Genomic DNA, 56,139 nt, shown 5'->3' on the forward strand with positions numbered 1-56,139 from the left:
AGGGTAGGGTTTTACGTGGGTCAGTCTTAGACGGAAATTACTGCGTTAGCTGGGTCAATTTTCGGCGGCAATCAACATGAAGCAATACCGCCGGTCTCTACAGAGGAGAAATGGCTGCTCTCGGTTCTTTGTGGGGGAACGTGGAGCCAAGAAATGGCCTGCCCGGAGGGGATCGAACCCCCGACAACCTGCTTAGAAGGCAGGTGCTCTATCCAACTGAGCTACGGGCAGATTCCGGTTGAGAAACGAGGGCCGCAGCCTTCAGTCCTCGGGCCGCACGCAGTGCGGCAGCAGACCGAAAAATCAACGGTCTGGACGCTTCTGCCTCTGACCGGGGAAGCGCGGATTCTACCTACAACCCTCCAGGCACGACGCCTTCGTGGGTGGTCGCTGCTGAGGGGGCGAATGCGCGGGGATGGCGCGGGACGAGACCCTGGCGGCCTCGGCCGCCTGCTTGGACACGAGCTGCTTCTTGCCGCAGGCGCTGCATCGGTAGAGCCTGAGGGCGGGGAACACCCTCATCCACGCCCGCCGCTCGACGCGACGAAGACCGGCCAACCCGCAGGAACATCGGAAAAACAGATTCACCAGCATCACAGAAGAGTTCAAACCGGGAAGGTGTGGACACTCTTTCCCCGATGCTGCTTCGCGGTTTGCGTAACCGTGAAGCACCCGCGTTCGATTCTGTGGGGGCGCAAGGCATGCAGCGAAAGGGCTGCATGCGCAACAGATTGCTAAGGACGGCGTTTCGACCGTCCGATGCCTCTGAGGATCGCTGGGGCCGAGGGGGCGTCAGACGTTTTCCGAGCGGTACTTCCAGACCGCGTCGTTCACCGCGCGTTCGGACGCCAGTTGCTTCTTTCCGCAGGCGCTGCATTGGTAGAAGCGCTGGCTCGAGAAGAGTCGCATCCATGGCCGGCGCTCGATGCGTGCGAGATGCCTGAGGCCGCAAGAACAGCGGGAAAAGTAATTCAGCATCGGAAAAGGGTCCAGGGGTGAGGGTTCTGTTGCGACGTCCATCCCTGACTCAGCTCTTCGGCTTTGTAAACGCGATTCCGCTTACTTTGTAAACACGATCACGATTGGCTCGATTCTGCGTGAGCGCCGAGGGCCTCGCGGGTAGTTCCTTAAGAAAAAGGTTGTCTTGACGGTGTAACAACAAGGCAGCGGCGTTGCCCGATGTACGGAAAGCCGTGGGTCGTGCTACGAAACGTCTAAAGGGCGGTGAGATTCGCGGTGATCGCGAGCGGCCCGGAAAAGAAAAAAGCCTGCAACGACTTCATCGTTGCAGGCTTTCACTTTTCTTTTGGTCGGGGCGAAAGGATTCGAACCTTCGACCCTCTGGTCCCAAACCAGATGCGCTACCAGGCTGCGCTACACCCCGCCAAGCCTTCCATTCTAGCCCGAATAAAGGCCCGCTCAGCGCTTCTCGTACTGCGTCTTGCCAAAAAGGATCTCGCGCGCCTTGTCATCGGTGATCGGGCGGCGCAGATCGGCCAGCACTTTCACGCCGCGTTGCACGGCGGGGCGCGCGGCGATGCCGTCGAACCAGGCCTTCAGGTGCGGGTAGTCGGTGAGGGTGATGCCCTGGTTCTCCCAGCTGCGCAGCCACGGGAAGATGGCGATGTCGGCAATCGAATAGCTCTTGCCGGCGATGAACTTGTGCTTCGACAGCTGCCGGTCGATCACGCCGTACAGGCGCCTGGCCTCGTTGGTGTAGCGATCGACGGCATAGGCGATCTTCTCGGGGGCATAGATGCGGAAGTGGTGCGCCTGGCCGAGCATCGGGCCGACGCCGCCCATCTGGAACATGAGCCACTGCAGCACGTCGTAGCGTTCGCGGTCGCCCGTGGGCAGGAACTTGCCGGTCTTGCCCGCGAGGTACACGAGGATGGCGCCCGATTCGAACAGCGAGATCGGCTGGCCGTCCGGTCCGTCGGGGTCGGTGATGGCGGGGATCTTGTTGTTCGGGCTGATCTTCAGGAACTCGGGCGCGAACTGGTCGCCGGTGCCGATGTTCACCGGGTGCGCGTGGTACGGCAGGCCGCACTCCTCGAGCATGATGTGAATCTTGTGGCCGTTCGGCGTGGGCCAGGAATAGACCTCGATGGGCGATGCGGGCATGTCGCGGGCTCCAGAGTGAGAGGGTTGTGACGGGAGAACGGCAGCATATACACGCGCTTCCAGACGCGTGCGGGTGCGGGCATTGGCCGTTCAGTCGCTGGTCATCCCACCTGTCGTTCGTGCGCGTTGCACCACATCCAGTGCTCGCCGGGCTCGATCGACTGGATCACCGGATGCCCTTCGGCCCGCGCATGCTTCGTGGCGTGGCGGTTCTTCGACGAGTCGCAGCAGCCCACATGGCCGCAATGCACGCACAGGCGCAGGTGCACCCAGGTGTCGCCGGTCTTCAGGCAGTCTTCGCATCCGTGGGGCGCATGCGGTTGCGCAATGTCGGCGGGAACGTGTTCGCAGGCTTGGATGGGCATGGGTGTCTCAGGGCAAAAAGAAAGATTCAGGCCACGGCCGAGGCCGACGACAAATGCTGGTGAATGAGCGCCACCACCGCGGCGCCTTCGCCGATCGCACCGCCCACGCGCTTGACCGAGCCCGATCGCACGTCGCCCACGGCGAACACGCCCGGCACGCTGGACTCGAGCGCCGTGGCCGGGCGCGCGGGAAAGCCGCTGCTCGCCGCCGCACCGGTCAGCACGAAGCCGTGCTTGTCGACCGACACGCCGCAGCCTTCGAGCCACGACGTCTCGGGTTCCGCGCCGACGAACAGGAAGATGTTGCGCGCCGGGCAGTCGTGCTCCTGGCCCGAGGTGTGGCAGCGCCACGTGGCGCCGGTGAGGCCTTCTTCGGGCGCGCCGTGCAGCCGCACGAGCTCGGTGTGCGGCTGCAGCGAGATGTTGGGCGTGGCCTCGATGCGGTCGATGAGGTAGCGCGACATGCTGGCCGCCAGCGACGGCCCGCGCACCAGCACGTTGACCTTGGCGGCGTGGCGCGACAGGAACACCGCCGCCTGGCCGGCCGAGTTGCCGCCGCCCACCAGCGCCACTTCCTGCTGCGCGCAGATCTTCGCTTCGATGGCCGAGGCCCAGTACCAGATGCCGCGGCCTTCGAATTCGGCCAGGCGCGGCACGCCGGGGCGGCGGTAGTGCGCGCCGCTCGCGATGACGACTGTGCGCGCGCTGATCGTGCGGCCGTCGGTGAGTTTGAGCGCGAGGCTGCCCAGCGCGTTCTCGCGCGAGCAGTCGAGCGCCGCCACCTGCGCCGGAATCAGCATCTCGACGCCGAACTTCTGTGCCTGCACGAACGCGCGACCCGCCAGCGCCTGCCCCGAGATGCCGGTCGGAAAGCCCAGGTAGTTCTCGATGCGCGCGCTGGCGCCGGCCTGTCCGCCGAAGGCGCGGCAGTCGAGCACGATCACGCGCAGCCCTTCGGAGGCGGCATACACCGCGGTCGCAAGGCCCGCCGGCCCGGCGCCGACCACGGCCACGTCGTACAGCTCGTCGCGCGCCGCGGTGTCGACCATGCCGAGGCAGCGCGCCAGGCCCTCGTCGCTCGGGTTGACCAGCACCGAGCCGTCGGGGCACACGGCCAGCAACTGGTCGGAGCCATATTGGGCGAGCAGGGCGGCGGCATCGGGGTCGGCGGCGGCATCGACCAGGTGATAGGGATGGCCGTTGCGGCGCAGAAAGTTCTCCAGCCGCGCCATCTCGGGCACATCGGGCCGACCGATCAGCACCGGCCCGGCCGCGCCCGATTCGATGAGCGCCACGCGCCGCAGGATCAGCGCGCGGGTGATGCGCTCGCCCAGGTCGGCCTCGGCCACCAGCAGCGCGCGCAGGCGGTCCGGCGGCACGACCAGCGCCTCGACCTCTTCGTCGGCATGCCCGTCGACCAGGGCAGGGCGCCCGCTCAGCTGACCGACCTCGGCGAGGAATTCGCCCGCCCCCTGGCGTGCGATCGGCACCACATGGCCCAGGCCGTCGCGTTGCGTGACGGCGACCACGCCCTTGAGCAGCACGAACATGCCGGCGCCGGTCTCGCCGGCGGTGAACAGTCTCTCGCCACGCGCAAAGCGCTGCACGCTGCCGAAGCTGGCGATGCGTGCCATCTCGGCGTCACTGAGGACGGGGAAAGTCTGGTGCAGGCGGCTGTTGGGGGCGCCTGGTGCGTCGGTGGCCATGGGGTCGAACTCCGTGTCGCGAATGCCCCGCATTAGACGCCGAAGCGGCGCCAAAGCGACGTTGACGCGCGATGTAACAACGTCATGTGTCTGCCACGCCGCTGACATGCCGGTTTCATTGCGCGTGTCCAGACTCGGTCAGCAGAAAGGGATTTCCCATGAAAGAACTGCCGAACCCGACGTTTCCGCTCTCGCAGCTCGGACTGCGCGCAGCCTTGTGGCCCGCACCCGCTGCCGGAACCCCCGCCGTTGTTGCTGCCGCCGCCACCGTCGCCGCACTGGCCACCCGCACGTCGGTCCCCGAGGCGCCCCTGGCCGTCATCGTGCCGCCGGCCGCCGAAGCCAAGCCGGGCATCACGGTGAGCTGGGCGCGTCATCTGGATGACGTGCGCGCTGCGCAACGCCTGCGTCACGATGTGTTCGTCGGCGAGATGGGCGCGCGCCTGAGCACGCCGCTGGCCGGCCACGACATCGATCTGTTCGACGACTTCTGCGAACACCTGCTGGTGCGCGACGAGCTCACCGGCCAGGTCATCGGTACCTACCGCGTGCTGACCCCCGCGCAGGCCCGCCGCGTCGGCAGCACCTACAGCGACACCGAATTCGACCTGACCCGCCTGCGCGACCTGCGCGAGCGCATGGTCGAGCTGGGCCGCAGCTGCGTGCACGCCGAGCACCGCCAGGGCGGTGTGATTCTCGCGCTGTGGGGCGCGCTGGCCGGCTTCATGCACCGCAACAAGCTCGACACCATGATCGGCTGCGCGAGCATCCCGATGTCGCACAACGGCGTGACCAGCGGCGACGCGGCGGCCAGCATCTGGCGCCAGCTCTCGGCCAGCCACCTCGCGCCGATCCAGTACCAGGTGCAGCCGCGCCTGCCGCTGCCGGTCGAACGGCTCGACAGCGCGCTCGACGTGGAGCCGCCTGCGCTCATCAAGGGTTACCTGCGCCTGGGCGCCAAGGTGCTCGGCGCGCCGGCCTGGGACCCGGACTTCAACACTGCCGACCTGCCGATGCTGATGCGCATCGACGACCTGCCGGCGCGCTACCGCAAGCACTTTCTCGGCGCATGAAGCCGGCGGCCATCCGGCCCGACGCCGGGCCGCACGCTGCTTCGCTGTCGCCGAATGTGTCAGGTTCGCTCTCTGCGGGGGAGGGTGCGTCACGCGAATGTCATGGAACTGTCACGGACGACGTTGACACTGTCATATTTCAGCCGACGTGTTCTCCCGTGCCGCTTGCTCCAGAATCAGTGCCCATGCCTTCCCTCTCCGCTGACCCGTCGCGCGCTGGTGAGGCGCCTCCGTTCGCGTTGCTGGACCGCGACCACAGCATCCTCTCGTTCAACGAACGCGTGCTCGACTGGGCGCGCCGCCCCGAGGTGCCGCTGATCGAGCGGCTGCGTTATCTGTGCATCGTGTCGTCGAACCTCGACGAGTTCTTCGAAGTCCGCGCCGCGCCGCACCTGATCGCCGGCAGCGCCGGTGACAACAAGGGCACCTACACCGTCGAATCCTTCGAGCGGCTGGCCGAGGCCGCCCATGCGCTGGTGGCGCGCCAGTACGCGCTGTACAACGACGAGCTGATGCCGGCGTTTGCCACGCACGGCATCCACATCGTGTCGCACGGCGAACGCAACCCGGCCCAGCGCAAGTGGGTCAGCGAGTATTTCGAGCGCGAAGTGCGCCCGCTGCTGATCCCCGTGGGGCTCGACCCGGCGCACCCGTTCCCGCAGGTGGCGAACAAGTCGCTGAACTTCATCGTGCGCCTGGGCGGCAAGGACGCCTTCGGCCGCGAGAACCCGATCCAGATCGTCAAGCTGCCGCGCGTGCTGCCGCGCCTCATCAAGATGCCGGCCAAGGTGTCGGACGGCAAGACGCTGTTCGTGGCGCTGTCGAGCGTGGTGCGCGCGCACCTGTCGAGCATGTTCCCGGGCCGCGAGGTGGGCGACTTCTCGCAGTTCCGCGTGACGCGCCATTCCGACCTCGCGGTCGACGAGGAAGATGTCAAGAACCTGCGCACCGCGCTGCGCCAGGGCCTGCAGCACCGCCACTACGGCCAGGCCGTGCGGCTCGAGGTGTCGGCCAGCTGCGCTGAATCGCTCGCGAGCTTCCTGCTGGCGCAGTTCAACCTGCCGCCGCAGGCGCTGTACCGCGTGCACGGCCCGGTGAACCTGGCCCGGCTCACGCAGTTCATCGACCTGATCGGCGAGCCGCAGCTGCGCTTCCCACCGTACGCGGCGTCGTTCCCCGTCACGCTGTCGCCCGCGCAGTCGTTCTTCGACCGGTTGCAGCGCGGCGACGTGCTGATCCACCAGCCCTTCGAGAGCTTCGACGGCGTGTTGGCCTTCTTGCGCGACGCCGTGCTCGACCCGCAGGTGCTTGCCATCAAGCAGACCATCTACCGCACCGGCGCCGACTCGGAGCTGATGGACCTGCTGCGCGAAGCCGTGCGCCGCGGCAAAGAGGTCACGGTGGTGGTCGAACTGAAGGCGCGTTTCGACGAAGAAGCGAACATCAACTGGGCCGAGATGCTCGAGTCGATCGGCGCGCAGGTGGTGTACGGCGTGGTGGGCCTGAAGACCCACGCCAAGATGCTGCTGGTCACGCGCCGCGAGGGCAAGCAGCTGCGCCGCTACGGCCATCTGTCCACGGGCAACTACAACCCGCGCACGGCGCGGCTGTACACCGACATCAGCCACCTCACGGCCGACCCGGCGCTCACGGCCGACATGGAAGCCGTGTTCGTCCACCTGGCCAGCCAGAGCCGCCTGCCCAAGCTCAACCGCATGTGGCTCGCACCCTTCGATCTGCACAAGAACCTGGTCGCGCGCATCGATGCGCTGGGGCAGGCTGCTGCCAGCGGCGAGCCGACGCGCATCGTTGCCAAGATGAATGCGCTGACCGACGAAGCCATCATCGGCGCGCTCATTCGCGCGGGGCAGAAGGGCGTGAAGATCGACCTGATCGTGCGCGGCGCCTGCACGCTGCCGGCGCAGGTGCCGGGGCTCACCGACAACGTGCGCGTGCGCTCGGTGATCGGGCGTTTCCTCGAGCATTCGCGGGTGTTCTATTTCCGCCATGGCGAGGACGAGTCGCTGTACCTGTCGAGCGCCGACTGGATGAACCGCAACATGATGCGGCGCATCGAGCTGGCCTGGCCCGTGACCGATCCCACCCTGCGCCAGCGCCTCATCGACGAGTGTCTGGTGGCTTACCTGCACGATGGGCGCGACGCCTGGGACCTGGGCGGCGACGGTGTCTACCGACGTGTCGACCACGACACGCACTCCGGCGAGGCGGGTGCGTCCCCCGCGATCGAAGCGCATGGCGCCCAGGCCGCCTTGATGGGCCGCTATGCATCACGAGGAAACCACCGTGATGCGTCCTCCAATTGAATTTGAAGAAGAAGTTCGAAAGACGATGAGCATGGACTTGATCTTCTGGCGTCACGCCGAAGCCGAGGACTGGACCGAAGGATGTGACGACATGCAGCGCTCGCTCACGCCGCGCGGCGAAAAACAGGCCAAGCGCATGGCCTCCTGGCTCGACCGGCAACTGCCCGACGGCACACGCATCGTGTGCAGCCCGGCGCGCCGCTGCGAGCAGACCGCCCTGGCGCTGGGCCGCAAGTACAAGGTGCGTTCCGAGCTGTCGCCCGACACCACCCCCGACGCACTGCTGGCCGCCACGGGCTGGCCCAACGGCAAGTCGGTGGTGCTGGTGATCGGCCACCAGCCTTCGCTGGGGCAGGCGATCTCGCTGCTGCTCGGCCTGAAGCAGGACAGCTGCCCGGTGCGCAAGGGCTCGCTGTGGTGGATCCGCACCCGCGAGCGCGACGGCGATGTGCAGACCGTCGTGGTGACGGTGCAGGCGCCCGAGCTTCTCTAGCTGCCGTCCTTCGCCGCGGACATCCCTGCCCGGCGCTTGCGGACAGGCGCTTTGTCACGGTCGCGGGCAGAGGCGGCAGGGCGCTTGTCTCCCGGAAAAAGGGGCGAAGCACTCATGCGCGCGTGCGGCGCAATTTCTACAGTGTGATTCCACGGCAGCGTGTTTTTGACGCCGATGCGGGAAAGAAGCGGTGCCGGTCGACCACATCACTGGGGAAGACGCATGAAACCGCTCAACACACTGCCAGGAAGCTTCGTGAACATGCTGCGTGCAGACGCGGACGTGCGGTTGAAGGCGCTGATTTTTCTGCTTGTTGCCGCAGCCCTGCTGTCGGGGTGCGCGACGAACACCGCCGCGCCTGTGCCGCCGACCCGCCACGATGTCGCCCGTTCGATCGAGAAGATCGAGCTCATCTACAACCAGGAAGACCAACTGATCGTCACGGATGGCGGCGGGTCGGGGCTGACGGGCTTCGCAGGGTTTCTGGGGCCCGTCGCTGCGCTGGTGGCCATCTCCGTCGATACCAACAGCCGGCTGACGATGGCCGCCCGGACCGACCAGCGCAGCAAGGAGTTCACGGCCGCAGTGAAGAACAGCGGAGTGACCATGGGGCTGAACAGGCAGTTCGCAGAGCGACTGGCGGCGCGCCTGCGGGACAGTGGCCGCGAGGTGAAGCTGACGCCTTTCTTCCGCGCGACCGGAGAGCACGCGCAGATGCAGGTGCAGGAACTCCAGCCGACGCCCGGCTACAGCACATTGATCTTGCGGATCACGACGTCCTATGGCGCGGCCGATGCGACATCGAGCTTCAAGCCGTACGTCTGGGTGGAGCAGTTGCTGAGGGACGAGAAGCAGTCCGTCGTGGGCCAGACCTTGCAGGTCGCCGACCTGAGCGAGCCGACCTATCTCCTGTACGACGGCCTGCTCAAGGACACCGCAGGCGCTCGCGAAGGGTTGAAGCGCGGGCTTGACCAGATCGTGCAGCCGGCCTATGTCAGCCTGTTCGGGGAAGACGAGCCGCGCAAGGCCAGCGCTGCGGCAGTCACGCAGACGGCCGGCATCGACACGAAGTGAAACGGCTCAGGCGCCGCTGAGTTCCACGCGCCAGTTTCCGGTCTTTTGCCAGGCCAGCACTTCCTCGCGCAGGAGGTGTGCCGACTGCGGGTACATCTCGGCCCAGTCGGGTGCGCAGGCGATCGTGAAGGCCCTGGCACCGAGTGCCGCGAGGTTCAGCGCCTGCGGCTCGGGGTCGCGGCGCGCGTGGCACAGGATCACCGCCAGGCGCAGCGCCAGCAGCTGCATCACGAAGGTCTCGTCGTCCAGCGAGGCCTCGAGCTTGCGCAGCTTGCCGCGCTGGCCCAGCACCAACTGGCCGAGGGCGTGCAGTTCGTTCACTGCAAAGCCCGGGGCGTCGGTGTTGTCGAGGATGTAGGCGCCGTGCTTGTGGTAGTCGCTGTGCGAGACCAGCGCGCCGATCTCGTGCAGCTGCGCGGCCCAGCCGAGCTTGCGCAGCGCGCGCCCGGCGCGGCTCGAGGTGCTGCCGCCGCGGGCGGCGGGGGCGAGCTGCACAAACAGCGCGGCTGCCGTGTCGCTCACGCGCTTGGCCTGGGCCGGGTCGACCGCGAAGCGGGTGGCGAGCCGCGCCACCGTGGCGCTGCGCATGTCGGCCACGCTCTCGTCGCGTTCGAGCAATTCGTACAGCACGCCGTGGCGCAGGGCGCCCTGGGCGACCTTCATTTCCTGGATGTCGAGCAGGTCGAACACCGCGCGCAGCACGCTCAGGCCGCCGCCGATCACGGCCTTGCGGTCTTCGCGCATGCCGTCGATGCGCAGCTTGTCGATGCTGCCGGCCTTGAGCAGGCGGTCGAGCAGCCAGTCGAGGCCCTCGCGCGTGACAAGGCCGGCTTCGCCGCCGGCCGCCGCGAGCACGTCGCCCACCGCGCCGATGGTGCCGGAGGCGCCATAGGCCACGTCCCATTGGTCGCGGGTGTAGCTGGAGAGCGCGTCGTCCAGCACGGCCTTGGCCGCCACTTCGGCGGCGCGGAAGGCGGGGGCGGTGAACTGGCCCTCGCCGAAATGCTTCATCGACCAGGCGACGCTGCCCACGCGGTACGACTCCATGCGCTCGGCCTCGAGGGCGTGGCCGATGATCATTTCAGTGGAGCGCCCGCCGATGTCGATGACGAGCCGGCGTTCCTGGTCGGACGCGTCGGTGTGCGGCAGGTGGTGTGCCACGCCCTGGTAGATCAGGCGGGCTTCTTCCCGGCCAGGGATCACGTCGATGCCGAAGCCCAGGATGGTGCGCGCGCGCAACAGGAACTCTTCGCGGTTGCGCGCTTCGCGCAAGGTCTGGGTGGCCACGGCGCGCACCTGCGAGCGCTTGAAGCCGGCCAGCCGTTCGCCGAAGCGGGCGAGGGCGTCCCAGCCGCGCTGCATGGCTTCGGTCGTGAGGTTGCGTGCGCTGTCCAGGCCGTTGCCCTGGCGCACGGTTTCCTTGAGGTACTCGGTGCGGTGGATCTGTCCGTGGTCGACCTGGCCGATTTCCAGCCTGAAGCTGTTCGAGCCGAGATCGACCGCTGCGAGGCGGGTGCCGTTTTGCATGTTGTAGTGAAGAGGGCGGTTCTCTGATCGTAGCGCCGTGACAGCAGGCGCCGCCTCCCTGGATCGCGTCACGGCGAGGGCTGGAGGTTAGGCGGGACGAATGACGGTTGTGTGACAGCGTCACACACAGCATGGGTGGCGCAGCGGCATTTTCCCTCGACAGAAGGGGTGTCACATCGATGTCACAAAAGCTTTTTAGAGTCCGTTCGAGCCCCAAAAGGGACTACTTCTTACTTCTCAAGGAAGCTTTATGAAAACGACGTTCAAATTTGCAACCGCCGGCCTTGTGACCGCGCTGTTCTCCATTTCCGCCTTCGCCCAAGACGTGACCGGCGCCGGCGCCAGCTTCCCCGCACCGCTGTACGCCAAGTGGGCCTCCGATTTCAACAAGGCCACCGGCGTCAAGATCAACTACCAGTCGGTCGGTTCGGGTGCCGGCCTCAAGCAGATCGAAGCCAAGACGGTCGATTTCGGCGCTTCGGACGCTCCCCTGAAGGACGACGAACTGCAAGCCAAGGGCCTGATGCAGTTCCCCACCGTCATCGGCGGCGTGATCCCCGTGGTCAACATCCCTGGCATCAAGCCGGGCGAACTGAAGCTCAACGGCCAGGTGTTGGGCGACATCTACCTGGGCAAGATCACCAAGTGGAACGACCCCGCCATCAAGGCGCTGAACGCTTCGCTGGCCCTGCCTGACGCCGCCATCGCCCCGGTTCGCCGCGCCGACGGTTCGGGCACCAGTTTCCTGTTCACCAACTACCTGAGCAAGGTCAACGCCGAGTGGAAGAGCAAGGTCGGCGAAGGCACGGCCGTGAACTGGCCCACCGGCGCGGGCGGCAAGGGCAATGAAGGCGTCGCCGCTTTCGTGAACCGCCTGCCCAACTCGATCGGCTACGTCGAGTACGCCTACGTCAAGCAGAACAAGATGACCTACGCCCAACTGCAGAACGCAGCGGGCACGTTCGTGTCGCCTGACGACAGCGCCTTCAAGGCCGCCGCCGCCGGTGCCGACTGGAACAAGAGCTTCTACCAGGTGCTGACCAACCAGGCCGGCAAGGATTCGTGGCCCATCACCGGCGCCACCTTCATCCTGATGCACAAGGTGCAGGACAAGCCCGCCAGCGCCACCACCGTGCTGAAGTTCTTCGACTGGGCCTACAAGGGCGGCGACAAGACGGCCGACGAGCTGGACTACGTGCCGATGCCCGACGCCGTGAAGGCCACCATCGCCAAGGCATGGGGTGAAGTGAAGGACGCATCGGGCAAGCCGGTCGCGTTCAAGTAAGCGAAGAAGTAACCCTTCATCCACCCTCCAGGACGGCGCGCCCATGAGCAACTCTTCGCTCCAGGACGCGCCGCTTTCGTCTTTGCCGGAGCGACCCGTGTCATCCACCCTCCCTGCTGCCGCCTCCCTCGACCTCGCGGCCGAGCGCGCGCGCACCTCTGCCGCTCCTCCGCCGCCCGTGAAGGCGCCCCGTTCCGGCCCCATGGCCGACCGCATCTTCGGCTGGGCCGCCAAGGGCGCCGCGCTGCTGACGCTCGCGATGCTGATCGGCATCCTGCTGTCGCTGATCGTCGGCGCCTGGCCCGCCATTTCGAAGTACGGCCTCGGCTTCCTCACGAGCAGCGTGTGGGACCCGGTGAAGGACGAGTACGGCGGCCTCGTGATGATCTACGGCACGCTGGCCACCTCGTTCATCGCACTGCTGATCGCCGTGCCGGTGAGCTTCGGCATCGCGCTGTTCCTGACCGAACTTTCGCCCAACTGGCTCAAGCGCCCGTTGGGCACCGCCATTGAACTGCTGGCTGCCGTGCCGTCCATCGTGTACGGCATGTGGGGCCTGCTGGTCTTCGGCCCCATTCTTTCCACCTGGGTGCAGCAGCCGCTGCAGAAGCTGCTGGCCGGCGTGCCGTACCTCGGCGCTCTGGTGTCCGGCCCGCCCGTGGGCATCGGCATTTTGTCGGCTGGCATCATCCTGGCGATCATGATCATTCCGTTCATCGCCTCGGTGATGCGCGACGTGTTCGAAGTGACGCCCGCGCTGCTCAAGGAGTCGGCCTACGGCCTGGGCTCCACCACCTGGGAAGTCGTCTCCAAGGTCGTGCTGCCCTACACCAAGGCCGGCGTGATCGGCGGCATCATGCTCGGCCTGGGCCGTGCACTGGGCGAGACCATGGCCGTCACCTTCGTGATCGGCAACATGAACCAGCTCAACTCCCTGTCGGTGTTCGAGGCTGCCAACAGCATCACCTCGGCACTGGCCAATGAATTCGCCGAAGCCGGCGCGGGCCTGCACCAGGCCGCGCTGATGTACCTCGGCCTCGTGCTGTTCTTCATCACCTTCGTCGTGCTGTCGCTCTCGAAGATGCTGCTGGCCCAGATGAAGAAGAGCGAAGGAACCAAGTCGTGAGTACTGCGCAAGACCTGATCAACGCCAAGACTTTGGCCGAAACGCGCCAGGCGAGGTTCGCCGCGCGCAACCGCGTCAACAAGATCGCGCTCACGCTGTCGCTCGCCGCGATGGCGTTCGGCGTGTTCTGGCTCGTGTGGATCCTGTGGGAAACGCTGCGCCAGGGCATCGGCGGCCTGGCGGTCGCCACCTTCACCGAGATGACGCCGCCGCCGAACGAGGCGGGCGGCATCGCCAACGCCATCTTCGGCTCGTTCGTGATGGTGATGCTGGCGACCTTCGTGGGCACGCCCATCGGCATCATGGCCGGCATCTACCTGGCCGAGTACAACCCCAAGGGCCTGCTGGCCTCGATCACGCGCTTCGTCAACGACATCCTGCTGTCGGCGCCCTCGATCGTGATCGGCCTGTTCGTCTATGCCGTGGTGGTGGCCTACTTCAAGACCTTCTCGGGCCTGGCCGGCGCACTGTCGCTGGCGCTCATCGTGATTCCGGTGGTGATCCGCACCACCGAGAACATGCTGCAGCTGGTGCCGCCGGGCCTGCGTGAAGCGGCCTATGCCCTGGGCACGCCGAAGTGGAAGGTCATTCTGAGCATCACGCTGCGCGCTGCGCGCGCCGGTGTGGTCACGGGCGTGCTGTTGGCCGTGGCCCGCATCGCCGGCGAAACCGCGCCGCTGCTCTTCACCGCGCTGAACAACCAGTTCTGGACCGCCGACGTGAGCCAACCCATGGCCAGCCTGCCGGTCACGATCTTCAAGTTCGCCATGAGCCCGTACGAGAACTGGCAACAACTGGCCTGGGCCGGCGTGTTCCTGATCACTGTCGCCGTGCTTGCCCTCAACATCCTGGCGCGCGTGCTGACGCGCAACAAACACTAAATCAAGAAGGCGCCAACATGCCAAACACCGTCGCACAACAACAACCGTCGCGCTCGAAGATTTCGGTCAAGGACCTGAACTTCTACTACGGCAAGTTCCACGCGCTCAAGGGCATCAACCTCGAGATCCCCGAGAACAAGGTCACGGCCTTCATCGGCCCGTCGGGCTGCGGCAAGTCGACCCTGCTGCGCACCTTCAACCGCATGTTCGAGCTGTACCCCGAGCAGCGCGCCGAAGGCACCATTGCCCTGGACGGCGAGAACCTGCTCACGTCCAAGCAGGACGTGGCGCTGATCCGCGCCAAGGTCGGCATGGTGTTCCAGAAGCCCACGCCGTTCCCGATGTCGATCTACGACAACATCGCCTTCGGCGTGAAGCTGTTCGAAAATCTGTCGGCCAGCGAAATGGACGACCGCGTCGAGTGGGCCCTGAAGAAGGCCGCGCTGTGGACCGAAGTGCGCGACAAGCTGCAGCAAAGCGGCTCGGGCCTCTCCGGCGGCCAGCAGCAGCGCCTGTGCATTGCGCGCGGCATCGCGATCAAGCCTGAAGTGCTGCTGCTCGACGAACCCTGCTCCGCACTCGACCCGATCTCGACCGCGAAGATCGAAGAGTTGATCGCCGAGCTGAAAAACGAGTACACCGTGGTCATCGTGACCCACAACATGCAGCAAGCTGCCCGCTGCAGCGACTACACCGCCTACATGTACCTCGGCGACCTGATCGAGTTCGGTGCCACCGAACAGATGTTCTTCAAGCCGCAGCGCAAGGAGACCGAGGACTACATCACCGGCCGCTTCGGTTGAGTTGAAGTCAAAGGAAAACACCATGACCGAGAAACACCTTTCCAGCCAGTTCGACAGCGAACTCAATGGCGTCTCGTCGCGCGTGATGGAGCTCGGCGGCATGGTCGAGTCGCAGATCCACCAGGCCGTGTACGCCCTGCTGCAGTTCGACTCCGAAGCCGCCGACCGCGTGATGGAAACCGAGAACCGCGTCAACGCGATGGAGATCGAGATCGACCGCGAGCTGTCGTCGATCATCGCCCGTCGCCAGCCGACGGCGCGCGACCTGCGCCTGCTGATCGCCATCAGCAAGACCACCGCCAACCTGGAGCGCGTGGGCGACGAGGCCAACAAGATCGCACGCATGGTCAAGTCGATCATCGAAAGCGGATCGGCCCGCCAGCTGCCCACCACCGAGCTGCGCATTGCCGCCGACCTGGCCTCGAACCTGCTGCGCACCGCCCTGGACGCCTTCGCGCGCCTCGATACGGCCGCCGCGCTGTCGATCCTGAAAGACGACGACCTCATCGACAAGGAGTTCGACGGCTTCGTGCGCAAGCTGGTCACCTACATGATGGAAGACCCGCGCACCATCTCCGCCAGCCTGGACCTGCTGTTCCTGGCCAAGGCCATCGAACGCATCGGCGACCACGCCAAGAACATCGCCGAGTTCATCATCTACATCGTCAAGGGCGCCGATGTGCGGCACACTTCGATGGAGGAAATCGAGTCGGCATTGCAGTGACGACCGTCGCCGCACAGACTCCCCATAACGCATGAAGAAACCAAGAGTCCTGATCGTCGAAGACGAATCCTCGATCGCCGAGCTGATCGCCGTCAACCTGCGCCACAACGGCTTCGAGCCGATCTGGTCCGAAGACGGCGCCGCTGCCCAGCGTGAAATCGACGCCTTCCTGCCGGACCTGATCCTGCTCGACTGGATGCTGCCGGGCCAAAGCGGCCTGCAGCTCGCGCGCCAATGGCGCAAAGACCCGCGCACCAAGGCCATCCCGATCCTGATGCTCACGGCGCGCGGCGACGAGCCCGACAAGGTCGCCGGCCTCGATGCCGGTGCCGACGACTACATCACCAAGCCGTTTTCCACCCAGGAAATGCTGGCGCGCATCCGCGCCGTGCTGCGCCGCCGTGCGCCCGAGGTGGTGACCGAGCGCGTCGAGATCGGCGAACTCGCCCTCGACACCTCCACCCACCGCGTCACGTGGCAGGGTGGGGCGCTGAAGGTCGGCCCGACCGAGTTCAAGCTGCTGGCCTACCTGATGCAGCACGCCGAGCGCGTGCACAGCCGCGCACAGCTGCTCGACAAGGTGTGGGGCGATCACGTCTACATCGAGGAACGCACGGTCGACGTGCACGTCAAGCGCCTGCGCGAGTCGCTGGGTGCGGCTGCGCCGATGGTGGAAACCGTTCGCGGAGCAGGTTACCGGCTGACGGCCCAAGTCACGGTGTGAGCACCGCCGTGAGCCTCGGCGGCGGGCGCGGATAATCGCCCGCCATGCCTTTTCGTATTGCTACGTTTTTAATAGCGTCCCTCGTAATTGCGGCGGGCGCTGTCGGCCTTTTCGGCTGGAAGTACGGCTGGCTGGGTGCCTGGCTGGGCGCGGTGCTCTGGCTGGGCTTCGATGCCTGGCGCGCCGAGCGCCTGCTGCGCGTGCTGCGCAACGACGCGGCCGGGCTGCCGTCGCGTGGGCCGGGCGTGTGGGGCGAACTCTCGGAGCGCATCCGCAAGCTGCTGCGCGAGCGTGAACAACAGACTCGGCAGGCCGAAGACCGGCTGCAGGAGTTCCTGGCTGCGATCCAGGCCTCGCCCAACGGCGTGGTGCTGCTCGACGAGCAGGGCCGCATCGAGTGGTGCAACCAGACCGCGGCGGGGCAGTTCGGCATCGATGCCGAGCGCGACCTGCTGCAGCACCTGGCGAACCTCGTGCGCGATCCGGCGTTCGTGGCCTACCTCGCGTCGTGGAACTACAGCCGCGATGTCGTCATCGACGCGCCCGGCCTCGTGCATGCACAACATCGCGGCCACCCGGTGCGGCTGTCGGTGCAGGTGCATCCCTACGCCGGCAACCGGCGCATGCTGCTCACGCGCGACATCACGGCGCTGGAGCAGGCCGAGGCGATGCGGCGCGACTTCGTGGCCAACGTGTCGCACGAGATCCGCACGCCGCTCACGGTGCTGGCGGGTTTCGTCGAGACGCTGCAGAACCTGCCGCTGGATGCCGACGAGCGCACGCGCTATCTGTCGCTGATGGGGCAGCAGTCGCACCGCATGGAAACGCTGGTGAACGACCTGCTGACGCTGTCGCGGCTGGAGGGCAGCGCGGCACCGTCGGGCAACCAGTGGGTGCGCATGCGCGCGCTGCTGGCGCAGTGCGAAGACGAGGGGCGCGGCCTGTCGGGCCGGCTCACGCCGCAGGGGCACCGTCTCACGTTCACGTCGGAAGCCGAGTCCGAGCTGTCGGGCGCGCCGACCGAGCTGCAGAGTGCGATGTCGAACCTCGTGAGCAATGCCATCCGCTACACGCCGGGCGGCGGCGAGGTGGTCGTGACCTGGCGGGTGCTGCCCGACGGGCGCGGCGAATACGCCGTGCGCGACACGGGCCCGGGCATTGCCGCCGAGCACATTCCGCGGCTCACCGAGCGCTTCTATCGCATCGACCGCAGCCGCTCGCGCGAGACCGGCGGCACCGGGCTCGGGCTGGCGATCGTGAAGCACATTGCGCAGCGGCACGGCACCGAGTTGCGCATCGAGAGCACGGTGGGCAAGGGCAGCCGTTTTGCGCTGCTGTTTCCGGCAACGCGCGTGCGCGAAGCGCGCGTGATGGTCAAGTAAGTGAGTCGCGCGGCCTTCAGCGGGCCCGCGCTTTCATCGTCCAGCGCAGCAGCGCCACGAACAACAGCGCGGTGAGCGCCAGCGCCGCGGCGCTCATGAGCCAGAAAGCCAGCGGCGACTGCATGGCAGGCCACGGCCCCAGGCCGCGGTAGGCCAGCAGGTAGCTGCCGCCCAAGCCCATGCCCCAGAGCATCGCGCAGTAGATGACCAGCGGCGCCAGCGTCACGCGGTAGCAGCGCAGCACGAAGACGCACAGCGTCTGGAAGGCATCGGCGATGTGATACAGCGCCACCGTGACCAGCAGCGCCGAGGCCATCGCGATCACGGCGGGGTTGTCGGAATACACGTTGGCGAGCTGCGTGCGAAACGCGGCCATGGCGCCGGCATAGAGCAGGGCGAACAGGGCCGTGAGTTCAAAGCCCAGCCGGCACGCATGGCGCGCCCGTGCGGTGTCGCCGGCGCCGAGCCAGAAGCTCACGCGCGCACTGGTTGCGATGCCGAGCGACAGCGGCGTCATGTAGGCCACGGCCAGCAGGTTCGACGCGATCTGGTGCGCGGCCGCCGCGGCGGTGCCCAGGCGCGCGATGAAGAGGGCCATCAGCGTGAACGACGTCACTTCCACCAGCACCGCGAGGCCCCCGGGCACGCCCAGCCGTGCGAAGAGACGGATCTGGCGCCAGTCGGGCGCCTCGATGCGCTCCCACAGCTGGTAGCCGCGGTAGAACGCGCCGTGGCGCAGCAGCCAGACCGCGCAGCCGAGCATGGCCCAGTTCACGCACAGCGTGGCCCAGGCGCAACCCACCAGCCCCATCGCCGGCAGGCCGGCACCGCCGAAAGTGAACCAGACCGACAGCGGCAGTTTCACGAGCAGCGAGGCCAGCTGCAGCCAGGTCACGAGCTTGGGCTTGCCCAGGCTCTGGTTCAGCGTGCTGAAGAGGCGAAAGAGCAGGGCGGGCGCCAGCGCAAAGGCCAGCACCGCGAGGTAGGCCTCGACCTCGCCGCGCATGTCGGCGGGCACCTGGGTCCAGCGCAGCGCCGCGCCGGGCAGCAGCAGCACGGTCATGCCGACCACGACGGCGATGGCCGCGAGGTAGAGCGACTGGCGCACCGAGCGGCCGATTTCGCTGCCCCGGTTGGCGCCGTGCAGTTCGGCCCACACCGGCAGCAGCGCCTGCAGCACGCCCATCAGCGAGACATACACGCTGACGAAGATCGCGGCGCCCACCGAGAGCGCGGCCAGCGCGCCTTCGGAGTAGCGGCCCGCGATGATGGTGTCGGCCACGCCGAAGGCCATCACGGCCAGCTGGCCGATCAGCACCGTGCCGGCGTGCCGCGCGATGAGTCCCCGTTCGCTGGTGGTGTTCTTCTGTGTGCGGTCGGTGCTGCTGCTCACGGGTCAGCGCACGATCTTTTCGTAGAGCAGCAGGTCGTCCGCGGGGCTGCTGGGGCGGCGCAGGGTGCCGCTGAAGCGCCATTGGTCCATCGGGATGATGGTGTGCAGGCGCTCGATGGTGTCGGGGCTCACGAGCAGCCAGGGGCAATCGTTGCCCAGCAGCAGCGGCTGCAGGTTGAGATTGCCGTGGTGGCGCAGCGCCGCGATGTGCGGGCGGCTCAGCGCCAGCTCGGCGATGCAACGCGGATGGCCGATGCGCTCCGTCACGGCGCGCACCTGCGGGACGTAGCTGCGCGCGTAGTCGATGGGCGGCAGCCAGAGCGTCATCAGCAGCATCCAGCACAGGGCGGTGCCGCCGGCCGGCAGCACCAGCGTCTTCCAGAGCGCGGCGCGATGGCGCCCGGTGCGCCAGCGCACCAGCCAGCACCAGGCCAACGTGGCGGCCAGTGCGAGCACGAAGGCGACCGGCGAGAACGCGGCCTCGAAGCCCGGCACCAGCCGTGCGACGCTGGCGGCCGGCTTGCGCGGCGCGCCGGTCAGCATGGCGATCCAGTACATCCAGCCGAGCACGGCCAGGCCGCTGAAGAACAGCACGTTGAACCAGTCGATCAGCGCCGCTGCGCTGCGACGGAAGGTCGGCAGCGCGAAGGCCGCCAGCGTGGCGAAGGCGGGCAGGGCCAGCAGCAGGGAGCGGTCGGAGAAGTCGGTGGTCCAGGTGGCAGCCAGCGGCACCAGCGCGAACCACAGCGGCAGCGCGACGTGGCGCTCGAGCCACTGGCGGCGCCAGCGCCAGAGCGTCCAGAGCGCGAGCGGCCAGACCGGCCAGGTGAACCACAGCAGCAGCTTGGCCTGGCTGCGCACGTCGGACAGCAGCGAATGGCCCAGCGTGATCTTCCATTGCGCCAGGCCCAGGCCGAAGACCAGCGCGGCGGCCAGCACGGTGATGCCGATCATCGTCAGCAGGGCGGGCCGAGTGAAGCCGGGGCTCTCGTCGTCGCTGCGACCTTCTGCTTGTCGGGCGGCGCGCTGGCGGCGTTCGTAGACCATGTACACCGCGCTGCCGATCGCCAGTGCGAGGCCGACCGTCGGGCCGCCGCTCAGCGTCACGCCAAGGGTACCGACCACGAGCGCGATCACCGGGCCGACGCGGCGGTAGGGCAGTGCGGCCACGCCGTAGAACAGGTGCGAGGCGAAGTACAGCTGGGCCAGCGCGGGCGTGGTTTCATGCCCCAGCTGCGCCAGGCCCAGCGAGGCGATCAGCGCCAGCAGGCCGCCGTCGGCGATGGCGCGGGCGTAGTCGGTGGGACGCGCCTCGCCGCCGAAGGCAAAGGCCACGGGCTGGGCGCGCGGCGTGCGGGCCAGGTAGTAGACGGCGTACCAGGTCGCGGTGAAGGTGCCCCACAGCATCAGCGCGAACACGAAGCGCACGGCCAGGTCGGGATTGACCCACGACGGGGCGAGCTGGATTGCCCAGGCGCCGATCCAGTACGGAATCAGCGCGGGGGTCTCGGGGCGCATGCCCAGCAGCAGCGGGTCGAACCAGCGGGCGATGCCCTCGGTGCTGCGGGCCAGCTCGGCCATGTAGCCGAAGGCCGTGATGTCGGCGCTCTTCCAGGGGCCCCGGCCGAGCAGGCCCGGCAGCAGGTAGGCCGCGCACAACAGCAGCAACGCGACGCGCGGCAGCCGGCGTACGGCATTCTGGGCAACGATCGCGGGGGTCGGCTGGTTCAAGGGCGAGGCGGAAGAGGCGAAGGGGTGATTGGAAAGAAAAAGGGCAGCGCGGTAAACCGGGCTGCCCTCGACGCCAGAGCGCGTGCCTGATTACTTGGCAGCGGTCTTGCCGAAGCGGTTGCGGAACTTCTCGACGCGACCGCCCATGTTGTCCACCGACTTTTGCGTGCCGGTGTAGAAGGGGTGCGATTCGCTGGTGGTGTCGAGCTTGAACAGGGGCAGCTCGCGGCCGTCGTCGGTCTTGCCCATTTCCTTGGTGTTCGCGCACGAACGGGTCACGAACTTGAAGCCGTTCGACATGTCGACGAACAGAACTTCGCGGTAATTCGGGTGGATGCCTTCTTTTGCCATGGTGTTTCCTTTTGCGCTGTTGGAATCAATGCGCGGTCGATGCGAGAGCCACCAGCGTGCCAGCAATCTGGCGCGCCGCCCTGAGGCCTTTGACGTGAAGTGTGAGGGCCAAGGAAGCCGGGCGACGTGCCCAGCCGCACTTTTCGCGGAGCCCATGATTATCGCATACTGCCCCCATCGCGAGCAAACCGGGCCCTCCCATGACTTCTACACCCCTTCGCGCCGGCCTCGTCGGCTACGGTTTTGCCGGCCAGACCTTCCATGCCCCAGTGCTTTCGGCCGTTCCGGGGCTCGAACTGGCGGCCGTGGCGAGCTCGCAGCCGCACAAGGTGCATGCCGACTGGCCGGGCGTGGCCGTGGTGCCCGACGTGGCGGCGCTGGTCGCCCGGGCGGACATCGACCTCGTGGTGGTGGCGACGCCCAATGCCCAGCACCATCCGGTCGCCAAAGCGGCGCTCGAGGCCGGCAAGCACGTGGTCGTCGACAAGCCTTTCACGCTCGACGTGGCCGAAGCGCGGGAGCTCGAATTGTTGTCAAAGCGCAACAATCGCGTGCTCTCGGTCTACCAGAACCGGCGTTTCGACGCCGACTTCCTGACGCTCCAGCAGGTCCTGGCGTCTGGCGACTTGGGGCGCCCGGTGTACCTGGAATCGCATTTCGACCGCTTCAGGCCCCAGGTTCGCGAGCGCTGGCGAGAGCAGCCGGTGCCGGGTTCGGGCCTGTGGGTGGATCTGGGCGCGCATCTGGTCGATCAGGCCGTGCAGCTCTTCGGCCGGCCCGACACGTTGCAGCTCGACACGGCCGTTTTGCGCGATGGAGCGCTGGTCGAAGACTATTTCCATGCCGTGCTGCGCTACGAAGGCGGCCCCCATGCGCCCCTGCGCGTGGTGCTGCACGCCACGACGCTCGCGGCCCATGCGGCGCCGCGCTACATCGTGCACGGCACGCGCGGCAGCTACGTCAAGCACGGCGTCGACCCGCAGGAAGACGCGCTGCGCGCTGGCCAGCGACCGCCGGCCGAAGGGTGGGGCGCCGATCCGATCGATGGTGAGCTCACATTGATTGGCAGTGACGGCGCGCCGCATTTTCACGCGGTGCCGACGCAGGCCGGTAACTATGCCGACTACTACGCGGCGGTTCGCGACGCGATCCTCGGAAAGGGGCCCAATCCCGTGCCGCCCGAGCAGGCCGTCGCGCTGATGGCACTGCTCGACATCGGCCGTCAGAGCGCCGTCGAAGGCCGAGCCATCCGCATCGAGCACCCATGAAAAAAGCGCGTTGACCCGTGAGGGCCAACGCGCTTTTGCGGGAGAGCCTGAAGCTCAGCCGCCGCGACGCATCATGTCGAAGAACTCGACATTGGTCTTGGTCGCCTTCATGTTCTTGAGCATCAGCTCCATCGACTCGATCTCGTCCATGTTGTACATGAGCTGACGCAGGATGCGGGTCTTCTGCAGGATCTCGGGGGCCAGCAGCAGTTCTTCGCGGCGCGTGCCGCTGCGGTTGAGCTGGATCGACGGGAACACGCGCTTTTCGTACAGGCGGCGGTCCAGGTGGATTTCGGAGTTGCCGGTGCCCTTGAACTCTTCGAAGATCACTTCGTCCATGCGGCTGCCGGTGTCGATCAGCGCGGTGCCGATGATGGTCAGCGAGCCGCCTTCTTCCACGTTGCGCGCGGCGCCCAGGAAGCGCTTGGGGCGTTGCAGTGCGTTGGAGTCGACACCGCCGGTCAGCACCTTGCCCGACGAGGGCACGACGTTGTTGTAGGCGCGGGCCAGACGGGTGATCGAGTCCAGCAGGATCACCACGTCCTTCTTGAGTTCGACCAGGCGCTTGGCGCGCTCGATCACCATTTCGGCGACGTGCACGTGGCGTGCTGCGGGCTCGTCGAAGGTCGAAGCAATGACTTCGCCCTTCACCGTGCGCTGCATTTCGGTCACTTCTTCAGGGCGCTCGTCCACGAGCAGCACCATCATGTGCACGTCGGGGTAGTTGGCGCTGATCGCGTGAGCGATGTGCTGCATCATCACCGTCTTGCCGCTCTTGGGCGGTGCCACGAGCAGGGCGCGCTGGCCTTTGCCGATGGGGGCGATGATGTCGATGATGCGGCCGGTGAGGTTCTCTTCGCCCTTGACGCCTTCGCGTTCCAGCTTCATCTGTTCCTTGGGGAACAGCGGCGTCAGGTTCTCGAACATCACCTTGTGCTTGTTGGCTTCGGGTGCGCCGTCGTTGACCTTGTCCAGCTTGGTCAGTGCGAAGTAGCGCTCGCCGTCCTTGGGCGTGCGCACTTCACCTTCGATCATGTCGCCGGTGTGCAGGTTGAAGCGCCGCACCTGGCTGGGCGAGATGTAGATGTCGTCGGTGCTGGCCGTGAAGCTGGTGTCGGGGCTGCGCAGGAAGCCGAAGCCATCGGGCAGGATTTCGAGCACACCGTCGGCGAAGACCTGTTCGCCGGCCTTGGCGCGCTTCTTGATGATCGCGAACATCAGCTCTTGCTTGCGCATGCGGCCGATGTTTTCGATCTCAAGCGCCTCAGCCTGCTTGAAGACTTCAGACACGTGGAGTGCCTTGAGTTCGTTTAAGTGCATGGAACGACCCCTGGAGGGGTAATCGAATCGGGAACGGGGGGAGGTTTGATGTGGGGCAAGAACTGCCTCACGAACCGGGGAACTCGAACCGGTTGCCTGATGAAAGGCCCGGTGAACTGAGGGCGATTATGACAGGAAAATCGCCCCGGCCAACGCATTGCGCGCTGGCCGGAAGAAATGCATCAGGCGAGTTGCTGGTCGATGAAGGCCGTGAGTTGCGCCTTGCTCATGGCGCCGACCTTGGTGGCGGCCAGCTGGCCGTCCTTGAACAGCATCAGCGTGGGGATGCCGCGAATGCCGAACTTGGCGGGGATGTCGCGGTTCTCGTCGACGTTGAGCTTGGCGATCTGCAGCTTGCCTTCGTAGGTGGCCGAGACTTCGTCCAGGATAGGGGCGATCATCTTGCAGGGACCGCACCATTCGGCCCAGTAGTCGACCAGAACCGGCTGGCTGGACTTGAGCACGTCGGCCTCGAAGGAAGAATCGGAGATGTGTTTGATCAGTTCGCTGGCCATGTGATGTGTCCTTGTGCGCAGAGAGAGTTTCGGTGCAGCTAAAGTGCGGGTCATTGTGACAGAAACCAAGGGGCGACGTGCCATGCGGCCCGGCTATGGCGGCGATAGCCAAAGCCCTTTGCGGCCCTGCCGCCGACCCCCTCAACCCCCTCGATAGAACATGAACGAAGGCCACCCCGTCCAGGCCCTGTGGTGCGATCCCGCTGACGGCGTCGTCGCGCGGATCGTGCGCGCGCTCGACGAGCGCCAGTTGCATGCGGCGCGCACCGTGGTGCTGGTGCCGTACGCGCAGCTGATGGCGGTCGCGCGCGGCATGTGGGCGCGCTGCTGCAGCCCGGGCTTCGTGCCGCGCTTCGAGACCACGCACAACTGGGCGCGCAGCGCGGGCGGCTTCCTGCCGTCCGGCTACGACATCGCCTTCGACATGGCGCGCGACCTGGTCACGGCCCAGGGCCTGCTCGCGCAGTCGGGTTTCCAGGCCGAACGCTTCGCGCTCGCGGGGCGGGTGGTCGAGCTGGCCTACCAGCTGGCGCCGCTGGCATCCGCCGTGGCGCCTGACGTGCGCGGCAGCGACTGGGCCCAGGGGGCGTCCAAGGTGGCCGATGCGGGCAGCGAGTCGGAGTGGTTCCGCATCGAGAGCGCGCTGATCCGCGTCGCCGTGGCCTGGGCCGCGAACTCGGGCTACGCGACCGACGTGCTGCTGCGCGATGCGGCGCGCAGCCAGGTCGATGCGCTGATCGTGCTCGAAGGCTTCCAGACCGATCCGCTCACGCAGGCCCTGTGCGCGCTGTGGGGCGACCGCGCGATCCGCATTCCGCTCGTGCCCGCCGATGCCCCGCCATCTGCGGCCCATGCGCACGTGGCGCTCGACCCCGAAGACGAGGCCCAACTGGCCGCCGCCTGCGTGCTGCAGCACCTGGCCGAGGGCCGCGCGCCGGTCGCGCTGGTCGCCACCGATCGCGCGCTCACCCGCCGCATCAGCGCCCAGCTGAGCACGCAAGGCATCGTCACGCACGACGAAACCGGCTGGAAGCTGTCCACCACGCGCGCTGCCGCCACGCTGATGAGTGCCTTGCGCGCCTGCGCGCACGACGCCGCCACCGACCAGGTGCTCGAATGGCTCAAGAGCGGCGCCGAGGTCGATGTGCACGCCGTGCAGTCGCTCGAAATGCGCCTGCGACGCGAAGGCGTGCGCGACTGGCAGGCCTGGTGCGCGTTGATCGCGCGCAGCGACAAGCCGCAGGACGAAGGCCTGCGCGCTTTCACAGCCACCATCGAAACCCGCCGCGCCCCGATGGCGCGCGCGCGTTCCCTGGCCGAGTGGCACCGCGCGCTGCGCGAACTGTTGACGGCCGGCGAGCAGTGGGGCGCGCTCACCGCCGACTTCGCGGGCGCCAAGGTGATCGCCGCCCTCTGGCTCGATGCCGACGCGCACGGCGAGGACGACGAGTTTCCCGGCGGGCGCCACAGCCTGGCCGAGTTCACGGCCTGGGCGCGCGACGTGCTCGAGGACGCCAGCTTCGTGCCGCCCGCCGGCGACGAGGCGCCCAAGGTGTCCGTGCTGCCGATGTACCAACTGCTGGGCCGCGTCTTCGGCGCCGTCGTCATTCCCGGCTGCGACGACCGCCGCATGCCCGCGTCGCCCGAGCCGCCGGGCAACTGGAGTGCGGCGCAGCGCCTCGACCTGGGGCTGGCCTCGCGCGAGGTGCTGGAGATCGCTCAGCGCGCGGCCTGGGCCATGGCCACGCGCAACCCGAGCTGCGACCTGGTCTGGCGCCATTCCGACGCCAGCGGCGAACCCGTGCGGCCGAGCCCGCTGGTGCAGGCCCTGCAGCTCGCGCACGCGCTGCAGCCGGGCGTCGATCCGCGCACGCCGCGCGACGTCGCCGTCACGCCGACCCTGCGGCCGACGCCCTCGGGCGCGCTGCTGCCGCTCACCAACGTGTCGACCAGCGTCTACGAAGACCTGCGCCGCTGTCCCTATCGCTTCTTCGCGCTACGCCAGCTGGGCCTGCGCACCGCCGACGAGCTCGATGCCGAGGTCGACAAGCGCGACTTCGGCAACTGGCTGCACGCGGTGCTCGGCCAGTTCCACGAGACCCTGCGCGATGCGCCGACGAACGATGCGCAGGCGCGCGCCACGCTGCTGGCCGACACCGCACGCGATGTCACGCAGGCGCTCGGCTACTCCGATGCCGAGTTCCTGCCCTTCGCCGCGGCGTGGCCGGCGGTGCGCGACGGGTATCTCGAATGGCTCGTGAAACATGAAGCAGACGGGGCGGTCTTCGTCGAGGCCGAGCCGTGGAAGGAGCAGCCTCTGGGCATCCTGCGGCTGGTCGGCCGGCTCGACCGCGTCGACCGCACGGCCGACGGCCAGCCCTTCGTGATCGACTACAAGACCGAGACCGCCTCCGTCACCAAGGAGCGCGTGAAGGACCCGACCGAGGACACGCAGCTCGCCTTCTATGCGGCGCTGGTGGCCGACGACACCTTGCGCGCGGCCTACGTCAACGTGGGCGAGAAGTCGTCCGGCACGCAGACCGTCGAGCAGCCCACCGTGGTCGAGGCGCGCGATGCGCTGGTCGCCGGCATCATCGACGACTTCGCGCGCATCGCACAGGGCGCGCCGCTGCCGCCGCTGGGCGAGGGCAGCGTCTGCGATTTCTGTGCCGCGCGCGGCCTGTGCCGCAAGGATTTCTGGGAGGTCACGCCATGAACGGCGCTGCCTACGAACACAACGGCCGGCACGTCGCGCGCGAGGCCTTCTACACCGTTGCCTGTGATCCGCGGCGCTCGGTCGCGGTCGAAGCCTGCGCGGGCGCCGGCAAGACCTGGATGCTGGTGTCGCGCATCGTGCGCGCGCTGCTCGAAGAGGGCGATTCCGCCTGCGAGCCGCACGAGATCCTGGCCATCACCTTCACCAAGAAGGCCGCCGGCGAAATGCGCGAGCGGCTCGACCAGTGGCTCGCGCTCTTCGCCGAGCTCGATCCGGCCGCGTCGCAACGCGAACTCGTGATGCGCGGCATGACACCCGAGGCTGCGCAGGCGGCCGTGCCGCGCCTGCAGGGGCTCTACCGGCGCTTGCTCGAAGGCGGGCGCCCGGTGCAGTTCCGCACCTTCCATGCGTGGTTCGCGGGCCTGCTGCGCAATGCGCCGCTCGCCGTGCTGCGCGAGCTGGGACTGCCCGCGAACTACGAGCTGCTCGAAGACGATGCCGAGGCGCGCAACCACACCTGGCGTCCGTTCTTCGAGGCCGTGACCGGCGACGCGCGCGCGCTGGCCGACTACTACGCCGTCGTCGCCACGCACGGCCGCTCGCAGACGGCGAAGGCGCTGGGCGAGGCGCTGTCGAAGCGGGTCGAGTTCTCGCTGTCCGATCCCCAGGATGCGGTGACGCCGTTCGACGTGCTGTACCCGGCCCTGCAGGGGCTGGAGGTGCCGACCGACGCGCTGCGCGGCGAGGCCGTGCGCCGCCGCTGGCTCGACCGCGCCGCCGCTCTCGGCCGCGAGGCCAACAAGACACCGCAGAAGGCGGCCGAAGCCATCATCGACGTGTTCGGCACCGGCGAGCCCGCACCCGAGGCGCTGGCCGACGTGCTCGCCGTGCTGCGAAAGACCTTCTTCGTCGCCAGCGAAGACCGGCTCACCAAGAACCTGCAGAAATTCCCCGCCGCCCAAGAAGCCGAGACCGAGCTGCAGCTTCTGTGCGCCGCGCAGGCCCAGCACGCGGCCTGGCTCTACCAGCAGCGCATGACGCGGCTCACGCGCCTGCTGATCACCGCCTTCGGCGAGGTCAAGCGCGCCCACGGCTGGGTCGACATGAACGACGTCGAGCAGGCGGCGCAGCTGCTCTTGGGCCAGTCGGCGCTGTCGGGCTGGGTGCAGGAGCGGCTCGACGCGCGCGTCGCGCACCTGCTGATCGACGAGTTCCAGGACACCAACCCGCTGCAGTGGCAGGCGCTCTACGGCTGGCTCAGCGCCTACACGGGCGCGGGCGGCAGTGCGCCGCGCGTGTTCATCGTGGGCGACCCCAAGCAGAGCATCTATCGTTTCCGCCGCGCCGAGCCGCAGGTGTTCATCGCCGCCAAGAAGTTCGTGCGCCAAGGGCTCGGCGGCGAACTGCTCAACTGCGACCACACGCACCGCAACGCGCGCGCCGTGGTCGGCCTCGTCAACAGCGCGATGCTGGCCGCGCAGGCGGCCGGCGAGTTCGACGGCTACCGCGCCCACACCACCGAGCGCGGCGACGACGGCGAGCTGCTGAAGCTGCCCGCCATCGACCGCGACGCGCTCGACACCGCCGTGGCCGCCACGCCGGCCGACGACGGCATGCTGCACTGGCGCGACAGCCTCGTCACGCCGCGCGTGCTCCCCGAAGAACAGCTGCTGCAGAAGGAATGCGAGCAGGCCGCGCGCTGGGTCGCGCAGCGCATCGCCGACGGCACGCCGCCGCGCCAGATCATGGTGCTGGCGCGCCGCCGCAGCCGCTTGTCGGCCATGCAGGACGCACTGCGCCGCCGCCACATCCCCGTGCAGCAGCCCGAAAAGAACGACCTGAACGACGCGCCGGAGGTGCAGGACGTGGTCGCGTTGCTCGACGCGCTGGTGTCGCCCGCGCACGACCTGTCGCTGGCGCGCGCGCTCAAGTCGCCGCTGTTCGGCATCGACGACGACACGCTGGTGCAGCTGGCCCGCTGCCAGCGCGAGACGCCGGTCGCCAGCTGGTTCTCGCTGATCCAGAAGGGCGAAGGCCTGCCGCCCGTGCTGACCGAGGCGGGCGTGCAGCTGCGCCGCTGGCAGCGCTGGCTGATGGCGATGCCGCCGCACGACGCGCTGGACGCGATCTTTCACGACGGCGACGTGCTCGCGAAGTTCGGCGCCGCGGTGCCGGCGGCCTTGCGGCAGAGCGCGCTGGCCAACCTGCGCGGGCTGGTTGCCGCCTCGCTCGACATCGACGGTGCGCGCTTCGCGACGCCTTATGCCCTGGTGCGGGCCCTGCGCGCGGGCGGCGTGCGCGCACCCACCGTGGCCGCGCCCGAAGCGGTGCAGCTGCTGACCGTGCACGGCGCCAAGGGCCTCGAAGCCGACACCGTGCTGATGCTCGACTGCGACGCGCCGCCGCCGCGCGCCCAGACCATGGGCGTGCTGGTCGAATGGAAGGGCAGCGACAGCGCGCCGACGCGCTTCGTGTTCCTGGCCAGCGAGAAAACGCCGCCGGCCTGCGCCGCCGCACTGCTCGAAGAAGAGCAGCACGCGCGCCATCGCGAAGAACTCAACGGCCTCTACGTGGCGACCACGCGGGCGCGCGAGCGGCTGGTGCTGTCGTCGGTGAAGCCGTCGCGCGCCAACGAGGGCAGCTGGTGGACGCGGCTGGAGCCGCTGTGCGAGCCGACCGAGGCCGACGAGCCGCTGGTCGAAGCCTCCGCCGCCGGCGAGGCTGGGGTGGGCACCTTCGCGATGAAGCGCCTGCCCGCACCGCTCGTGGCGGCAACCGGAGCGCCGTTCGAAAAGAAAAAGGCACAAGACGCCACGGTCGACGCGCGCGCCGCTGCGTTCGGCCAGGCCATGCATCGATTGCTCGAATGGGCGGTGCCCGGCGAGGCGCTGCCACCGGCCCATGTGCGGGCGGCCGCGCGCGAGTTCATGCTCGATCCGCAGCAGGCACGCGGCGCCGCGGCGCTGGCCCAGCGCATCCGCGCGGGCGCCGGTGCCTGGGTGTGGGACGATCGCAGCATCGACTGGCATGGCAATGAAGTCACGCTGGTCCACGAGGGCGATACCTTGCGCATCGACCGGCTGGTGCGCGAGCGCGCCACCGGCGCATGGTGGATCCTCGACTACAAATCGGCCGCGCGCCCCGAACGGGACGCGGCCCTGATCGCACAGATGCAGCGCTACCGCGCTGCCGTGCAACATGCCTACCCCGGTGCCACGGTGCGCGCCGCGTTCCTGACCGGGCAGGGCGAACTGGTGAATCTCGAATGACTGTTTCTTCTACCGTCGCCGTCATTGGCGGCGGACCTGCCGGCCTGATGGCGGCCGAAGTGCTGAGCGCGTCCGGCGCGCAGGTGCATGTGTACGACGCCATGCCCTCGGTCGGCCGCAAGTTCTTGCTGGCTGGCCGCGGCGGCCTCAACCTCACGCACTCGGAGCCCTTCGATGTGTTCGTGACGCGCTTCGGCGAGCGCCGCGCGCAGCTCGAACCGCTGCTCGCCAAGTTTGGCCCGCAGCAGGCGCGCGAGTGGGCGGCCGGGCTGGGCATCGAGACCTTCGTCGGCACCTCGGGTCGTGTGTTCCCGACCGACATGAAGGCCGCGCCCTTGCTGCGCGCCTGGCTGCATCGTTTGCGCGCCGCGGGCGTGCAGTTCCACATGCGGCACCGCTGGGTGGGCGACGGGGCCTTCGATGCGAACGCGCTGCGCTTTGCGACGCCGGCGGGCGAGGTCACCGCCAAGGCCGACGCCGTGGTGCTGGCCCTGGGCGGCGCGAGCTGGGCGCGCCTGGGCTCCGACGGCGCGTGGGCACCGTGGCTTCAGGCACAAGGCGTGGCGGTGGCGCCGCTGCTGCCGGCCAATTGCGGCTTCGACGGCGCAGGCTGGAGCGAGCATTTTTCAAGCCGCTTCGCGGGGCAGCCTTTCAAGTCGGTCGCGATCGCCTTCACCGACAGCCAGGGGCGGCACTTCGCGCGCAAGGGCGAGTTCGTCGCCACGGCCACCGGCATCGAAGGCAGTCTGGTCTATGCGGCGTCGGCGCTGTTGCGCGACGAGATCGCAGCGAACGGCAGTGCGACGCTGCTGCTCGACCTGCTGCCCGATCGCAGCGCCGAGCAGGTGCTCGCCGCGGTCAAGCACCCGCGCGGCGCACGTTCGTTGAGCAGCCACCTCAAGAGCCGCCTCGGCATCGAGGGCATCAAGGCGGGCGTGCTGCACGAAGCGCTGAGCAAGGAAGCGATGCAGGACCCGGCGCAACTGGCGGCCACCATCAAGGCGGTGCCACTGAAGCTGGTCGCGACGCGGCCGGTCGATGAGGCGATCAGCACGGCGGGCGGCGTGCGCTTCGACGCACTCGATCCGGCCCTGATGGCGACGGCGCTGCCCGGTGTGTTCGCAGCAGGGGAAATGCTCGACTGGGAAGCGCCGACCGGCGGCTACCTGCTCACGGCGGCGATGGCCAGCGGCGCGGCTGCAGCGCGCGGCGCGATCCAGCGTCTGGGGCTGTAGCCGCAGGCCTGCTCAGCGCTCGCAGGGCCAGAAGAACACCTGCTCGGGGTCGTCCGCATCGAGGTTCTCGATGTGGCCGCTCTCTCTGAACCCGGCTTCTTTCAGCAGCGCGTGCATCGCCGCGTTGGAGCGGTTCGTGGAGGTGAAGAGCTTGGGGCGTTCGCAGATCGACCGGAAGTGATCGACGAGCCGCAGGCCGAGCCGCCTGCGGCGAAATCGCTCGCCGACCATGAGCATCTCGATGAAGCCGCAGTCGAAGAAGTGGTGGTGCAGCACGCCGTAGGCGGCGACGTCGCCATCCATCTCGATCACGTGGCAGAAGCGATCCTCGATCCAGCCCCGGATCTGCACAGTGCGGCGCGCATCGTGCGCGGCCACGGTGTCGAGGCGCACCAGCGCTTCGAGATCGCTGATGCGGGCGGGCCGGATGTCCAAGTCCATGGATGGCTGCGCGAAGTTCTGGGAATTTGAGGTGTCCGGGGTCGGTAACCCCTGGACACAGCGCGTGAGTTCTCTGCAAAGGAACTCACGGCTTCTGGATGTTAGGTTGACGAGCCTTACCCCTGGCACTGACTACGCAGTTAGGGCTGCTTGGTTCCCCACCTGACCCGGTTGGCCACTTCACCATGCAGGGAGGCCCGTCAGCCTGCATTCTAACCGCGCGAATTTGCCCCTTGGCCGGGGCGTGAATCATTTCGACGGTGGATGGGAAACAAGCGTGAAGTGACCCCCGCCGCGCCTTTTAGAATGCCCGCAATGTCTTATCTCGTGCTCGCTCGCAAGTTCCGTCCGAAAACCTTCGGTGAGATGGTCGGTCAGGGGCATGTGGTCCAGGCGCTGGAAAACGCGCTGACGACGCAGCGCCTGCACCACGCCTATCTGTTCACCGGGACGCGGGGCGTGGGCAAGACCACGGTGTCGCGCATCCTGGCCAAGTCGCTCAACTGCCAGGGCCCGGACGGGCAGGGCGGCATCACGGCCACGCCCTGCGGCGTGTGCCAGGCTTGCCGCGACATCGATTCGGGCCGCTTTGTCGACTACACCGAGCTCGACGCGGCCTCCAACCGCGGCGTGGACGAAGTGCAGTCGCTGCTCGAGCAGGCGGTCTACAAGCCGGTGCAGGGGCGCTTCAAGGTCTTCATGATCGACGAAGTGCACATGCTCACGAACACCGCGTTCAACGCGATGCTCAAGACGCTCGAGGAGCCGCCCGAGTACCTCAAGTTCGTGCTGGCCACGACCGATCCGCAGAAGGTGCCGGTGACGGTGCTGTCGCGCTGCCTGCAGTTCAACCTGCGGCCGATGGCGCCCGAGACGGTGCTCGAACACCTCACGGGCGTGCTGCAGACCGAACAGGTGCCGGCCGAGCCGCAGGCGCTGCGCCTGTTGGCGCGCGCCGCGCGCGGCTCGATGCGCGACGCGCTCTCGCTCACCGACCAGGCCATCGCCTTCGGCAACGGCGAGCTGCTCGAGACCGGCGTGCGCCAGATGCTCGGCAGCGTCGATCGCGGCCATGTGTTCCGCCTGATCGAGGCGCTGGCGCAAGGCGACGGCAAGACCGTGGTCGACACCTCCGAGGCGCTGCGCCGCGACGGCATGTCCGCCGCATCCACGCTCGAAGAAATGACGGCGGTGCTGCAGGCCATGGCGGTGCTGCAGGCCGTGCCCTCGCGCGCCGAATCGGCCGATGCGGCCACCGACCCCGACGCGGCCGACACGGCGCGCCTGGCGTCGCTGATGCCCGCCGACGAGACGCAGCTGCTGTACAGCCTGTGCCTGCATGGGCGCGGCGAGCTGGGCCTGGCGCCCGACGAGTACGCGGCGCTGACCATGGTGCTGTTGCGGCTGCTGGCCTTCAAGCCCTCCCATGCGGCCGCCTCGACGGCCTCCACGGAAAAAAAAACTCTGAATGACGCCGGCGGCGCCGCGCCGCGGGCTCCCGCGCGCGAAGCCGCCCCGGTTTCCCGGCCTTCGGTGCCCGATTCGGCACCCGCTGCCGCGCCTTCGCAACCACCCGCACAACCCGCGCCGGCGGGCCAGCGGCTCGCGGTGGTCGATGCCCCGCAGCGCCAGCCCATGCCCCGGCCTGCCCCGCAGGAGGCGTCCGACGCCCCCGCGGCCCATGTGGTCGGCGTGCCGATCCGCGTGCAGCCGCCGCCCGGCCAGCGCGACGTGCCGCGCGAAGAAGAACAGCGCAGCACCTACACCCCGATCCCGCCGAGCGAAGAGGGCGACTTCTGGCATGCCACGGTCATGCAGCTCGTCGCGGCCGAAAGCGTGGCGGCGCTGGCGCGCGAACTCGCGCTGCAGTCGCAGCTGGTGGCGCGCGACACCGACCAGTGGATGCTGCGCATCGAGCGCGAAACCCTCAACCAGCCGTCCAGCCGCGAGAAGCTCACGGCGGCGCTGCAGGGCCTCGGCCACAATGTGAGGCTGGCCATCGAGATCGGCGGCGTGGTCGACAGCCCGGCGCGCCGCAACAAGCAGGCGGCCGACGAGCGCCAGCGGGTGGCCGAGGAAGCCATCCGCAGCGACCCCGAGGTGCAGATGCTGATGCGCGACTTCGATGCGAAGATCGTGCCCGGATCGCTGAAGCCCCTCTGAAGCCGGCGCCGCAGTCGCCGCATTTTTCGACCGTATTCTTTCCATCACCAACCCATCACAGACAGGACCAACGATGTTCAACAAAGGACAACTGGCCGGCCTCATGAAGCAGGCGCAGGCAATGCAGGACAACCTCAAGAAGGCCCAGGAAGAGCTGGCGCACATCGAGGTCGAAGGCGAGTCGGGCGCCGGTCTCGTCAAGGTCGTCATGACCTGCAAGCACGACGTCAAGCGCATCACCATCGACCCCAGCCTGCTGGCCGACGACAAGGACATGCTCGAAGACCTCGTGGCTGCCGCCTTCAACGCCGCCGTGCGCAAGGCCGAGGAAACCAGCGAGCAGAAGATGGGCAAGCTGACGGCCGGCATGCCCGGTCTCCCGCCCGGCATGAAGCTGCCGTTCTAAGCGAGGCATGGCAGACGCCAGTTCGCTCGATGCGCTGGTCGATGCGCTGCGCCGGTTGCCCGGTGTCGGCGTCAAGTCGGCCTCGCGCATGGCCTTCCACCTGCTGCAGCACGACCGCGAGGGCGCGCAGCTGCTCGCGCGCGCATTGCAGCAGGCGGCAGGCCAGGTGCGGCACTGCGAGCTGTGCAACACCTTCACCGAAGCGCCGATCTGCCATGTCTGCATGGACTCGCGGCGCGACGGCACCAAGCTGTGCGTGGTCGAGACACCGGCCGACCAGGCCGCGCTCGAACGCACGGGCGCCTTTCGCGGCTACTACTTCGTGCTCATGGGCAAGCTCAGTCCGCTCGACGGCATCGGGCCGAAGGACATCGGCCTGCAGAAGCTGTTCGACCGCGCACGCGACGGCACGGTGAGCGAGGTCATCCTTGCGACCAACTTCACCGCCGAAGGCGAGGCCACGGCGCATGTGATCGGCGAGGCGCTCAAGCAGCACGGGCTCACCGTGACGCGTCTCGCGCGCGGCGTGCCGGCCGGCAGCGAACTCGAGTACGTCGACCTCGGCACCATCGCGCACGCGCTGGTCGATCGCCGCTGACGCGCGGCCTGTTCAAGGCCGCGTTCGTTCTTTCCTTTTGTTGTCGCCACCATGACCTTCTCCCTGCTCACCGTCGCCTACTGGTGCGTGTTCATCGCCTGCGGCCTGCCGTACCTCGCGGCATGGATCGCGAAGGCGGGCAGCTTCGGCGTGCGCGACAACATGCATCCGCGCGACTGGGCCGCCAAGCAAAGCGGCTGGCGCGCACGCGCCAACAGCGCGCAGGCCAACAGCTTCGAAGGCCTGCCGTTCTTCATCGGCGCGGTGGTCATTGCGCACCAGCTCGGCGTGGCGCAGGCGCGGCTCGACATGCTCGCGGTGGCCTACGTGGTGCTGCGCGTGATCTATCTCGCGCTCTACATCCGCGGCGCGCCGAGCGCGCGCAGCGCGGTCTGGGCACTCGCGTTCCTGGTCAATATCGCGATACTTTTTCTGGCGCGATAGCGCCTTGGCGAAGGCTTCTCCAGGAGGCCTTCGTGCTTACGTGGAAACCCGCACGGGATGACCCCGATGCAGGCCCACACGGCGCACGCCTAAGCTCGATTCAGTTCACAAGAATCACAGAGCCCCGCAGGACCGCGCCATGCTTCATCGCAGAACCCTCATCTCCGCTTCCGCCATCGCTGCCGCAGCGATTGCATTGCCGCGGGTCTTTGCGCAGCAGGCCAAGCTGGAGAAGACCAAGGTCTCCATCGCGGTGGGCGGCAAGGCGGCGTTCTACTACCTCCCGCTCACCATCTCCGAGCAGTTGGGCTACTTCAAGGCCGAAGGCCTCGAGGTCGAGATCTCCGACTTCGCCGGCGGCGCGCGTGCATTGCAGGCGGTGGTGGGCGGCTCGGCCGATGTCTGCTCGGGTGCGTACGAACACACGATCAACCTGCAGGCCAAGAACCAGTTCTTCCAGGCCTTCGTGCTGCAGGGCCGCGCGCCGCAGATCGCGGTGGGCGTGTCGACGAAGAACATGGCGGGCTACACCGGCATCCAGGACCTGCGCGGCAAGAAGATCGGCGTCTCGGCGCCGGGCTCGTCGACCAACATGGTGGCCAACCTCGTGCTCTCGCGCGGTGGTCTCAAGGCCAGCGACGTGAGCTTCATCGGCGTGGGCGTGGCGGCCGGTGCGCTCACCGCGATGCGCTCGGGCCAGATCGACGCCATCAGCAACACCGACCCGGTGATGACGATGCTGGAGCAGAAGGGCGATGTGAAGATCATCAGCGACACGCGCACGCTCAAGGGTACCGAGCAGGTGTTCGGTGGGCCGATGCCTGCGGCCTGCCTCTACGCGCCGATCGACTTCATCCAGAAGCACCCCAACACCTGCCAGGCGCTGGCGAACGCGATCGTGCGCGGCCTCAAGTGGCTGCAGACGGCGGGGCCGGGCGACATCATCAAGACGGTGCCCGAGACCTACCTGCTGGGCGACCGCGCGCTGTACCTCGCGTCCTTCGACAAGGTGCGCGAGTCCATCGCCACCGACGGCCTCGTGCCGGCCGAAGGGCCGAAGACGGCGCTCAACGCCATCGCGAGCTTCGACACCTCGGTCAAGGCCGACAAGATCGACCTCGCCAGGACCTACACCAACGATTTTGCAAAGCGTGCGAAAGACAGGTTCAAAGCCTGATTGCGAACGTTCAGCAACCCGGCTTCGGCCGGGTTTTTTCTTCCGGAGCGCCATGTCCGACTACGCCCTCGAACTCCTTTCCATCCGCTGCACCTTCCTTTCGAAGGACGACCCGGGCCAGCGCTACACGGCGGTGGACGACACCACGTTGCGCATCGGGGCGGGCGAGTTCGTCTCGGTGGTCGGGCCCACGGGCTGCGGCAAGTCGACGCTGCTGAATGTGGGCGCGGGCTTGCTCGAGCCGTCGTCGGGCGGGGTGAAGGTCTTCGGTCGGGCACTCACGGGCGTGAACAAGCGCGCGGGCTATATGTTCCAGACCGAGGCGCTGATGCCGTGGCGCAGCGCCATCGACAACGTGAAGGTGGGGTTGCAGTACCGCGGCGTGCCCGATGCCGAGGCGCACGCGCAGGCCGAAGCCTGGCTCTCGCGTGTGGGCCTTTCGGGCTTCGGCGATCGCTACCCGCACCAGCTCTCGGGCGGCATGCGCAAGCGCGTGGCGCTGGCGCAGACGCTGGTGCTCGACCCCGACATCATCCTCATGGACGAGCCCTTCAGCGCGCTCGACGTGCAGACGCGGCAGCTGATGGAAAACGAAGTGCTCGAACTCTGGAGCGCGAAGAAGAAGGCCGTGCTCTTCATCACGCACGACCTCGACGAGGCGATTGCGATGAGCGACCGCGTGGTGGTGCTGTCGGCCGGCCCGGCGACGCGGCCGATCGGCGAGTTCGCGATCGACCTGCCGCGTCCGCGCGATGTGGCCGAGGTGCGCACGCAGCCGCGCTTCGTGGAGCTGCATCGCCAGATCTGGGAGGTGCTGCGCGACGAGGTGCTCAAGGGCTACGCGCAGCAACTGAGGAAGGCCGCATGATGCCGCGCCTCGATGCACGCCATGCGCGCTTCTGGCAGCTGATGCTGCTGGCCGTGATCCTCGTGACCTGGCATGTGGCGTCGCGCAATGACCAGATCGCCTTTTTCCTCGGCCAGCCGATCGTGGTGGCGGGGCGCATCTGGAGCTGGTTCCTGCCCTTCGAGGTGCCGCCGAACCTGCTGTTTCCCGAAGGACTGAAGGGCAACGCCGACATCTACCGCCACCTGGGCACGACGCTGCTCGAAACGGTGCTGGCCTTCGGCATCGGCACGGCGCTCGGGCTGGGCTGCGGACTGTGGCTGGCGCTGGCGCCCACGGCGAGCCTGATCCTCGATCCGTACATCAAGGCCGCCAACTCGATGCCGCGCGTGATCCTCGCGCCGATCTTCGCGCTGTGGTTCGGCCTGGGTATCTGGAGCAAGGTGGCGCTGGCCGTCACGCTGGTGTTCTTCATCGTGTTCTTCAACGTCTACCAGGGCGTGCGCGAAGTGAGCCCGGTGGTGCTGGCCAACGCGAAGATGCTGGGCGCCAACCAGCGGCAGCTGCTGCGCACGGTGTACCTGCCCAGCGCCACGAGCTGGGTGTTCTCCAGCCTGCACACCTCCGTGGGCCTGGCCTTCGTGGGCGCGGTGGTGGGGGAGTACCTGGGCTCGGCGCGCGGCGTGGGCTACCTGATCCTGCAGGCCGAGGGCACCTTCGACGTGAACACGGTCTTTGCGGGCATCGTGGTGCTCACGGCCTTCGCGCTGGCACTCGACGGGCTCGTGGGGCTGATCGAGAAGCGCCTGATGAAGTGGCAACCCAGGAGCGGCGAGACCGAGAAGCTGTAGGCCGCCAGTGCGATGATCGCGCCAGAGCGCCCGTGGGGGGCGACAACAACATCTGGGAGTGAATCTTGAACCACAACCACGGGAACCAGCGCGGGAGTACCTTGCGCTCGCGCGGCGAAGCCGCAAGGGTGTCGAACGAAGAGCTGTTCTTCGACCTGGTCTATGCCTTTTCCGTCACGCAGCTGTCCCACTACCTGCTGGACCACCTCACGCTGCTGGGCGCCTTGCAGACGCTGGTGATGTGGTTTGCGGTGTGGCTCGGCTGGCAGTACACGGCGTGGACGACCAACTGGTTCAACCCGGGCACGCTGCGCATACGGGCCATGCTGTTCGGCGTCATGCTGCTGGCGATGGTGATGGCGTCGGCATTGCCGGATGCCTTCGGCGAGCGCGGGCTGGTGTTCGCGCTGTGCTTCGCAGGCATCCAGGTCGGGCGCACCTTCGGCATGCTGGTGGCGGTGGGGCGCGACCATGCGCTGGCGCCCAACTTCCGGCGCCTGTTGGCCTGGAACTGCGTGGCCGCGGTGTTCTGGATCGCGGGCGGCCTGGCGCAGCAAGGCACGGCGCGCCTGTTGCTGTGGATGGCTGCTGTCTCGTGCGAGTACGTGGCGCCGATGATTGGCCTGCGCTTTCCGGGCCTCGGGCGGTCGACCACCGCCGACTGGACCATTGACGGCGGCCACCTGGCCGAGCGCTGCCAGCTGTTCGTGATCGTGGCGCTGGGCGAATCGGTGCTGGCCACCGGCATCGCCTTCGGCCACCACACCGAATGGCACGGTGTCGACCTGTTCGCGCTGCTCGTGAGCTTCGCCGGCAGCCTCGCGATGTGGTGGATGTACTTCGACACCAGCGCCAAGGAAGCGACGCACGTCATCGAGCACGCCAAGGACCCGGGCGGCATCGGCGCCAAGTTCCACTACACGCATGTGATCCTGGTGGCCGGCATCATCGTCTGCGCCGTGGCCGACGAACTCGTGATCGGCGAGGGTTCGCACCATGCGCAATGGAAGCACCTCGGACCGCTGTTGGGTGGGCCGGCGATCTACCTGTTCGGCAATGCGCTGTTCAAGCGCGTGGTGCGCGGCTTCATGCCGCAGTCGCACCTGTACGGCTTGGCGCTGCTCGCGGTGTTGGCGGTGTTCGCCTCACAGCTCTCGATCCTGGTGGTGGGCTCGTTGACCACGCTGGTGATGGTGGCCGTGGCGGCGCTGGAGGCCGTGGTGCGCCGCCGGGCCGGGGCCGGGCAGACGCCGCACCCCTGAGCGGCGCGGCGTTGCCGCTGCCGACGACGGTGCTCAGCGCTTGTGCTTGGACGGCGTGCCGCCGCGCGGCTGGCGCACCACCGCCTGCTTGGCGCTGCTGCTGCCGCGTGCGGCGGTCTTGGCCGGCACACCGCCGCGCTTGGAGGTGGCCACCACGGCGCCACGGCCGCGCGCGGGTGCTGCGCCCGAGCCGACACGGGCCGCAGGCGTGGCGCGCACTGGCAGGTACACGACCACGCTGTAGCCGCGCTTGAAGGCGTGGCTCGTGTTGACGTCGTTCCAGTCGGCCACGGCCGCAGGCTTGAGGTTGTAGCGGCGCGCGATGCTCGCCACGTTGTCCGAGCGGCCGGCCTTGACGGTGGTGCGGCGCGTGATGATCTCGGGCTGGAAGCTCAGGTGGCCGCCGTCGGCCACGACCGCCGCCACGTCTTCCTTCACACGCGCGCCGCGCGGCACGATGAGCGTGGAGCCGGCCTTGATGAGCATGCGCGGCGGCACGTTGTTGAGCGCGCGCAGGTCCGACTCGCTCATGCCCGAGCGCTGGGCGGCATCGGCCACCGTCATGGTGCTGGGCACGACCCAGGCAGTCCAGCTGGCGTACTGGCCTTGCGAGTAGGCGTCGAAATTGCGCTTGAAGACTGCCGCGTTGTCCCAGGGCAGCAGGATGTCGGAGGTGCCGGCCGCGATCAGCACGGGCTTGTGGGCGGCGGGGTTGAGCGCGCGGAAGTCTTCGATGCGCACGTCGGCCAGCTTGGCCGCCAGTTCCACGTCGAGGTCGCGCGTGAGCGGCACGGTCTGGAAGTAGGGGTGGTTGGCGATCAGCGGCAGCTCGGCGTTGAAGGCCTGCGGATTCGCCACGATGTTCTTCACGGCCTGCAGCTTGGGCACGTACAGCCGGGTCTCGGCCGGCATCGACAGGTCGCTGTAGGTGGTGGGCAGGCCCAGGCGCTGGTTCTTGGCGATGGCACGTCCCACGCTGCCTTCACCCCAGTTGTAGGCGGCCAGTGCGAGCTGCCAGTCGCCGAACATGCCGTAGAGCTTCTGCAGGTAGTCGAGCGCGGCGCGGGTGGAGGCCACCACGTCGCGGCGGTCGTCGCGGAAGATGTTCTGCTTCAGGTCGAAGTCGGTGCCGGTGGCGGGCATGAACTGCCACATGCCGGCGGCGCGCGCGCTGGACACGGCCTGCGGGTTGAAGGCGCTCTCGATGTACGGCAGCAGCGCCAGCTCGGTCGGCATGTTGCGGCGCTCGAGTTCCTCGACGATGTGGAAGATGTACTTGTTCGAGCGCTCGGTCATGCGCTGGATGTAGTCGGGCCGGCTGGCGTACCACTGCTCGCGGTCGCGCACCAGGTCGCTCTCGAGGTTGGGCATCTTGAAGCCGCGGCGGATGCGGTCCCACATGTCGGCCGGCGGTGCCAGCGTGACCACGCTCTGCGAACGGGCCTGGCCGCTGGTCAGCGGGCTGAGGTTGGCGTCGCGCGGATAGATGGGCGTGGCGCTGCCCGAGGGGCGGGCGCCGGTGCCGCCGGCAGCGGTGCCGGCCTTGGCGGTGGGGGAGGAAGAAGCACTGTTGTCCGTGCTCGCGCAGCCCGCGAGTACCAGGGAGCCTGCGAGGCAGGTGGCAACGATAAATTTCATCGGAAGTCGTTTTTCCATTGGCGCAGCGCGGCGAACACCTCGGCTTCGGCGGCATCCGCGGAAAGCTCGGCATGGGCCCGCACTGCTCGAAAGACGGTGGCTTCGCGGCTGCGAAGAAAGGGGTTGATCCGGCGTTCGATCGCCAGTTGCGAGGGCAGCGTGGGCTGCCCCTGTGCGCGCAGGCTTTCGCAATGCGCGTTGTAGTGAGTGAGTTCGTCGTTGCCGGGTTCCACGGCGCGGGCGAACTTCAGGTTAGCAAGTGTGTATTCGTGCGCACAGCACACACGCGTGTCGCCGGGCAGCGCGGCGAGCGCGTCGAGCGAGGCGAGCATCTGCGCAGGCGTGCCCTCGAACAGGCGGCCACAGCCGCCGGAGAAGAGGGTGTCGCCGCAGAACAGCACGGGGGCCTGCGTGGCCGAGGCCGGCAGAAAGTATGCGATGTGCCCGGCCGTGTGGCCCGGCACGTCGATGACCTCGAAGCGCAGGCCCAGGGCCTGCGCGATGTCGCCCTGCACCAGCGGCGTGAAGGGCTCGGGGATGCGCTCGCGCGCCGGGCCCCACACCTTCGCGCCCGTGGCCGCATGCAGCGCGGCCACGCCGCCCGTGTGATCGGGGTGGTGGTGCGTGACTAGAATCGCGGCCAGCTGCAGCTTGTGGTGCGCCAACGCATCGAACACCGGTTGGGCATCGCCCGGGTCCACCACGATGGCGTGGTGCCCGTCGTGCAGCATCCAGATGTAGTTGTCAGCAAAAGCGGGCAGCGGAACAAGGGTCATGAGCGGTCAAATTATAGGTTTGCAGGATTGGTTCGCGACCCCCCCCGGTCGCTACCTCCTGGCCTGGGAACAGGCCCAGTTCGACGAGGCGGTGGCCGATGTTTTTGGTTACCACGCCTTGCAGCTCGGCGCGGCCGAGGTCAACGGGCTGCGCACCAACCGCATGCCGCACCGCTGGCTGGCCCTGACCGACCCGGTGCGGGCCGGCAAGGCCACGCTGGTGACCGACTTCGCCGCCTTGCCGTTCGCGGCCAACAGCCTCGATCTCGTGGTGCTGCCGCATGCTTTGGAACTCAGTCCCGATCCGCACGCCACGCTGCGCGAGGTCGAGCGGGTGCTGGTGCCCGAGGGCCGGGTGGTGATCTGCGGCCTGAACCCGACCAGCCTGTGGGGCCTGCGGCAGCGCCGCGGGCACCTGTACCGCCGGCTGGGCCTGGGCGAGACCTTCCTGCCCGAGGCCGGCGAGTTCATCGGCTACTGGCGCATGCGCGACTGGCTGCGCCTGTTGAGCTTCGAGGTGGAGTCGGGCCGTTTCGGCATCTACCGGCCGGCGGTGCGCAGCGAAGCCTGGCTGGAGCGCTCGCGCTGGATGGACGCCGCCGGCGAGCGCTGGTGGCCGATCTTCGGCGCCGCCTACTTCCTGGTGGCGGTGAAGCGCGTGCGCGGCATGCGCCTGCTGAGCACCGACTGGCGCCGCAGCGGTGCGCGGGCGACGGCGCCGGTGCCCATCGCGGGCAAGGTGCACCGCAGCAAGCAGTGAACGAACGAATCCATGGACGCGGGCAGCATCGCCCGCATGACGCTAGAGAAAAAAGGAACAGTCAGTTTGAACGAAGTCGTGATCTACACCGATGGCGCGTGCAAGGGCAACCCGGGACCGGGCGGCTGGGGCGCGTGGCTCAAGTCGGGCCCCACCGAGAAGGAACTGTTCGGCGGTGAACTCAACACCACGAACAACCGCATGGAACTCACGGCGGTGATCGAGGGCCTGGCCGCGCTCAAGCGGCCCTGCAAGGTGCTGCTGTACCTCGACAGCCAGTACGTGCGCATGGGCATCACCGAGTGGATTCGCGGCTGGAAGGCCAAGGGCTGGCTGACCTCGACCAAGCAGCCCGTGAAGAACGTCGAGCTCTGGCAGCGGCTCGACAAGCTGGTGGCCGAGGGCGGTCACCAGATCGAGTGGCGCTGGGTGAAGGGCCACTCGGGCGACCCGGGCAACGAGCGGGCCGACATGCTGGCCAACAAGGGCGTGGACAAGGCCCTGGGCCGGATCTGACCCTCAGCGGCAGGGCCTGGGGCTAGATCAACCCCTCGAAGATCATCACGTCGACCTCTTGCCCGGCGTCGACATGGCCCTGGTCGTGGGGCAGCACCACGAGTCCGTTGGCCTCGAGCATCGAGCTCAGCACACCCGATCCCTGGTGCGCCGCCACCCGCACCTCGGGCAGCGAACCCGGCACTTGCCGGACAACGCCGCGCTGGTACTCGGTGCGCCCCGGCTTCTTGCGGATGGGCCCGGCGCTGCGCGCGCGCAGCAGCGGCGGCGGGGCGCAGGCTTCGTCGTGGCAGCCCATCAGCCGCAGCAGCGCCGGCCGCACGAAGGCCAGGAACGCGACCATCGCCGCCACCGGATTGCCCGGCAGGCCGAACAGCACGGCCGACGTGGCCGTGGCCTCGCGCGGACGCGGAATCAGCCCCACCGCCAGCGGCCGTCCGGGCCGCATCGCGACCCGCCAGAAGGCCATGTCGCCCAGTTGCTGCATCACGTCGCGCGTGTGGTCGGCCGCGCCCGCGCTCACGCCGCCGCTGGTGACGATGGCATCGGCCTCGCGCGCCGCGCGCTGCAGCGTGGCGGCGAGCGTGGCGGGGTCGTCGTGCACCAGGCCGAGGTCGATCACCTCGCAGCCCAGCCGCGTGAGCAGGCCGAACAGCGTGTAGCGGTTGCTGTCGTACACGGCGCCTTCGCGCGGCGTGTCGCCCAGGCAGAGGATTTCGTCGCCGGTCGAGAAGTACGCCACGCGCAGCCGGCGCCGCACGGTCACGCGCGCCAGGCCGAGGCTGGCCACCATGCCGAGCGCGGCCGGCGACAGGCGCTCGCCGCGCCGCAGCGCCGGCTGGCCCTGCATCAGGTCTTCGCCGGCCAGGCGGCGGTTGTCGCCGCGGCCCAGCACGCGGGCCGGAAAGCAGACCTGGTCGCCGTCGACCTTGCAGAACTCCTGCGGGATCACGGTGTCCAGGCCGGCCGGCATCATCGCGCCGGTCATGATGCGCACCGCGTCGTGCGGCCCGAGCGCGCCGCGCCAGGCCGAGCCGGCCAGCGCCGTGCCCGCCACGCGCAGCGTGAGCGAATGGTCGATGGGCGCATCGGCCGGCAACAGCGCGCCGTCGAAGGCGTAGCCGTCCATGGCGGAGTTGTCGTGCGGCGGCACGCTCACGGGCGAGACGAGGTCGTCGGCCAGCACGCGGCCGAGCGCGTCGCGCAGCGCGACCTCTTCGGCGTCGGCCACGGCCAGCGGCGCGACGAGGCGCGCGAGAAAGGCGGCGACGGTGTCGACGTCGAGGTCGCCCGCGTCGTAGTCCGCGAGGTCGGCGGCAATGGCGGCGATGCGGCTCATGGCTGTTCGAGCGTCTGCAGATCGGCCAGCGTGTTCGCGTTGAAGAAGGCGTCGGGCGCGTCGCCGGGGCGGTCGAAGGGAACGGTCAGGGCGTTGTGCTGCGCGGTCCAGGCGCCGACCTTGCGGCCGCCTTCCTCGACAAAGCGGCGCAGGCTGTCGCGCAGTTCGATGTGCAGCAGGCAGAACACCGGCTGGCGACGCAGCACCGTGCGGCCGTCGGCCTCGGTTTCAGGTGCGGCGGCCATGGCGATGCGCGCGTGGGCGCCCTCGGCGGCCAGGGCTTCGGCCAGCCGCGCTGCCAGGTCGGGCGGAAAGCGCGGCGTGTCGCAGGGCACGGTGAGCAGCCAGGGCGTGGGGCAGTGTTCGAGCCCGCTCAGCATGCCGGCCAGTGGGCCGGGGTGGTCGGGCACGCTGTCGGCGAACACGGGCACGCCCAGCGCTTCGTAGGCGGCGAAGTTCCGGTTGGCATTGATCAGCACGCGGCCGACCTGCGGGCGCAGGCGCCGCACGGCGTGCGCGGCGAGCACTTCGCCCTGGAGCAGCTGCAGGCCCTTGTCGACCCCGCCCATGCGGGTGCCGCGCCCGCCGGCGAGCACGAGGCCTGTGATGTCGGCCGCTGCGATGGCCGGTGCGGTACCCATGGCTGGCGGCCTCATCCGCCGATGTAGCTCATCTCGACGCGCCGGGGCGCTGCCGCGTCGGGGGCGCTGTCGTCGGGGCCGCGCAGGGCGCGCAGCTCGGAATAACGGTCGGCGCGGCCCTGCCAGATGTGGCCGATGGCGGAGGCGATGTCGCCGTCGCTCGCGCCGTCGCGCAGCATCGGACGCAGGTCGTGGCCCTGGCTGGCGAACAGGCACAGATACAGCTTGCCCTCGGTCGACAGGCGTGCGCGGCTGCAGTCGTGGCAGAAGGCCTGGGTCACGCTGCTGATCACGCCGATCTCGCCGCCGCCGTCGGCATAGGCCCAGCGCTGGGCGGTCTCGCCGGGCGTGGTGGCTTCGAGCGGCACGAGCGGAAATTCGGCCGCGATGCGGGCGATGACCTCGGCCGAGGGCAGCACCTCGTCCATGCGCCAGCCGTTGGTGGCGCCCACGTCCATGTACTCGATGAAGCGCAGCACGACCTTGCCGCCGTGGTGCTCGCGGAAGTAGCGCGCCATTGGCAAGATTTCCTGCTCGTTGGTGCCGCGCTTGACCACCATGTTGACCTTGATCGGGCCCAGGCCCGCGGCCAGGGCGGCGTCGATGCCGGCCAGCACGTCGGCCACCGGAAAGTCGACGTCGTTCATGTGGCGGAACACGGCGTCGTCCAGGCTGTCCAGGCTCACCGTCACGCGCTGCAGGCCGGCGGCCTTCAGCGCGGCGGCCTTGCGCTTCAGCAGCGAGCCGTTGGTGGTGAGCGTGAGCTCGAGCGGGTCGCCGTCGGGCGTGCGCAGCTCGGCCAGTTGGGCGATGAGCCCTTCGATATGCTTGCGCAGCAGCGGCTCGCCGCCGGTCAGGCGGATCTTGTGCACGCCGTGCGAGGCGAACAGCCGCGCCAGGCGCGTGATTTCCTCGAAGCTCAGCAGGGCGCTGTGCGGCAGGTACTGGTAGTCCTTGTCGAACACGTCCTTGGGCATGCAGTAGCTGCAGCGGAAGTTGCAGCGGTCGGTCACGCTGATGCGCAGGTCGGTCAGCGGGCGGCCCAGCCGGTCGGCCAGCAGGCCGGTGGCGGGCACGGCGATGTCCGGCGCGGCCACGACGGCGTGGCCCGCGGGGGCGATCGGAATGACGGTACTGCTGCTGCTGTTCTTCATGGGGCGATGCCGATTTTGCGCCATGGCCCGCGACCGCGCGCCATGCGGGCTACTTCAGCACCGCCGCATAGACCATGTTGCGCGCGAGGCTTCGGTAGTGGGTGCGGTACTTGGGCGACTGCAGCATCAGCACCACGAACATCTCGTTCTTCGGATCGACCCACATGTAGGTGCCGCCCGCGCCGCCCCAGTTGTACTCGCCGCCGCCGGACGGGTAGGGCGCCTCGCCGTCGTTGCGGCGCACCGCGAAGCCCAGGCCGAAGCCGTAGCCCGGGCCCGGCAGGTACAGCGGGCCGGGCACGATGCCGGCGCCGGCGTTCGAATGGTCGCTCGTCATCAACGCCAGCGTGCGCGGGCCGAGGTAGCGCGTGCCGTCGAGCGTGCCGCCGTTGAGCAGCATCTGCAGGAAGCGCGCGTAGTCGGACGCGGTCGACACCAGCCCGCCGCCGCCCGATTCGAGCTTGCGCGCGATGCGCGGGTCGTTCAGGTCGGCGCCCACGCCGAAGCTGCGGTCGCTCGGCAGCGGCTCGGCGATGCGCGGCTGGCGCGCGGGCTCGGGCACGTAGTAGGTGGTGTCCTTCATGCCCAGAGGGTCGAACAGGCGCGCCTTTTCGAACTGGTACAGCGATTGGCCCGACACCACCTCGACCACGCGGCCCAGGATGTCGGTCGAGTAGCTGTAGTCCCAGGTCGTGCCGGGCTGGTAGGCCAGCGGCAGCTTGGCCAGGCGCTGCGAGAACTCGGCGTTGGTCGGATCGCCGTCCGCCAGGTTGGCGGCGTTGTAGGCCTGCTTGACCAGCCCCGGGCCGAAGAAACCGTAGGTCAGGCCCGAGGTGTGGCGCATGAGGTCCTGCACGGTGATCGGGCGGCGCGCGGGCACGGTCTCGAGCACCGGCTTGCCGTCGGCGCCAGGCTTTTCCACGCCCACCGACAGGCTGGCGTACTCGGGCAGGTACATGGCGACCGGGTCGTCCAGCTTCAGGCGGCCGTCTTCCACCAGCATCATCGCGGCGACCGTGGTGATGGGCTTGCTCATTGAGTAGATGCGGAAGATGCCGTCGCGCGGCATCGGCGTGCCGGCGGTGGCATCGAGCTTGCCGACCGGTTCGAACCACGCAACCTTGCCCTGGCGCGCGACCAGCAGCACCGCGCCGGGGATCTTGCCGGCGGCCACGTCGGCCTTGAGCACGTCGGTGAGCTTCTGCAGGCGTTCGGTGGACAGGCCCACCGACTCGGGCCGGGCGGTGGGCAGCGACTGGGCGGTGGCGAGCAGCGGCAGGGCGAGGCTCAGGCCGAGCAGGGCCGTGCGCAGCAGGGCGCGGCGCTTCAGGATGGTCATGCGTGTTGTCTCCGTCGGTGGTGGATGGATGCAACCGGCAGGACGGTCTTGGCGCCGTCCGTGCGAGCCGGTCGCGGGGCAGTGTATCGGCGCTTCGGTCGTGGCGTGCTGGCCGATTGGCGGCATCTATGGTGCCGATATCTTGACGCAGCCAATGAGAATTACTATCATTTAAACGCCTGAGTACGCAGCACAAGCACCACGCAAAGGGCTCTCTTCCAACAAGGAGCTTCCGAACCGTGCCGTACACCTTGCCAGCCTTGCCCTATGCCTTCGACGCGCTCGAACCCCACATCGATGCGCAGACGATGGAGATCCATCACGGCAAGCACCACCAGACCTACGTGAACAACCTGAACGCGGCGTTGAAAGACACGCCGCATGCGGACACGCCGGTCGAAGCCCTCGTCGCCGGCGTCGAGGAACTGCCCGAGGCGCTGCGCGCACCGGTGCGCAACAACGGCGGCGGCCACGCCAACCACAGCCTGTTCTGGACCGTGATGGCCCCGGTGGGCGAGGGCGGCGGCGGGGCGCCTTCGGGCGCGCTCGCGCAGGCCATCGATACCGACCTGGGCGGCTTCGACGCCTTCAAGGACGCCTTCACCAAGGCCGCGCTCACGCGCTTCGGCAGCGGCTGGGCCTGGCTGGTCGTCGGCGCCGACGGCAAGCTCGCCGTGGAAAGCAGCGGCAACCAGGACAGCCCGCTGATGCGCGGCATCGGCTCGGGCAAGACCCCGATCCTGGGCCTGGACGTGTGGGAGCACGCCTACTACCTGAAGTACCAGAACCGCCGCCCCGAATACATCGCGGCCTTCTACAACGTGGTGAACTGGGCCGAGGTGGCCCGCCGCCATGCCGCCGCGACCGGCGGCCGATGAGCCGAAGAGGAGCCCGCCCATGAACGACACGCCGCAGGGCACGGTGGCCACAGCGCCGCCGCCCAGGTCGCCGCGCCCGTTGCGCGAGTGGATCGGCTTTGCCATCGTCGCGGCCGGCGCGCTGGCGCTGGCGTCGCAGTTCTGGTCCTTCGTGCGCGCCGACCCGCTGGTGTGGAACGCGCTGCGCGGCGGCTCGGTGGCGGCGCTGGCGACCGCGCTGGGCACGCTGCCGGTGCTGTTCTCGCAGAAGCTGCCCGACAAGCTGCAGGACACGCTGTTCGGCTTCGGCGCCGGCGTGATGCTCGCGGCCTGCGCCTTCTCGCTGATCATTCCCGGGCTGGACGCCGCCAAGTCGACGGGCGTCTTCGGCGGTGGCGACTGGGCGGCCGGCGGCGTGATCGGCACGGCCATCCTGCTGGGAGGCCTGGTGCTCATGACCATGGACCGCGTGCTGCCGCACGAGCATTTCATCAAGGGCCGCGAAGGGCAGAGCGGGCGGCAGCTGCGCCGCACCTGGCTCTTCGTGTTCGCGATCGCGCTGCACAACGTGCCCGAGGGCCTGGCCATCGGCGTCGGCTACGCGGCCAACAACGGCGTGCGCGCCGATGCGCTCGCCACCGGCATCGCGATCCAGGACGTGCCCGAAGGTCTGGTGGTGGCCGTGGCGCTGCTGGCAGCCGGCTACAGCCGCCTGTTCGCGGTGCTGATCGGCATGGCCTCGGGCTTGGTCGAACCACTCGGTGCCGTGCTCGGCGCGGCGGTGGTGGGACATTCGGCGATGCTGCTGCCCTGGGGGCTGGGCTTCGCGGCAGGCGCGATGCTGTTCGTGATCAGCCACGAGATCATTCCCGAATCGCACCGCAAGGGGCACGAGGCCTATGCGACCAGCGGGCTGATGATCGGCTTCGTGCTGATGATGCTGTTGGACACCGCGCTGGGCTGATGCCCCGGCGCGGCGTCGTCAGCCTCAGCCGTGCTTGACCGCGACGGTCTTCAGCGTCGTGAAGCCGTACAGCGCCTCGAAACCCTTCTCGCGCCCGTAGCCCGACGACTTCACGCCGCCGAACGGCAGCTCGACGCCGCCGCCCGCGCCGTAGTTGTTGATGAACACCTGGCCGCTCTTCACGCGCCGGGCCATGCGGAACTGGCGCGCGCCGTCGGCCGTCCAGACGCCGGCCACGAGGCCGAACTGGGTGGCGTTGGCGAGGGCCACGGCTTCGTCCTCGTCGGCGAACCGCATCGCGGCGAGCACGGGGCCGAACACTTCTTCCTGCGCCAGGCGATGGCCCACGGGCACGTCGCGCAGCAGGGTCGGGGCCTGGTAGAAGCCGGTCTCGGGCGCTTCCTCGACCACCACGCCCTGCGCCACCATCGGGATGCCGGCGTGTTGCGCGTCGCTCAAAAAGTCCCACACGCGCTGCTGCTGCGTCTGGCGGATCAGCGGGCCGACGTCGAGGTCCATCGCCGCGGGGCCCACGCGCAGGGCTTCGAAGGCGTGGCCCAGGCGCTCGAGCAGGGGCTCGTAGATGTCGCGCTGGATCAGCACGCGCGAGCCCGCCGAGCAGGTCTGGCCGGCGTTCTGCACGATGGCGTTGATCACCACGGGGATCACCGCGTCCAGGTCGGCGTCGGCGAACACGATCTGCGGGCTCTTGCCGCCCAGTTCGAGCGTGACAGGGCAGTGCCGTTCGGCCGCCACCTGCTGGATCAGCGTGCCGATCTTCGGGCTGCCCGTGAAGCTGATGTGGTCGATGCCTTCGTGGCGCGCGAGCGCGTCGCCCACTTCATGGCCGTAGCCCGTCACGATGTTGAGCGCGCCGGCCGGGAAGCCCACCTCGGCCGCCAGCTGCGCCACGCGGATCAGCGACAGGCAGGCGTCCTCGGCCGGCTTCACCACGCACACGTTGCCGGCCGCCAGGGCGCCGCCCACGCTGCGCCCGAAGATCTGCATCGGGTAGTTCCACGGAATGATGTGGCCCGTGACGCCGTGCGGCTCGCGCCAGGTGAAGACGCTGTAGCCGTCCTGGTAGGGAATGGTCTCGCCGTGCAGCTTGTCGCAGGCACCGGCATAGAACTCGAAGTAGCGCACCAGCGCCACGGCGTCGGCACGGGCCTGCTTCACGGGCTTGCCGCAGTCGCGCTGCTCGATGAGCGCGAGCTCGTCGACGTGCTCGGCGATCTTCTGCGAGAGCTTGAAGAGCAGGCGGCCGCGGTCGGCGGCGCTGACCTTGTGCCACACGCCCTCGAAGCAGTCGCGCGCGGCGCGCACGGCGGCGTCGATGTCGGCTGCGTTGCTGCGCTGGATCTCGTCGAAAGGCTGGCCGTCCGACGGGTCGATGACGGGGAGGGTGCGGCCGGAGGCGGAGGGAACGTCCGCGTTGGCGATGTAGTTGAGCTGCATGGGGCGAGATTTTGCGCGAAGCCCGCCCCGCGCGTGGCGCCCCGGCCGGCCCGCCTTACTTCGCCGCGGTGGCTTTGGGCAGCGCGCGCACGGCGTTCAGCATGCGCTCGACGTGCTTGTCGGGGTTGAGGTTCTGGTAGTAGTAGGCGACCTTGCCGTCGGTCGCGATCACGTACGACAGGCGGTTGGCGAAGTCGGGCCGGGTCTGCATCAGCGCGTCGAAGCCCTGGATCACGGTCTTGCCCTGGTCGGAGGCCACCGGAAAGCGGCTCTGGCACGACTTGACCGAGAACTTGGACAGCGTGTCGATGTCGTCGGCTGAGACGCCGATCACCGTGGCCCCGAGTGCGGCGAACTGGTCGACCGCCTCGGCGAAGGCGTGGGCCTCGATGGAGCAGTCGTTGGAATCGGCCGCCGGAAAGAAGTACAGCACCACCGGCCCCTTGGCCAGCGCCTCGGCCAGCGAGTAGCGGAAGGTCTTGCCGCCGAGCGCGGCCGTGGCGGTGAACTTGGGCGCGGGATCGCCGATGTCGAGTGCGGCGTGGGCAGTGGGTACCCCGGCGGCGAGGGCCGCGGCCCACAAAGCGGTGCGCAAAAGGAGCGATCGGGCCATGATGTAACTCCGAAGCGAAGTGAACCGAATTCTAGGACGGTGCCTTGCGAAATGGGTCCTCGCTGAAACCGCGGCGGGCGTGGCGGCGTACATCAGGGCAATGGCAACCACAACGACAAGAGGAATCCGATCATGAATGCCTGGGCCCGGTCTTTCTTGCGCACGGCGCTGGCCGGCGTGCTGCTGGCATTGCTCGGCGCGTGCGGCTCGCTGCCGCCGGCGCGCGAACGACCGGCCGAGCACGCCGCTGTGGCCGACCCGGGCACCGCGCTCGCGAAGATCGCCGCGGCCTCCACGCCACCCGGCGAGCATTCGGGCTTCCGGCTGATGCCGCTGGGTGTGTACTCGCTCGACGCGCGCATCCAGCTCGCGCAGCGCGCCGAGCACTCGCTGGTGGTGCAGTACTACCAGCTCGAGAACGACGCCACCGGTCGGCTGCTGCTGCGCACGCTGCGCGAGGCGGCCGCGCGCGGCGTGAAGGTGCGGGTGCTGGTGGACGACCTGTACACGGTGAAGAGCCAGCAGCTGTTGCTGGCGCTGTCCGAAACGCCGAATGTGTCGGTGCGCCTGTTCAATCCGTTCTGCTGCGCGCGCGACGGGTTCCTGTCGCGCTTCGTGGTGTCGATCTTTGACATCCACCGGCTCAACCACCGCATGCACAACAAGCTCTTCATTGCTGACGGCGCGATGGCGGTGGTGGGCGGGCGCAACATCGCCGACGAGTACTTCGTGCTGAGCGAAGCGCAGAACTTCATCGACATGGATGCGCTGGTGGTCGGCAAGGTGGTGCCGCAGCTCGAGAGCATCTTCGACGCCTACTGGAACAGCGACCAGATCTGGCCCATTGCCGAGATCGTGCGCAAAGAGGCCGGCGCCGCCACCTTCGATGCCGAGATCGGCATGTCGGGCCCGCCGCCGAAGGTCGTGCTGCCGCCCTCGGACATCCTCGGCTACGGCCCCATCGCCGAGGAGCTCGACGGCGGCCGCATGGGCTTGCTGTGGGGCGAGGCCCGCGCCATCGCCGACCCGCCCTCCAAGCCCACGACGCTGACGGCCGAAGATGCCATCGCCACCAGCGTGACGATGAAGGTCTGGGCGCTGCTGCTCGACGCCAAGACCGAGGTCGACCTGACCTCGCCCTACCTCGTGCCGGGCGAGCGCGGCATGGCGGCCTTCGAGGACCTGGCCAAACGCAAGGTCAAGCTCACGCTGCTGACCAATTCGCTGGCCGCCAACGACGAGCCGCTGGTGCACACCGGCTACGCGCGCTACCGCGAGCGCCTGCTGAAAGGCGGCGCCGACCTGTACGAGCTGAGCCCGCAGCGCACCACCGCGAGCATGCGCTTCGGCAGCTTCGGCAACTCGTTGGGCCGGCTGCACGCCAAGACCGCCGCCATCGACAAGACGCGCATCTTCATCGGCTCGATGAACCTCGACCCGCGTTCGGCCAGCCAGAACACCGAGATGGGCGTGGTGGTCGACAACCCGCAACTCGCGCGCGAGATGCTGCGCATCATCCATGTGAGCAAGCTGCAGAACTCGTACCGGCTGCGGCTGTCGAAGGAGGGCGGCACGCTCGAATGGCTCACGAACGACGGCGAGAAAGAGATGATCCTCACCTCGGAACCCGAGTCGGGTTTCTTCCAGCGTCTGTACAACACCCTGATCTCTCCGCTGGTGCCCGAGATGCTGTTGTAGCCTCGGGGGATGGCGCAGACCTTCACTTCTCTTTCGGCTCCGCAGGTCATGCTGTGGGGCCTGCTGTTCTTCGGCGGCATCTACCTGGGTTTCGGCGCGCTCACCTGGCTGCTCACGAAGCGCGTGCTGCCGGCGTTGGGCATCGGGCGCGCGCTCGACCCGCGACCGCTGCAGCCCGGCCAACTGCGGCGCGAACTCACGCAGTCGGGCATCTCGGTGCTGATCTTCGGGTTGGGCATGGTGTTTCCGTGGGGGCTGCTGCAGCTGGGCTGGGCGCGGCTCGAGCCTGACGCGGGATGGCGCCGCATCGGCATCGAGATCCTCGTGCTCGCGGTGTGGAACGACGTGCATTTCTGGCTCAACCACCGGCTGCTGCACACGCGCTGGCTGCGCCGCTTCCACGGCCCGCACCACCGCTCGTTCGTGACCACGCCGTGGGCCACCTACAGCTTTCACCCGATCGAGGCGCTGATGCTCGGCAACGTGATCCTGCTGCCGATGGTGCTGCACGACTTCAGCTTCTGGTCGCTGGCGTCGGTGCCGGTGTTCAGCCTGTTCTTCAACTGCGTCGGGCATTCGAACTACGACTTCGTGCCCGGCGTGTCGTACAGCCACTGGTTCGCCGCGAGCCGCCGGCACCACCTGCACCATGCCGTGCACAACGGCAACTACGGCTTCCAGTTCACCTTCATGGACCGGCTGTTCCGCACGCGCATCGCGGCCGACGCGGCCGAGCCGCTGTTCCAGGCGTTTCGAAAGAAGCATGGCGCCACGACGGCCTGACGCGCGCCATCGGCTGCCGCGGCTGCGCCACTGGCGCGACTGGCAAAGCCTGGCGTACCTCGTCGCCTTGCCTGCGCTGGCGGCGTGGCAGTGGGTGCACGGCTTCCAGGTGGTGCTGTATGCGCTGATGCTGTTCCTCACGCTCGGCATCGGCGTGATCCACCACAACCACGTGCACCTGCGCATGTGGCGCGGGCGGCGCATGAACCGGCTCACCGACTTCTGGATCACGCTGCTGCAGGGCCATCCGACCTTCGTCTTCTGGCCTGCGCACGTGGCCAACCACCATCGCCACCGCCACGGGCCGAAGGACGTGGCGCGCACCTACCGCTTCGGCGGCGACACCAACCACCTGTGGGGCTACCTGCTGCATCCGTTCCAGGCCGCGTGGGTACTGATGCCGCTGTTCTTCGGCTGGCTCGCGCGGCTGCACCAGCATCACCGCGGTGCCTGGCGCTACTGCATGGCGCAGTACGCGCTGTGGCTGGTCAGCTGGAGCGTGCTGCTGGCGATCGACTGGCGCAAGGCATTGCTCTTCGTGATCGTGCCGCAACTGCACGGCCTGCACTGGCTGCTGGCCACCAACTACCTGCAGCACGCGCACGCCGACGGCCGCAAGACGCCGCGCAAGGAGGCATCCGGCGATACCCGCGGTAGCCAGTTGAACTACGCGCGCAATTTCGAGGGGCTGGTGAACCCCTTGCTGTTCAACATCGGCCTGCACACCGCACACCACGAGAACCCGCATGCCCATTGGTCCGAGCTCACGCACCTGCATCACACGCGCTACCGCGCGCAGGTGGCACCCGCGCTCAACGAGGGCGGGCTGGTGCCGTACATGGTGCGCGTCTTCGTGCTGGGGACCGTGTGGCCGCGTTTTCGCAGCCGCTCGCTGATGCCTCCCGATTCACCCATCTCCTGAACCCATGCCCGTTTCATTCCAACGCGTGTACCTCGAAAGCGCCGGCTACTTCATGCCCGGCGAGCCTGTTCCCAACGACCTCATGGACGCGTACATCGCGCCGCTCAACCGCATGTCGGAGCGCATCAAGCGCCGCATCCTGGCTGAGAACGGCATCCTCACGCGGCACTACGCGATCGACGAAGAAGGCGTGACGCGCCACACCAACGCGCAGCTGGCGGCCGGTGCGATCCGCGACTGCCTGCAGCGCGGCGGGGCCGAGCTGTCGCGCGTGTCGCTGCTGGCCAGCGGCTCCTCGGGCGGCGACACGTTGATGCCCGGCTTCGCCAACATGATCCAGGGCGAGCTGGCAGCGCAGCCGATGGAAACGCATTCGGTGCACGGCATCTGCGCGGCCGGCGTGTCGGCGATCCAGACGGCGGCGCAGGGCATCGAGCTGGGCGCACACCGCTCGGCGCTGGCGGTGGCGAGCGAAATGCCGTCGCGCCTGTTCAAGCGCTCGCGCTTCGCCGCGCGTGGCTACGAGACCGATTTCGACTCGCACTTCCTGCGCTGGATGCTGTCCGATGGCGCGGGCGCGCTGCTGCTGTCCGACGGCACGCCCGCGCTGGCCGGCAAGCCGGGGCTGCGTCTGAAGCTGAAGTGGGTGCACCAGCGCGCCTTTTCGGGCGATTACCCGGTCTGCATGCAGCTCGGCCTCACTGAGGATCGCGCGCGCGGGCATCTCGATTTCGGCTCGTGGGCCGAGGCCGAGGCGGCCGGCGCGCTGTCGCTGCGCCAGGACATCCGGCTCTTGCCGCACCTGTTCGACATCGGCATCCACGAGTACGCGGGCCTGGTGCGCGACGGCTGGGTCGATCCGAAGCGGGTCGACCATTTCCTGTGCCATTACTCGTCGGAAAAATTCATCCCGGTGGTCGAAGACCTGATGGCCAAGGCCGACCTGGCGATTCCGCGCGAGCGCTGGTGGAGCAACCTGGCCTGGCGCGGCAACACCGGCGCGGCATCGATCCTCGTGATGCTGGCCGAATTCCTGCACACCAAGACACTGAAGCCGGGCGAGCAGATCTTCTGCTACGTGCC

The 56,139-nt window shown here is 68.3% G+C and carries 49 protein-coding genes, 2 tRNA genes and 1 other RNA gene (1 of these 52 only partly in view); 31 read left to right on the forward strand and 21 right to left on the reverse strand.

What is annotated here, in order from left to right; translation table 11 throughout:
• Positions 1–154 precede the first annotated feature (154 nt).
• From AC07Q9_RS06715 to AC07Q9_RS06735, 5 genes are all read right to left on the reverse strand, one after another.
• Positions 155–231, reverse strand: a tRNA-Arg gene (locus AC07Q9_RS06715).
• A 1,076-nt stretch (positions 232–1,307) separates the two neighbouring features.
• Positions 1,308–1,384, reverse strand: a tRNA-Pro gene (locus AC07Q9_RS06720).
• A 35-nt stretch (positions 1,385–1,419) separates the two neighbouring features.
• Positions 1,420–2,124 (reverse strand): glutathione binding-like protein, encoded by a 705-nt coding sequence (locus AC07Q9_RS06725; RefSeq protein WP_492676764.1) that lies wholly within the window; start codon positions 2,122–2,124, stop codon positions 1,420–1,422.
• A gap of 101 nt (positions 2,125–2,225) precedes the next feature.
• Complete coding sequence (locus AC07Q9_RS06730) at positions 2,226–2,489, reverse strand: UBP-type zinc finger domain-containing protein (RefSeq protein ID WP_495308275.1); 264 nt, start codon at positions 2,487–2,489, stop codon at positions 2,226–2,228.
• 26 nt (positions 2,490–2,515) lie between these two features.
• Entirely contained in the window at positions 2,516–4,195 is a 1,680-nt protein-coding gene (locus AC07Q9_RS06735; protein WP_495308277.1) for an FAD-dependent oxidoreductase, read from the reverse strand.
• Between the two features lie 158 nt (positions 4,196–4,353).
• Here AC07Q9_RS06735 and AC07Q9_RS06740 point away from each other — a divergent pair, with 158 nt between their 5' ends.
• The 4 genes from AC07Q9_RS06740 (at position 4,354) to AC07Q9_RS06755 (ending at position 9,159) form a co-directional block, all read left to right on the forward strand.
• Positions 4,354–5,268 carry a GNAT family N-acetyltransferase gene (locus tag AC07Q9_RS06740; RefSeq protein WP_495308279.1) on the forward strand — a complete coding sequence of 305 codons (915 nt, stop codon included), beginning with the start codon at positions 4,354–4,356 and terminating at the stop codon, positions 5,266–5,268.
• Positions 5,265–7,592 (forward strand): polyphosphate kinase 1, encoded by a 2,328-nt coding sequence (ppk1, locus tag AC07Q9_RS06745; protein ID WP_495308281.1) that lies wholly within the window; start codon positions 5,265–5,267, stop codon positions 7,590–7,592. Before AC07Q9_RS06740 ends, ppk1 begins: the two co-directional genes overlap by 4 nt.
• 31 nt (positions 7,593–7,623) lie before the next feature.
• The gene (locus AC07Q9_RS06750; RefSeq protein WP_369632787.1) at positions 7,624–8,085 is read left to right on the forward strand and encodes a SixA phosphatase family protein; all 462 of its coding nucleotides are present in this window, start codon (positions 7,624–7,626) and stop codon (positions 8,083–8,085) included.
• A gap of 222 nt (positions 8,086–8,307) precedes the next feature.
• Positions 8,308–9,159, forward strand: coding sequence for a hypothetical protein (locus tag AC07Q9_RS06755; protein ID WP_489056606.1), 852 nt, complete (start codon positions 8,308–8,310; stop codon positions 9,157–9,159).
• A gap of 6 nt (positions 9,160–9,165) precedes the next feature.
• Here AC07Q9_RS06755 and AC07Q9_RS06760 read toward each other — a convergent pair whose 3' ends face one another.
• Positions 9,166–10,686, reverse strand: coding sequence for a Ppx/GppA phosphatase family protein (locus AC07Q9_RS06760; RefSeq protein WP_095745557.1), 1,521 nt, complete (start codon positions 10,684–10,686; stop codon positions 9,166–9,168).
• Between the two features lie 250 nt (positions 10,687–10,936).
• On the opposite strand from AC07Q9_RS06760, the gene pstS reads away from it, so the two are divergent.
• From pstS to phoR, 7 genes are read left to right on the forward strand one after another with little or no spacing between them, the layout of a single operon-like run.
• Complete coding sequence (gene pstS, locus AC07Q9_RS06765) at positions 10,937–11,971, forward strand: phosphate ABC transporter substrate-binding protein PstS (protein ID WP_062473144.1); 1,035 nt, start codon at positions 10,937–10,939, stop codon at positions 11,969–11,971.
• Positions 11,972–12,014: 43 nt separating this feature from the next.
• Positions 12,015–13,097, forward strand: a complete 1,083-nt coding sequence (gene pstC, locus AC07Q9_RS06770; RefSeq protein WP_139140218.1) for a phosphate ABC transporter permease subunit PstC — start codon at positions 12,015–12,017, stop codon at positions 13,095–13,097.
• Complete coding sequence (gene pstA / locus AC07Q9_RS06775; protein WP_495308284.1) at positions 13,094–13,978, forward strand: phosphate ABC transporter permease PstA; 885 nt, start codon at positions 13,094–13,096, stop codon at positions 13,976–13,978. The genes pstC and pstA overlap by 4 nt, the downstream gene beginning before the upstream one ends.
• 17 nt (positions 13,979–13,995) lie before the next feature.
• Positions 13,996–14,781 carry a phosphate ABC transporter ATP-binding protein PstB gene (gene pstB / locus AC07Q9_RS06780; protein ID WP_056580144.1) on the forward strand — a complete coding sequence of 262 codons (786 nt, stop codon included), beginning with the start codon at positions 13,996–13,998 and terminating at the stop codon, positions 14,779–14,781.
• A 22-nt stretch (positions 14,782–14,803) separates the two neighbouring features.
• Positions 14,804–15,505, forward strand: a complete 702-nt coding sequence (gene phoU / locus AC07Q9_RS06785) for a phosphate signaling complex protein PhoU (RefSeq protein ID WP_070060957.1) — start codon at positions 14,804–14,806, stop codon at positions 15,503–15,505.
• Between the two features lie 31 nt (positions 15,506–15,536).
• On the forward strand, positions 15,537–16,229 hold the full coding sequence (gene phoB / locus AC07Q9_RS06790; protein ID WP_007836652.1) for a phosphate regulon transcriptional regulator PhoB: 693 nt from the start codon (positions 15,537–15,539) through the stop codon (positions 16,227–16,229).
• 44 nt (positions 16,230–16,273) lie between these two features.
• Positions 16,274–17,611 carry a phosphate regulon sensor histidine kinase PhoR gene (phoR, locus tag AC07Q9_RS06795; protein WP_495308286.1) on the forward strand — a complete coding sequence of 446 codons (1,338 nt, stop codon included), beginning with the start codon at positions 16,274–16,276 and terminating at the stop codon, positions 17,609–17,611.
• Between the two features lie 16 nt (positions 17,612–17,627).
• On the opposite strand, the gene AC07Q9_RS06800 is transcribed toward phoR, so the two are convergent.
• From AC07Q9_RS06800 to AC07Q9_RS06810, 3 genes are all read right to left on the reverse strand, one after another.
• On the reverse strand, positions 17,628–19,004 hold the full coding sequence (locus AC07Q9_RS06800; protein WP_495308288.1) for an MATE family efflux transporter: 1,377 nt from the start codon (positions 19,002–19,004) through the stop codon (positions 17,628–17,630).
• 3 nt (positions 19,005–19,007) lie between these two features.
• Positions 19,008–20,735, reverse strand: coding sequence for a hypothetical protein (locus AC07Q9_RS06805; RefSeq protein ID WP_495308290.1), 1,728 nt, complete (start codon positions 20,733–20,735; stop codon positions 19,008–19,010).
• Positions 20,736–20,825: 90 nt separating this feature from the next.
• Complete coding sequence (locus AC07Q9_RS06810) at positions 20,826–21,086, reverse strand: type B 50S ribosomal protein L31 (protein ID WP_056580149.1); 261 nt, start codon at positions 21,084–21,086, stop codon at positions 20,826–20,828.
• A gap of 200 nt (positions 21,087–21,286) precedes the next feature.
• On the opposite strand from AC07Q9_RS06810, the gene AC07Q9_RS06815 reads away from it, so the two are divergent.
• Entirely contained in the window at positions 21,287–22,354 is a 1,068-nt protein-coding gene (locus tag AC07Q9_RS06815; protein ID WP_495308292.1) for an oxidoreductase, read from the forward strand.
• Positions 22,355–22,408: 54 nt separating this feature from the next.
• Here the strand turns inward: AC07Q9_RS06815 and rho are convergent, their stop codons facing one another.
• Together rho and trxA are read right to left on the reverse strand one after the other, a co-directional pair.
• Complete coding sequence (gene rho, locus AC07Q9_RS06820; protein WP_062473130.1) at positions 22,409–23,674, reverse strand: transcription termination factor Rho; 1,266 nt, start codon at positions 23,672–23,674, stop codon at positions 22,409–22,411.
• A gap of 182 nt (positions 23,675–23,856) precedes the next feature.
• Positions 23,857–24,189 (reverse strand): thioredoxin TrxA, encoded by a 333-nt coding sequence (gene trxA / locus AC07Q9_RS06825; RefSeq protein ID WP_042578306.1) that lies wholly within the window; start codon positions 24,187–24,189, stop codon positions 23,857–23,859.
• Positions 24,190–24,349: 160 nt separating this feature from the next.
• Here trxA and AC07Q9_RS06830 point away from each other — a divergent pair, with 160 nt between their 5' ends.
• The 3 genes from AC07Q9_RS06830 to AC07Q9_RS06840 are packed head-to-tail and all read left to right on the forward strand — an operon-like array spanning position 24,350 to position 31,409.
• Entirely contained in the window at positions 24,350–26,905 is a 2,556-nt protein-coding gene (locus tag AC07Q9_RS06830) for a PD-(D/E)XK nuclease family protein (RefSeq protein ID WP_495308294.1), read from the forward strand.
• Positions 26,902–30,174, forward strand: a complete 3,273-nt coding sequence (locus AC07Q9_RS06835; protein ID WP_495308296.1) for a UvrD-helicase domain-containing protein — start codon at positions 26,902–26,904, stop codon at positions 30,172–30,174. Before AC07Q9_RS06830 ends, AC07Q9_RS06835 begins: the two co-directional genes overlap by 4 nt.
• Positions 30,171–31,409: a TIGR03862 family flavoprotein gene (locus tag AC07Q9_RS06840; protein WP_495308298.1), complete on the forward strand. Its 1,239-nt coding sequence runs from the start codon at positions 30,171–30,173 to the stop codon at positions 31,407–31,409. The genes AC07Q9_RS06835 and AC07Q9_RS06840 overlap by 4 nt, the downstream gene beginning before the upstream one ends.
• A gap of 12 nt (positions 31,410–31,421) precedes the next feature.
• On the opposite strand, the gene AC07Q9_RS06845 is transcribed toward AC07Q9_RS06840, so the two are convergent.
• Positions 31,422–31,850, reverse strand: coding sequence for a GNAT family N-acetyltransferase (locus tag AC07Q9_RS06845; protein ID WP_495308300.1), 429 nt, complete (start codon positions 31,848–31,850; stop codon positions 31,422–31,424).
• 105 nt (positions 31,851–31,955) lie between these two features.
• Positions 31,956–32,052: signal recognition particle sRNA small type (ffs, locus tag AC07Q9_RS06850), an RNA gene on the reverse strand.
• A gap of 113 nt (positions 32,053–32,165) precedes the next feature.
• Here ffs and dnaX point away from each other — a divergent pair.
• The 8 genes from dnaX to AC07Q9_RS06890 all read left to right on the forward strand — a co-directional run bounded on the left by dnaX (position 32,166) and on the right by AC07Q9_RS06890 (position 39,598).
• Entirely contained in the window at positions 32,166–34,013 is a 1,848-nt protein-coding gene (gene dnaX, locus AC07Q9_RS06855; RefSeq protein WP_495308302.1) for a DNA polymerase III subunit gamma/tau, read from the forward strand.
• Between the two features lie 73 nt (positions 34,014–34,086).
• Positions 34,087–34,419 carry a YbaB/EbfC family nucleoid-associated protein gene (locus AC07Q9_RS06860; protein ID WP_007836669.1) on the forward strand — a complete coding sequence of 111 codons (333 nt, stop codon included), beginning with the start codon at positions 34,087–34,089 and terminating at the stop codon, positions 34,417–34,419.
• A 7-nt stretch (positions 34,420–34,426) separates the two neighbouring features.
• Positions 34,427–35,017, forward strand: coding sequence for a recombination mediator RecR (recR, locus tag AC07Q9_RS06865; RefSeq protein ID WP_062473120.1), 591 nt, complete (start codon positions 34,427–34,429; stop codon positions 35,015–35,017).
• A 51-nt stretch (positions 35,018–35,068) separates the two neighbouring features.
• A complete protein-coding gene (locus AC07Q9_RS06870; RefSeq protein ID WP_070060948.1) occupies positions 35,069–35,461 on the forward strand; it encodes an MAPEG family protein in 393 nt (130 codons plus the stop codon).
• 139 nt (positions 35,462–35,600) lie between these two features.
• Positions 35,601–36,638: an ABC transporter substrate-binding protein gene (locus tag AC07Q9_RS06875; RefSeq protein ID WP_495308304.1), complete on the forward strand. Its 1,038-nt coding sequence runs from the start codon at positions 35,601–35,603 to the stop codon at positions 36,636–36,638.
• A gap of 52 nt (positions 36,639–36,690) precedes the next feature.
• Positions 36,691–37,506 (forward strand): ABC transporter ATP-binding protein, encoded by an 816-nt coding sequence (locus tag AC07Q9_RS06880; RefSeq protein WP_495308306.1) that lies wholly within the window; start codon positions 36,691–36,693, stop codon positions 37,504–37,506.
• Positions 37,503–38,336 (forward strand): ABC transporter permease, encoded by an 834-nt coding sequence (locus AC07Q9_RS06885; protein ID WP_153283965.1) that lies wholly within the window; start codon positions 37,503–37,505, stop codon positions 38,334–38,336. Before AC07Q9_RS06880 ends, AC07Q9_RS06885 begins: the two co-directional genes overlap by 4 nt.
• Positions 38,337–38,401: 65 nt before the next feature.
• Positions 38,402–39,598 carry a low temperature requirement protein A gene (locus AC07Q9_RS06890; protein ID WP_495308308.1) on the forward strand — a complete coding sequence of 399 codons (1,197 nt, stop codon included), beginning with the start codon at positions 38,402–38,404 and terminating at the stop codon, positions 39,596–39,598.
• A 33-nt stretch (positions 39,599–39,631) separates the two neighbouring features.
• Here AC07Q9_RS06890 and AC07Q9_RS06895 read toward each other — a convergent pair whose 3' ends face one another.
• Positions 39,632–41,236 (reverse strand): transglycosylase SLT domain-containing protein, encoded by a 1,605-nt coding sequence (locus AC07Q9_RS06895; protein ID WP_492676790.1) that lies wholly within the window; start codon positions 41,234–41,236, stop codon positions 39,632–39,634.
• Complete coding sequence (gene gloB, locus AC07Q9_RS06900) at positions 41,233–42,012, reverse strand: hydroxyacylglutathione hydrolase (protein WP_099789921.1); 780 nt, start codon at positions 42,010–42,012, stop codon at positions 41,233–41,235. The genes AC07Q9_RS06895 and gloB overlap by 4 nt, the downstream gene beginning before the upstream one ends.
• Between gloB and AC07Q9_RS06905 the strand changes: the two genes are divergently transcribed.
• The gene (locus tag AC07Q9_RS06905) at positions 42,011–42,772 is read left to right on the forward strand and encodes a class I SAM-dependent methyltransferase (protein WP_260684899.1); all 762 of its coding nucleotides are present in this window, start codon (positions 42,011–42,013) and stop codon (positions 42,770–42,772) included. The two genes, gloB and AC07Q9_RS06905, sit on opposite strands and share 2 nt — an antisense overlap.
• Before the next feature lie 66 nt (positions 42,773–42,838).
• Positions 42,839–43,288 carry a ribonuclease HI gene (rnhA, locus tag AC07Q9_RS06910; RefSeq protein ID WP_139704073.1) on the forward strand — a complete coding sequence of 150 codons (450 nt, stop codon included), beginning with the start codon at positions 42,839–42,841 and terminating at the stop codon, positions 43,286–43,288.
• Positions 43,289–43,310: 22 nt separating this feature from the next.
• Here rnhA and moeA read toward each other — a convergent pair whose 3' ends face one another.
• Genes moeA through AC07Q9_RS06930 form a run of 4 tightly spaced genes read right to left on the reverse strand, consistent with a single transcriptional unit; the run spans position 43,311 to position 47,761 of the window.
• Positions 43,311–44,627, reverse strand: a complete 1,317-nt coding sequence (gene moeA, locus AC07Q9_RS06915) for a molybdopterin molybdotransferase MoeA (protein ID WP_495308310.1) — start codon at positions 44,625–44,627, stop codon at positions 43,311–43,313.
• The gene (gene mobA, locus AC07Q9_RS06920; RefSeq protein WP_307693018.1) at positions 44,624–45,268 is read right to left on the reverse strand and encodes a molybdenum cofactor guanylyltransferase MobA; all 645 of its coding nucleotides are present in this window, start codon (positions 45,266–45,268) and stop codon (positions 44,624–44,626) included. The genes moeA and mobA overlap by 4 nt, the downstream gene beginning before the upstream one ends.
• Before the next feature lie 11 nt (positions 45,269–45,279).
• Complete coding sequence (gene moaA / locus AC07Q9_RS06925) at positions 45,280–46,422, reverse strand: GTP 3',8-cyclase MoaA (RefSeq protein ID WP_495308313.1); 1,143 nt, start codon at positions 46,420–46,422, stop codon at positions 45,280–45,282.
• Positions 46,423–46,471: 49 nt separating this feature from the next.
• Positions 46,472–47,761 (reverse strand): serine hydrolase domain-containing protein, encoded by a 1,290-nt coding sequence (locus AC07Q9_RS06930; RefSeq protein WP_495308315.1) that lies wholly within the window; start codon positions 47,759–47,761, stop codon positions 46,472–46,474.
• Positions 47,762–48,000: 239 nt separating this feature from the next.
• Between AC07Q9_RS06930 and AC07Q9_RS06935 the strand changes: the two genes are divergently transcribed.
• Entirely contained in the window at positions 48,001–48,639 is a 639-nt protein-coding gene (locus tag AC07Q9_RS06935; protein ID WP_495308317.1) for a superoxide dismutase, read from the forward strand.
• A 19-nt stretch (positions 48,640–48,658) separates the two neighbouring features.
• Positions 48,659–49,582 carry a ZIP family metal transporter gene (locus AC07Q9_RS06940; RefSeq protein WP_492676802.1) on the forward strand — a complete coding sequence of 308 codons (924 nt, stop codon included), beginning with the start codon at positions 48,659–48,661 and terminating at the stop codon, positions 49,580–49,582.
• A gap of 24 nt (positions 49,583–49,606) precedes the next feature.
• Here AC07Q9_RS06940 and AC07Q9_RS06945 read toward each other — a convergent pair whose 3' ends face one another.
• The gene (locus AC07Q9_RS06945; protein ID WP_495308320.1) at positions 49,607–51,040 is read right to left on the reverse strand and encodes an aldehyde dehydrogenase family protein; all 1,434 of its coding nucleotides are present in this window, start codon (positions 51,038–51,040) and stop codon (positions 49,607–49,609) included.
• 55 nt (positions 51,041–51,095) lie between these two features.
• Entirely contained in the window at positions 51,096–51,653 is a 558-nt protein-coding gene (locus AC07Q9_RS06950) for a peroxiredoxin (RefSeq protein WP_492676805.1), read from the reverse strand.
• Between the two features lie 132 nt (positions 51,654–51,785).
• Between AC07Q9_RS06950 and AC07Q9_RS06955 the strand changes: the two genes are divergently transcribed.
• The 4 genes in view from AC07Q9_RS06955 to AC07Q9_RS06970 are tightly spaced (at most 9 nt apart) and all read left to right on the forward strand, a layout consistent with a single transcriptional unit that may run on beyond the window.
• Positions 51,786–53,351, forward strand: a complete 1,566-nt coding sequence (locus AC07Q9_RS06955) for a phospholipase D family protein (RefSeq protein WP_495308321.1) — start codon at positions 51,786–51,788, stop codon at positions 53,349–53,351.
• Between the two features lie 9 nt (positions 53,352–53,360).
• Complete coding sequence (locus AC07Q9_RS06960; RefSeq protein ID WP_095950217.1) at positions 53,361–54,134, forward strand: sterol desaturase family protein; 774 nt, start codon at positions 53,361–53,363, stop codon at positions 54,132–54,134.
• Positions 54,115–55,056, forward strand: coding sequence for a fatty acid desaturase family protein (locus AC07Q9_RS06965; protein WP_495308323.1), 942 nt, complete (start codon positions 54,115–54,117; stop codon positions 55,054–55,056). Before AC07Q9_RS06960 ends, AC07Q9_RS06965 begins: the two co-directional genes overlap by 20 nt.
• A gap of 4 nt (positions 55,057–55,060) precedes the next feature.
• Positions 55,061–56,139 carry the 5' portion of an iron-containing redox enzyme family protein gene (locus AC07Q9_RS06970; RefSeq protein ID WP_495308325.1) on the forward strand. It continues 841 nt past the right edge of the window, so only the first 1,079 of its 1,920 coding nucleotides appear in the window; its start codon is at positions 55,061–55,063; its stop codon lies beyond the right edge, outside the window.

The organism is Variovorax sp. GW821-FHT09A10 (genome assembly GCF_059418385.1).

Excerpts from the sequence above, each read along its gene's own strand:
- AC07Q9_RS06725 (WP_492676764.1), bottom strand. The coding sequence starts at position 2,124 with ATGCCCGCATCGCCCATCGAGGTCTATTCCTGGCCCACGCCGAACGGC.
- AC07Q9_RS06730 (WP_495308275.1), bottom strand. The coding sequence starts at position 2,489 with ATGCCCATCCAAGCCTGCGAACACGTTCCCGCCGACATTGCGCAACCG.
- AC07Q9_RS06735 (WP_495308277.1), bottom strand. The coding sequence starts at position 4,195 with ATGGCCACCGACGCACCAGGCGCCCCCAACAGCCGCCTGCACCAGACT.
- AC07Q9_RS06740 (WP_495308279.1), top strand. The coding sequence starts at position 4,354 with ATGAAAGAACTGCCGAACCCGACGTTTCCGCTCTCGCAGCTCGGACTG.
- ppk1 (WP_495308281.1), top strand. The coding sequence starts at position 5,265 with ATGAAGCCGGCGGCCATCCGGCCCGACGCCGGGCCGCACGCTGCTTCG.
- AC07Q9_RS06750 (WP_369632787.1), top strand. The coding sequence starts at position 7,624 with ATGGACTTGATCTTCTGGCGTCACGCCGAAGCCGAGGACTGGACCGAA.
- AC07Q9_RS06755 (WP_489056606.1), top strand. The coding sequence starts at position 8,308 with ATGAAACCGCTCAACACACTGCCAGGAAGCTTCGTGAACATGCTGCGT.
- AC07Q9_RS06760 (WP_095745557.1), bottom strand. The coding sequence starts at position 10,686 with ATGCAAAACGGCACCCGCCTCGCAGCGGTCGATCTCGGCTCGAACAGC.
- pstS (WP_062473144.1), top strand. The coding sequence starts at position 10,937 with ATGAAAACGACGTTCAAATTTGCAACCGCCGGCCTTGTGACCGCGCTG.
- pstC (WP_139140218.1), top strand. The coding sequence starts at position 12,015 with ATGAGCAACTCTTCGCTCCAGGACGCGCCGCTTTCGTCTTTGCCGGAG.
- pstB (WP_056580144.1), top strand. The coding sequence starts at position 13,996 with ATGCCAAACACCGTCGCACAACAACAACCGTCGCGCTCGAAGATTTCG.
- phoU (WP_070060957.1), top strand. The coding sequence starts at position 14,804 with ATGACCGAGAAACACCTTTCCAGCCAGTTCGACAGCGAACTCAATGGC.
- phoB (WP_007836652.1), top strand. The coding sequence starts at position 15,537 with ATGAAGAAACCAAGAGTCCTGATCGTCGAAGACGAATCCTCGATCGCC.
- phoR (WP_495308286.1), top strand. The coding sequence starts at position 16,274 with ATGCCTTTTCGTATTGCTACGTTTTTAATAGCGTCCCTCGTAATTGCG.
- AC07Q9_RS06810 (WP_056580149.1), bottom strand. The coding sequence starts at position 21,086 with ATGGCAAAAGAAGGCATCCACCCGAATTACCGCGAAGTTCTGTTCGTC.
- AC07Q9_RS06815 (WP_495308292.1), top strand. The coding sequence starts at position 21,287 with ATGACTTCTACACCCCTTCGCGCCGGCCTCGTCGGCTACGGTTTTGCC.
- rho (WP_062473130.1), bottom strand. The coding sequence starts at position 23,674 with ATGCACTTAAACGAACTCAAGGCACTCCACGTGTCTGAAGTCTTCAAG.
- trxA (WP_042578306.1), bottom strand. The coding sequence starts at position 24,189 with ATGGCCAGCGAACTGATCAAACACATCTCCGATTCTTCCTTCGAGGCC.
- AC07Q9_RS06830 (WP_495308294.1), top strand. The coding sequence starts at position 24,350 with ATGAACGAAGGCCACCCCGTCCAGGCCCTGTGGTGCGATCCCGCTGAC.
- AC07Q9_RS06835 (WP_495308296.1), top strand. The coding sequence starts at position 26,902 with ATGAACGGCGCTGCCTACGAACACAACGGCCGGCACGTCGCGCGCGAG.
- AC07Q9_RS06840 (WP_495308298.1), top strand. The coding sequence starts at position 30,171 with ATGACTGTTTCTTCTACCGTCGCCGTCATTGGCGGCGGACCTGCCGGC.
- AC07Q9_RS06845 (WP_495308300.1), bottom strand. The coding sequence starts at position 31,850 with ATGGACTTGGACATCCGGCCCGCCCGCATCAGCGATCTCGAAGCGCTG.
- dnaX (WP_495308302.1), top strand. The coding sequence starts at position 32,166 with ATGTCTTATCTCGTGCTCGCTCGCAAGTTCCGTCCGAAAACCTTCGGT.
- AC07Q9_RS06860 (WP_007836669.1), top strand. The coding sequence starts at position 34,087 with ATGTTCAACAAAGGACAACTGGCCGGCCTCATGAAGCAGGCGCAGGCA.
- recR (WP_062473120.1), top strand. The coding sequence starts at position 34,427 with ATGGCAGACGCCAGTTCGCTCGATGCGCTGGTCGATGCGCTGCGCCGG.
- AC07Q9_RS06870 (WP_070060948.1), top strand. The coding sequence starts at position 35,069 with ATGACCTTCTCCCTGCTCACCGTCGCCTACTGGTGCGTGTTCATCGCC.
- AC07Q9_RS06875 (WP_495308304.1), top strand. The coding sequence starts at position 35,601 with ATGCTTCATCGCAGAACCCTCATCTCCGCTTCCGCCATCGCTGCCGCA.
- AC07Q9_RS06880 (WP_495308306.1), top strand. The coding sequence starts at position 36,691 with ATGTCCGACTACGCCCTCGAACTCCTTTCCATCCGCTGCACCTTCCTT.
- AC07Q9_RS06885 (WP_153283965.1), top strand. The coding sequence starts at position 37,503 with ATGATGCCGCGCCTCGATGCACGCCATGCGCGCTTCTGGCAGCTGATG.
- AC07Q9_RS06895 (WP_492676790.1), bottom strand. The coding sequence starts at position 41,236 with ATGAAATTTATCGTTGCCACCTGCCTCGCAGGCTCCCTGGTACTCGCG.
- AC07Q9_RS06905 (WP_260684899.1), top strand. The coding sequence starts at position 42,011 with ATGAGCGGTCAAATTATAGGTTTGCAGGATTGGTTCGCGACCCCCCCC.
- gloB (WP_099789921.1), bottom strand. The coding sequence starts at position 42,012 with ATGACCCTTGTTCCGCTGCCCGCTTTTGCTGACAACTACATCTGGATG.
- moeA (WP_495308310.1), bottom strand. The coding sequence starts at position 44,627 with ATGAGCCGCATCGCCGCCATTGCCGCCGACCTCGCGGACTACGACGCG.
- mobA (WP_307693018.1), bottom strand. The coding sequence starts at position 45,268 with ATGGGTACCGCACCGGCCATCGCAGCGGCCGACATCACAGGCCTCGTG.
- moaA (WP_495308313.1), bottom strand. The coding sequence starts at position 46,422 with ATGAAGAACAGCAGCAGCAGTACCGTCATTCCGATCGCCCCCGCGGGC.
- AC07Q9_RS06930 (WP_495308315.1), bottom strand. The coding sequence starts at position 47,761 with ATGACCATCCTGAAGCGCCGCGCCCTGCTGCGCACGGCCCTGCTCGGC.
- AC07Q9_RS06940 (WP_492676802.1), top strand. The coding sequence starts at position 48,659 with ATGAACGACACGCCGCAGGGCACGGTGGCCACAGCGCCGCCGCCCAGG.
- AC07Q9_RS06945 (WP_495308320.1), bottom strand. The coding sequence starts at position 51,040 with ATGCAGCTCAACTACATCGCCAACGCGGACGTTCCCTCCGCCTCCGGC.
- AC07Q9_RS06950 (WP_492676805.1), bottom strand. The coding sequence starts at position 51,653 with ATGGCCCGATCGCTCCTTTTGCGCACCGCTTTGTGGGCCGCGGCCCTC.
- AC07Q9_RS06955 (WP_495308321.1), top strand. The coding sequence starts at position 51,786 with ATGAATGCCTGGGCCCGGTCTTTCTTGCGCACGGCGCTGGCCGGCGTG.
- AC07Q9_RS06960 (WP_095950217.1), top strand. The coding sequence starts at position 53,361 with ATGGCGCAGACCTTCACTTCTCTTTCGGCTCCGCAGGTCATGCTGTGG.
- AC07Q9_RS06965 (WP_495308323.1), top strand. The coding sequence starts at position 54,115 with ATGGCGCCACGACGGCCTGACGCGCGCCATCGGCTGCCGCGGCTGCGC.